Source organism: Streptomyces sp. NPDC044921 (genome assembly GCF_056432865.1).
This window is the reverse complement of record NZ_JBWKIF010000029.1, coordinates 65,857-107,684: the sequence shown is the minus strand read 5'-3', so window position 1 is coordinate 107,684 and position 41,828 is coordinate 65,857. Positions and strand designations below refer to the sequence as shown.

The 41,828-nt window shown below is 70.6% G+C and carries 38 protein-coding genes and 3 pseudogenes (1 of these 41 running past the window's edge); 18 read left to right on the top strand and 23 right to left on the bottom strand.

The features are described from left to right. Window positions 1-44: 44 nt before the first annotated feature. Complete coding sequence (locus AC07DA_RS33135; RefSeq protein ID WP_479131936.1) at window positions 45-515, top strand: universal stress protein; 471 nt, start codon at window positions 45-47, stop codon at window positions 513-515. 225 nt (window positions 516-740) lie between these two features. Here AC07DA_RS33135 and AC07DA_RS33130 read toward each other — a convergent pair whose 3' ends face one another. The 5 genes from AC07DA_RS33130 to AC07DA_RS33110 all read right to left on the bottom strand — a co-directional run bounded on the left by AC07DA_RS33130 (window position 741) and on the right by AC07DA_RS33110 (window position 5,672). Further along, on the bottom strand, window positions 741-1,997 hold the full coding sequence (locus tag AC07DA_RS33130; protein ID WP_479131948.1) for a cation:proton antiporter: 1,257 nt from the start codon (window positions 1,995-1,997) through the stop codon (window positions 741-743). Window positions 1,998-2,146: 149 nt separating this feature from the next. Continuing rightward, window positions 2,147-3,199 (bottom strand): PP2C family protein-serine/threonine phosphatase, encoded by a 1,053-nt coding sequence (locus AC07DA_RS33125; protein WP_479131935.1) that lies wholly within the window; start codon window positions 3,197-3,199, stop codon window positions 2,147-2,149. Window positions 3,200-3,352: 153 nt separating this feature from the next. Then, on the bottom strand, window positions 3,353-3,940 hold the full coding sequence (locus AC07DA_RS33120; protein ID WP_479131934.1) for a DUF3592 domain-containing protein: 588 nt from the start codon (window positions 3,938-3,940) through the stop codon (window positions 3,353-3,355). 18 nt (window positions 3,941-3,958) lie between these two features. After that, window positions 3,959-5,077 (bottom strand): site-2 protease family protein, encoded by a 1,119-nt coding sequence (locus AC07DA_RS33115; protein ID WP_479131933.1) that lies wholly within the window; start codon window positions 5,075-5,077, stop codon window positions 3,959-3,961. Next, complete coding sequence (locus AC07DA_RS33110) at window positions 5,070-5,672, bottom strand: hypothetical protein (protein ID WP_479131932.1); 603 nt, start codon at window positions 5,670-5,672, stop codon at window positions 5,070-5,072. Before AC07DA_RS33110 ends, AC07DA_RS33115 begins: the two co-directional genes overlap by 8 nt. 424 nt (window positions 5,673-6,096) lie before the next feature. Between AC07DA_RS33110 and AC07DA_RS33105 the strand changes: the two genes are divergently transcribed. The 4 genes and pseudogenes from AC07DA_RS33105 (at window position 6,097) to AC07DA_RS33090 (ending at window position 11,546) form a co-directional block, all read left to right on the top strand. After that, complete coding sequence (locus AC07DA_RS33105; protein ID WP_479131931.1) at window positions 6,097-7,281, top strand: PucR family transcriptional regulator; 1,185 nt, start codon at window positions 6,097-6,099, stop codon at window positions 7,279-7,281. A 291-nt stretch (window positions 7,282-7,572) separates the two neighbouring features. Beyond that, window positions 7,573-9,216: pseudogene (abc-f, locus tag AC07DA_RS33100) on the top strand (ribosomal protection-like ABC-F family protein); the annotation flags it as partial. Between the two features lie 1,251 nt (window positions 9,217-10,467). Next, on the top strand, window positions 10,468-10,809 hold the full coding sequence (locus tag AC07DA_RS33095; RefSeq protein WP_479131930.1) for an ArsR/SmtB family transcription factor: 342 nt from the start codon (window positions 10,468-10,470) through the stop codon (window positions 10,807-10,809). Continuing rightward, the gene (locus AC07DA_RS33090) at window positions 10,806-11,546 is read left to right on the top strand and encodes a cation efflux transmembrane domain-containing protein (protein ID WP_479131929.1); all 741 of its coding nucleotides are present in this window, start codon (window positions 10,806-10,808) and stop codon (window positions 11,544-11,546) included. The genes AC07DA_RS33095 and AC07DA_RS33090 overlap by 4 nt, the downstream gene beginning before the upstream one ends. A gap of 201 nt (window positions 11,547-11,747) precedes the next feature. On the opposite strand, the gene AC07DA_RS33085 is transcribed toward AC07DA_RS33090, so the two are convergent. Continuing rightward, window positions 11,748-13,097, bottom strand: coding sequence for an aspartate aminotransferase family protein (locus AC07DA_RS33085; RefSeq protein ID WP_479131928.1), 1,350 nt, complete (start codon window positions 13,095-13,097; stop codon window positions 11,748-11,750). An 87-nt stretch (window positions 13,098-13,184) separates the two neighbouring features. Between AC07DA_RS33085 and AC07DA_RS33080 the strand changes: the two genes are divergently transcribed. Beyond that, window positions 13,185-14,084 (top strand): LysR family transcriptional regulator, encoded by a 900-nt coding sequence (locus AC07DA_RS33080; RefSeq protein ID WP_479131927.1) that lies wholly within the window; start codon window positions 13,185-13,187, stop codon window positions 14,082-14,084. Window positions 14,085-14,582: 498 nt separating this feature from the next. Here the strand turns inward: AC07DA_RS33080 and AC07DA_RS33075 are convergent, their stop codons facing one another. Next, the gene (locus AC07DA_RS33075) at window positions 14,583-14,741 is read right to left on the bottom strand and encodes a hypothetical protein (RefSeq protein WP_479131926.1); all 159 of its coding nucleotides are present in this window, start codon (window positions 14,739-14,741) and stop codon (window positions 14,583-14,585) included. 86 nt (window positions 14,742-14,827) lie between these two features. Between AC07DA_RS33075 and AC07DA_RS33070 the strand changes: the two are divergent. Next, a pseudogene (locus AC07DA_RS33070) lies at window positions 14,828-15,099 on the top strand (DUF3291 domain-containing protein); the annotation flags it as partial. A 334-nt stretch (window positions 15,100-15,433) separates the two neighbouring features. Next, window positions 15,434-16,261: an SAM-dependent methyltransferase gene (locus tag AC07DA_RS33065; RefSeq protein ID WP_479131947.1), complete on the top strand. Its 828-nt coding sequence runs from the start codon at window positions 15,434-15,436 to the stop codon at window positions 16,259-16,261. 162 nt (window positions 16,262-16,423) lie between these two features. Here the strand turns inward: AC07DA_RS33065 and AC07DA_RS33060 are convergent, their stop codons facing one another. Continuing rightward, a complete protein-coding gene (locus AC07DA_RS33060; RefSeq protein WP_479131924.1) occupies window positions 16,424-16,798 on the bottom strand; it encodes a hypothetical protein in 375 nt (124 codons plus the stop codon). Beyond that, window positions 16,795-17,382, bottom strand: a complete 588-nt coding sequence (locus AC07DA_RS33055; protein WP_479131923.1) for a TetR/AcrR family transcriptional regulator — start codon at window positions 17,380-17,382, stop codon at window positions 16,795-16,797. The genes AC07DA_RS33060 and AC07DA_RS33055 overlap by 4 nt, the downstream gene beginning before the upstream one ends. Window positions 17,383-17,743: 361 nt before the next feature. Here AC07DA_RS33055 and AC07DA_RS33050 point away from each other — a divergent pair, with 361 nt between their 5' ends. Beyond that, window positions 17,744-18,232, top strand: coding sequence for a hypothetical protein (locus AC07DA_RS33050; protein WP_479131922.1), 489 nt, complete (start codon window positions 17,744-17,746; stop codon window positions 18,230-18,232). Beyond that, window positions 18,229-18,714: a hypothetical protein gene (locus tag AC07DA_RS33045; RefSeq protein WP_479131921.1), complete on the top strand. Its 486-nt coding sequence runs from the start codon at window positions 18,229-18,231 to the stop codon at window positions 18,712-18,714. The genes AC07DA_RS33050 and AC07DA_RS33045 overlap by 4 nt, the downstream gene beginning before the upstream one ends. Window positions 18,715-18,970: 256 nt before the next feature. Here the strand turns inward: AC07DA_RS33045 and AC07DA_RS33040 are convergent, their stop codons facing one another. The 5 genes from AC07DA_RS33040 to AC07DA_RS33020 form a co-directional block, all read right to left on the bottom strand. Next, a complete protein-coding gene (locus AC07DA_RS33040; RefSeq protein ID WP_479131920.1) occupies window positions 18,971-19,276 on the bottom strand; it encodes a hypothetical protein in 306 nt (101 codons plus the stop codon). 765 nt (window positions 19,277-20,041) lie between these two features. After that, window positions 20,042-20,950 carry an SDR family oxidoreductase gene (locus tag AC07DA_RS33035; protein WP_479131919.1) on the bottom strand — a complete coding sequence of 303 codons (909 nt, stop codon included), beginning with the start codon at window positions 20,948-20,950 and terminating at the stop codon, window positions 20,042-20,044. 364 nt (window positions 20,951-21,314) lie between these two features. Continuing rightward, entirely contained in the window at window positions 21,315-21,794 is a 480-nt protein-coding gene (locus tag AC07DA_RS33030) for a MarR family winged helix-turn-helix transcriptional regulator (protein WP_479131918.1), read from the bottom strand. 8 nt (window positions 21,795-21,802) lie between these two features. Next, on the bottom strand, window positions 21,803-22,864 hold the full coding sequence (locus AC07DA_RS33025) for an alkene reductase (RefSeq protein WP_479131917.1): 1,062 nt from the start codon (window positions 22,862-22,864) through the stop codon (window positions 21,803-21,805). A 78-nt stretch (window positions 22,865-22,942) separates the two neighbouring features. Beyond that, window positions 22,943-23,848, bottom strand: a complete 906-nt coding sequence (locus AC07DA_RS33020) for an NADP-dependent oxidoreductase (protein WP_479131916.1) — start codon at window positions 23,846-23,848, stop codon at window positions 22,943-22,945. Window positions 23,849-24,476: 628 nt separating this feature from the next. Here AC07DA_RS33020 and AC07DA_RS33015 point away from each other — a divergent pair. Beyond that, window positions 24,477-26,231: a lysyl oxidase family protein gene (locus tag AC07DA_RS33015; RefSeq protein ID WP_479131915.1), complete on the top strand. Its 1,755-nt coding sequence runs from the start codon at window positions 24,477-24,479 to the stop codon at window positions 26,229-26,231. A 185-nt stretch (window positions 26,232-26,416) separates the two neighbouring features. On the opposite strand, the gene AC07DA_RS33010 is transcribed toward AC07DA_RS33015, so the two are convergent. The 5 genes from AC07DA_RS33010 to AC07DA_RS32990 form a co-directional block, all read right to left on the bottom strand. Then, on the bottom strand, window positions 26,417-29,212 hold the full coding sequence (locus AC07DA_RS33010; RefSeq protein ID WP_479131914.1) for a glycosyl hydrolase: 2,796 nt from the start codon (window positions 29,210-29,212) through the stop codon (window positions 26,417-26,419). Between the two features lie 986 nt (window positions 29,213-30,198). After that, the gene (locus tag AC07DA_RS33005; RefSeq protein WP_479131913.1) at window positions 30,199-31,524 is read right to left on the bottom strand and encodes an alpha/beta fold hydrolase; all 1,326 of its coding nucleotides are present in this window, start codon (window positions 31,522-31,524) and stop codon (window positions 30,199-30,201) included. Window positions 31,525-32,439: 915 nt separating this feature from the next. After that, on the bottom strand, window positions 32,440-33,255 hold the full coding sequence (locus tag AC07DA_RS33000; RefSeq protein WP_479131912.1) for an SAM-dependent methyltransferase: 816 nt from the start codon (window positions 33,253-33,255) through the stop codon (window positions 32,440-32,442). Window positions 33,256-33,438: 183 nt separating this feature from the next. After that, a complete protein-coding gene (locus tag AC07DA_RS32995) occupies window positions 33,439-33,948 on the bottom strand; it encodes a hypothetical protein (protein ID WP_479131911.1) in 510 nt (169 codons plus the stop codon). Between the two features lie 20 nt (window positions 33,949-33,968). After that, a complete protein-coding gene (locus tag AC07DA_RS32990; protein WP_479131946.1) occupies window positions 33,969-35,042 on the bottom strand; it encodes a DNA polymerase III subunit beta family protein in 1,074 nt (357 codons plus the stop codon). A gap of 813 nt (window positions 35,043-35,855) precedes the next feature. Between AC07DA_RS32990 and AC07DA_RS32985 the strand changes: the two genes are divergently transcribed. Continuing rightward, window positions 35,856-36,206, top strand: a complete 351-nt coding sequence (locus tag AC07DA_RS32985; RefSeq protein WP_479131910.1) for a MerR family transcriptional regulator — start codon at window positions 35,856-35,858, stop codon at window positions 36,204-36,206. A 35-nt stretch (window positions 36,207-36,241) separates the two neighbouring features. On the opposite strand, the gene AC07DA_RS32980 is transcribed toward AC07DA_RS32985, so the two are convergent. Continuing rightward, a complete protein-coding gene (locus AC07DA_RS32980; protein ID WP_479131909.1) occupies window positions 36,242-36,388 on the bottom strand; it encodes a hypothetical protein in 147 nt (48 codons plus the stop codon). A 324-nt stretch (window positions 36,389-36,712) separates the two neighbouring features. On the opposite strand from AC07DA_RS32980, the gene AC07DA_RS32975 reads away from it, so the two are divergent. Next, on the top strand, window positions 36,713-36,952 hold the full coding sequence (locus AC07DA_RS32975) for a hypothetical protein (RefSeq protein WP_479131908.1): 240 nt from the start codon (window positions 36,713-36,715) through the stop codon (window positions 36,950-36,952). After that, the gene (locus AC07DA_RS32970) at window positions 36,952-37,329 is read left to right on the top strand and encodes a hypothetical protein (protein ID WP_045562174.1); all 378 of its coding nucleotides are present in this window, start codon (window positions 36,952-36,954) and stop codon (window positions 37,327-37,329) included. The genes AC07DA_RS32975 and AC07DA_RS32970 overlap by 1 nt, the downstream gene beginning before the upstream one ends. Before the next feature lie 170 nt (window positions 37,330-37,499). Here the strand turns inward: AC07DA_RS32970 and AC07DA_RS32965 are convergent, their stop codons facing one another. Next, a complete protein-coding gene (locus AC07DA_RS32965; RefSeq protein WP_479131945.1) occupies window positions 37,500-38,654 on the bottom strand; it encodes an AMP-binding protein in 1,155 nt (384 codons plus the stop codon). Further along, on the bottom strand, window positions 38,545-39,135 hold the full coding sequence (locus AC07DA_RS32960; RefSeq protein WP_479131907.1) for an AMP-binding protein: 591 nt from the start codon (window positions 39,133-39,135) through the stop codon (window positions 38,545-38,547). The genes AC07DA_RS32965 and AC07DA_RS32960 overlap by 110 nt, the downstream gene beginning before the upstream one ends. A gap of 135 nt (window positions 39,136-39,270) precedes the next feature. On the opposite strand from AC07DA_RS32960, the gene AC07DA_RS32955 reads away from it, so the two are divergent. Continuing rightward, the gene (locus AC07DA_RS32955; RefSeq protein WP_479131906.1) at window positions 39,271-39,936 is read left to right on the top strand and encodes an MFS transporter; all 666 of its coding nucleotides are present in this window, start codon (window positions 39,271-39,273) and stop codon (window positions 39,934-39,936) included. Further along, window positions 39,885-40,400, top strand: a complete 516-nt coding sequence (locus AC07DA_RS32950) for an MFS transporter (protein ID WP_479131943.1) — start codon at window positions 39,885-39,887, stop codon at window positions 40,398-40,400. Before AC07DA_RS32955 ends, AC07DA_RS32950 begins: the two co-directional genes overlap by 52 nt. A 41-nt stretch (window positions 40,401-40,441) precedes the next feature. On the opposite strand, the pseudogene AC07DA_RS32945 reads toward AC07DA_RS32950, so the two are convergent. Then, a pseudogene (locus AC07DA_RS32945) lies at window positions 40,442-40,606 on the bottom strand (nuclear transport factor 2-like protein); the annotation flags it as partial. A gap of 3 nt (window positions 40,607-40,609) precedes the next feature. Here AC07DA_RS32945 and AC07DA_RS32940 point away from each other — a divergent pair. Both AC07DA_RS32940 and AC07DA_RS32935 read left to right on the top strand, forming a co-directional pair. Beyond that, a complete protein-coding gene (locus AC07DA_RS32940) occupies window positions 40,610-41,278 on the top strand; it encodes a helix-turn-helix domain-containing protein (RefSeq protein ID WP_479131942.1) in 669 nt (222 codons plus the stop codon). A gap of 96 nt (window positions 41,279-41,374) precedes the next feature. Further along, window positions 41,375-41,828, top strand: partial view of an FAD-binding oxidoreductase gene (locus tag AC07DA_RS32935; protein ID WP_479131905.1) — the 5' end (the start) only. Its footprint extends 1,133 nt past the window's final position; the window shows 454 of its 1,587 coding nt (coding positions 1-454); the start codon lies at window positions 41,375-41,377; the stop codon falls past the right edge of the window.

Sequence of the window (41,828 nt, the reverse complement as noted above, 5' to 3'; positions counted from 1 at the left end):
TATAACACTCTTACCCCCCCCGACGCTCTCCCGATCACCTCGGCGTGCGCCCCCCCGACGCCAGGGCGCCGCGGGACCGCTGTGTCGTGGTGGGTGTCGACACCGACGACGACACCTGTCACCAGGTTCTGGACCTGGCGTACCGGGAAGCCGACCTGCGGGGTGCTCGCCTGGAGGTGGTGCACAGCACCCGCACCGCCGCGGCGACTCCCACCGGAGTGGTGACGACCGTTCCGCTGGACGCCCCACTCGCCCACAGCGGTCCACGGGCCACGCTCCTCGCGGCGCTGGAGAGCCGGCGTAGGCGTTTCCCTCATGTGAACGCTCAGGTGAGGGTCGAGCACGGGTCACCGGCACCACTGCTCGTGGAAGTGTCGAGGTCTGCTTGCCTTCTGGTCGTGGGCTCACGCCGACGGACCGGGCTGCGCCGCTTCCTGCTGGGATCCGTCAGCGCCAAGGTGCTCCACACCGCCGACTGCCCGGTCGCCGTTCTGCCGGTCGGGCCGGGGGAGTGATGATCGCCTGGCGGTCGGAGGGGCCCGGGAAGGGGCGGCACCCGGCGTGGCAGGGGATGGCTGCGAGTCGCTGGGGGGCCCGGTGCTCCTCAAGGGCCCGGTCATGCCGGCGAAGCGCGGGCAGTGAGGATCCGGAGCACACCACCGATCACAGCGAGGATGAGGCCAATGGTCCACATCCCTCACGGTGAGCGTACGGCCGTTCCAGCCGGTTGAGAACGAGCGCTATTCGGACCGGTCAGCGCGGAACCGGTCGAGGCGAGTGATGACCGGCCCCGCCGTGACTCCGTGCAGGACCACCGAGAGCAGCACCGTGAAGACGACCACCGCCCAGAGCTCCCGTTCCGGCACGCCGAACCCGTGCTGGCCCAAGCCGTAGGCGAGGTAGTACAGGGAACCGATCCCCCGAACACCGTAGGCCGCGACCACCCAGCGCTCCCGGTGTCCCAGCGGGGTCCGCACGAGTCCGGCCCATCCTGACAACGGCCGGACCACCAACAGCACCGCCGCCGCGGCCACGGCGCCCTGCCACGTCAGGGAGGACAGGCCGCCCAGTGCGATGAAGGCACCCAGCAGGAAGAGCACCGCGGCGGTGAGCAGGCGTTCCACCTGCTCCGTGAAGTCGTGCAGAACGTTGTGGTAGCCATGGGCCCGCTCGGCGGCCCGGATAGCGCACGCGGTGACGAAAACCGCCAGAAAGCCGTATCCGCCCGCCACCTCCGTCAGCCCGTAGGAAAGGAAAGTCGCGCCCAGGGCCACGAAACCCTCCCGGTGCTTGGACAGTCGGAGCGACCTCGACCGCGCCCGGAAGAACATCCAGCCGAGCAACCGGCCCACCAGGAGCCCTCCCGCCACTCCTACAGCGCACTTGTAGGCCACGTCCTGCACGGCCCACGAACCGACCCACCCCGCGGACCAGCCCGTGCCCGCGACCGCCGCCAGACCCACGGCGGCGTACGTCAGGGGAAAAGCCAAGCCGTCATTCAGTCCCGCCTCGCTCGTCAGAGCGAACCGCACCTCGTCCTCGTCGTGCTCGTCGTCCGTGGGTTCCCCCACCCGCACTTCGGCGGCGAGCACCGGGTCGGTCGGTGAGAGAACCGCCCCGAGCAGGAGTGCCGCGGCCGGCGGCCAGTCCAGCAGCCACCAGGCGAGGACTGCGGTGGCAAGGAACGTCAAGGGCATGGTGACCCCAAGCAGACGCCAGGTCACGCGCCACCGCCGCCACCCGACAGGGCGATTGAGCGCCAGCCCCGCACCCATCAACGAGATGATGACGACGACCTCGGTGACGTGCTCGGTCACCATCCGGTCGTGCACCGGATCGATGACGGGGAGCGGGAGGGGAAGGAGATACACGCCGATGCCGCACAGCAGGAAGACCAGCGGCAGTGACATCGGGCGTCCGGCCAGAACCCGGGGCAGTACCGACACGAGCAACGCCCCCGCTCCGAGTGATGCGAAGACGGCATCTGCGTTCGTCACTTCCAAGGCCGCCCTTCTGAACACTCGCTGTGTCGCCCAGCGGCAACCAGCCGCTGGGACCCACTGGTACCCCACGGTGCCTGTGTCATGGTCAGCAACGAGCGCCCCATCGATCTGTTGCGTTCGGAGGCCAACCGGCTGAGGGCGGGCTACGCTCCACGGTGCCGCAGCAGCAGCATCGCTGCGTCATCCTGAAGCGGGCCGCTGACATGCTGCACGAGGTCCTGCCGCAACACCTCCAGCGCTGCTTCCGGATCGTCCCCCTTCAGTAGCTGAGCGCGCTCCGCGAGCGGATAGAAACGTCCCTCGGCGTCGCGGGCCTCCGTGACCCCGTCCGTGTACAGGAGGAGCCGGTCACCGGGGAGGAAGTCGGTGCGAAACGGCTGCGGCGACTGCGTGTCGTGAGCGCCCAGACCGAGAGGGAGCGCGTAGGCGGAGGGCTCGGGCCAGTGGAGCGTGCCGTCGGCGCGGATCAACAGCGGTGCCGGATGACCGAAGTTGAGGAAGGTGACCTCCTGGGGGCCCACCTCGGCGAGGACCGCGGTGACGAACTTCTCGTCGCCCAACTGCCGGTCGACGGCCCTCTCCAGTCTGCATCCCACACCGGCGAGGTCGGCCTCCTCCGGTGCCGCTTCCCGGAAGGCGCCCAGGACCACGGCCGCGGTCTCCACGGCGTCCAGGCCCTTGCCCTGCACGTCCCCCACGATCACCCGCACGCCATGCTGCGAGGTGACCACTTCGTACAAGTCGCCTCCGATGCGGGCTTCCGCGACCGCGGACATGTAGCAGACGGCTGCCCGCACGCGCCCTGCCAGGCGGGGAACCGGCTTGAGAAGCACCTGTTGAGCGGCCTCGGCGATGGAACGCACATTGGCCAGCTCGGTCTCCCGCCGCTCTCGCATGGATACGGCCAGCAGGCTGGCGGCGGTCACACCGAGAACCGAGACGATGCTCGTCACGCCGCGTGATCCGTCGAGCAAGCCGTTGTACCAGCCGAGAACGAGGCACAGAGCCAGCGCGATCCCGCCGACACAAGCCGTACGGCGCCAACTGCCCACAAGCGGAGCGAAGGCGGGCCCCAGCGACACCAGCGGAAGAAAGACAACCGCCGGTCCGACCACGAGGTCGGCGACCGTCACGGCGGCCATCATCGTGAAAGGCAGCGCAGACAGCACCCTATGACGGTGATTGTCCGGCCTCATGGACTCTTCCCTCCTTCACCCGCCCGGCATCCTTTCCCCGGCGCCACCGGCGACTTGCGGAAACGGTCCAAGATCCATGGTGGCGTAGGGGACCTGCGGTGGTCCATGGGAGGGGAGCGTATCCGGTGGCTGAGGGCTGGTGATCGTCCTCCTTCACTGGGAGTCGGCTCTGCCACCGCTTTGCGCGTTCATGCGCTTCCACTCCTTTGCCCAACATGCCATGCGGTGCCGCTCCAACCCCAGGCGTACGCCTCCGGCGGCGGCGAGGGCGGCTCCGCCTGCCCCCGCCGCCGCCAGCACGGCCCCTGCGATCGCGTGCCAACGGGCCTGGTCCATGTTCAGCGGTTCGGCCACGACCTTGTTGCCTCGGTCCACCCATACGGTCACGGTCTGTCCGGCCGGGGTGCCCGAGGGCACCCTGGCCTCATCGGTGTGGGTGGAACCGTCGGGCGTCGTCCAGCGCACGGGCGTCCACACGCGGTAGCCACTCGCTTTTCCCTGGGACGGCCGATCACGCGCTTCCTCCACCAGCACGGCCCGGACCTGGCTCCGCTCCGCCCGCTGCCGCTCGGCGGACCGTTCTATGGCATCCGCCACGGCGAGGCCCGCGAGCAGACCGCCGACCAGTGCGATCACCCAGGAAACCAGGACGACCCATCCTTCTATGACGTCGCTGGGCCGCCGCAGCGGATTCGCTCGCCACCGCCACAGCCAGACCTGCCCTCGCTTCGCCCCGGCCACCTGCCGACGCTCCTCGCCTCACGAGCCGCGCAGCGACAAGCGCCCGGCGAGCCGGGAGATGTCGCGCCCCGTGATGATGCCGGCCAATCGATCTCCCTCGGTGACGATGACGGGCAGCCCGCGATTCGCGGCGGACATCTCGTAGACCTCCTGCAGCGGTGCGTCACTGGAGCAAGTCGTGCACCGCGTCCACGGCGTGGCGACGTCGCGCACGCGCAAGGTGTCCCGCTGGGCGGCGGGCACCCCGGCAAGCCGCGCGACGTGCAGCAGACCGCTGGGGCGCCCTTGGAAGTCGATGAGGACCACGGTCGAGTGGCGGGTTCCGACGGCGATGTCGTCGATGAAGCGCTGTACGGTCAGCCAGTCCTGGCACGTCTCGACCGGGCTCGACATGGCATCGGATGCCCGCAGCCCCCGCAGGGCCGGGGCGAACCTCGCACGCTGATGTTCCGCTGCCGCGGTGATCACGACGAACAGGCCGACGATCGTCAGCCACAATCCGCTCCAGGATCCACGCAGCACGATGATCCAGCCGAGCACGATCAGCAGCACACCGAGGACCTGACCGCCGCGCGCCGCGGTTCGTTCCGCGCGGTCGCGGTCCCCCGTACGCCACCAGGCCAGTGCCTGCACCACCCGCCCTCCGTCGAGGGGAGCAGCCGGCAGCAGATTGAACAGGGCCAGGAAGAGGTTCATCCAGCCGACCCACAGCAGAACCGCCGCGGGCACCGCCCAGCCCGCCATGCTCAGGCCCGCGCCTGCCCCGAGCGCGAGGACGCCGACGAGCAGGCTGGTCAGCGGACCGACGACGGCGACCCAGAAGGTCGAACCCGCTGTACGAGGTCGGCCCATGCGCGTCATGCCGCCCAGGGCCCAGAGCGTGATGCCTTCCACCGTGATGCCTCTGCCGCGGGCCGCGACAGCGTGAGCCACCTCGTGGGCCACCAGACTCGCGAGCAACAGCAGGGCCCCCGCCAGCGCGGCGAGGGTGTAGACGGTGTCCGACTGGTCGGGAACCGCTGCCGGCAGGGTCTGGCTTCCCAGGCTGAAGCCGAAGAGCACGAGCAGCAGGGGAACGGTCCAGTGCATGCGCAGCGGCACTCTGGCGAGTCGTCCCAGCCGCACCGACCTACTCATGGTCATTCCCGGGGGCGGAAGCCCGTGGGCCCGCGACGGCTCCTTCACCGCCGCAGGGCGCCGGGACACGGCTGGGCGGCCCGAGCTGACCGACACCCCGGGCCGTCGTGAGCGCTTCGCCCGCTGCGCAGGCGGTGGGTGCAGTCGGTGCAGTCGGTGCAGTCGGTATGGCGGCCGGCTGCCCGCTGTCGCCGGCTGCCGCGCCCCGTGGTTGCGGGCCGCTCGTCCTGCGACGACGAGGCCGGGAGCCGCGGCCCTGATGATGCACGGACGTGGCCGGGGCACGCCCATTGAGCGTGCCCTGCTCGCCTTGGCGCGAGGCCGATCCGTTGAGGATCGCCGTAAGGATCAGACCGGCCACCGCCACCACTGCGAACGCCAGGGCCGCCTTCCAGCGCCAGTCGAGGCGCAGGCCGTCCTCGCCGGTGCCCGTGTCGTCGCGCTCGTCCGTCCGCGCACCGGGATCCCGGCCGGTCCGCCGCTCAGGGAACCGGCGGGTCAGGGCGTCCATCTGCGCGACCAGCTCCGGGTCGTCCTGGGACAGGCGCTGCTCCAGTTCCGCGAGGATACGCCGGTCGTCCATCGAGGGATTCATGCCGATCACCGTTCCTTGTCGGTCAGCACGCGGATGGCGGTCACGCCGAGGACGGGTCCGTTCCGGCCGGGAATCCGGTGGCTCCGGTGCCGGCCGACCCGTGGGAGCGAGCGGGGGGCGTGACGGCTTCGCCGTCCCGCCCTGACTGCGACGAGGCGGTGGGCCTCCCGGCTCGTCCGCGCCGCGACACGCGGCGCTTCACCGGCAGCCCAGGTCCGAGGGTGATCCGTAGGAATCAAGGTGGCCTCCCTGACCGGCAACACGAGTGGCCCTTCGGCACAGCGCCTCTCCCTCGTGCGCAGCTTTCACCGGGGCGCTTCACTCACGGACTACCCGGGCGCATGACCTGGACGCCTTCCGTTCCTGCACAAAGTCGGCGGTCTCGACCCCTCACTCTTTTCCCGCGTCCGGCAAGATGGAAAGCATGCCGAGACAGAACCGCCCTGACCCGCATCCGCTCACACCCTGGGCGACGGATCCTGCACCGCGGGCCGCGGCTGATGACCGGAGCACGGTTCACCGCGAGCAGCTGAAGCGCTGCGCGGAGTCGCTGGCCGGCACCTGTCTGGAAGGGAGGCCGCTGCCCGCCGGGGATCTCGCACAGCTCCGGCGCCTCGCCACCGAAGCGGCCGGTCACGGAGCGGCTCTGCACGTCCTGGTGGGCGACTACGTCTCCGCGGCCGGCCGGGTGTGGACACGCTTGACGGGGCCCGAGCGAGGGCTGGCGCCGGCCGACCTGAAGGACGTGGGGGCCACACTGATCAGTGCGGTCGCCGAGGCGACGACAGCGCTGACCGAAGGCTATGAAACCGCCCACCGCGCGGCCATCCGAGGCGAGGAGGCCATGCGGCGTGAGTTCGTCGACGACCTTCTGGACGGCCGAACCGACCTGGGGCGCCTCGCCGAACGGGCCGAACGGTTCGGACTGCGACTGGTCGGACCGCACTGCGTGGCCGTCGCCCGTGCGCCCGAGCCCTTCGGTGCGGGCGACGACACCACCCGGTACATCGAAGAGGCCATGTCGGCGCGGTTCGGCGCACGGGATGTACTGATCACGACCAAAGACGGCTTGCTCGTATGCGTGGCACCCGGAACCGCACCGGACGTGGCCGACTTCTTCGCCGCAGCCGTGAGCAGGGCCGTGGATCGGCCGTGCCGCATCGCCACCAGCCGGTTGCGGCCCGGTCCCAGCGGCATCGTTCGCTGTTACCAGGAGGCCCGCAGCACCCTCGAACTCGCCGCCCACCTCGGCTTGACCACGCCGCGTGTCCATGCCTCGGATCTGCTGGTCTATCAAGTCCTCGGCAGAGACCGGGCGGCCATCACCGACCTGGTGGCCACGGTCCTCGGGGGCCTGGAGCAGGCACGCGGCGGACCGGGAACCCTCCTGGACACTCTGTCCGCCTTCTTCGCCAGCGGCAGTGTGAACACCACGACGGCGCGTCGGCTCAACGTCAGCGTACGTACCGTCACTTACCGGCTCACCCGGGTCCGCGAGCTCACCGGCCACGATCCCACGGACCCCGATCAGCGGTACATCCTGCAGACCGCGGTCCTGGGCGCCCGCCTCCTGGAATGGCCCGGCCGACCGCTGCAACCCTCTGAGTGACCACCGTTTCAGAGGGCACCAGGCCACGGGTGAAGCCACGGTGGCAACCACGCTTTGGCACCTGCGCCTTCATCTGCCCTCGACTGCCAGCACGCGCTCCGCGCTCTCGCCGGTCCCGCTCGCCGGCGACCGGGACCGGCGAGCGCGCGCCGTGGCCCGCACGCATTGCGACGAGACGGTTCGTCTTGTTATGGTGAGGTCATGGCTTTCCTCTTCTTCGTCTGAGTCCGGGCACGGCCGCTGCCGCCGTTTCTGACGCCCGCTGATGCTCCGACACCCAGGGAGAGCCCCATGCGCCATCCTGCCCGAACCCGCCCGCCCACCGCCGTCCCGGTCGGCGCGCAGCTGTCCGTCAAGTCCGTCACCAAGTCCTTCGGCACCCGGACCGTCCTGGACCAGGTCTCCTTCACCGTCCGGCCGGGTGAGAAGGTCGCCGTCATCGGTGAGAACGGCTCCGGCAAGTCCACCTTGCTGCGGCTGCTCGCCATGGCCGAGAGGCCGGACACGGGGGAGATCACCGTCCGCTTCCCCGGCGGCACCGGTCACCTCGCCCAGACCCTCGACCTCGATGCCGACCGCACCGTGCAGGACGCGGTCGACCTCGCCCTGACCGAACTGCGCGACATGGAGCGAAGGCTCCGTGCGGCGGAGGAGTCCCTCGCCGACGCGTCGGACGAGGAACTCGCCTCCTACGGCACACTGCTGATCGCGTACGAGGACCGCGGCGGATACGAGGCGGACGCCCGTGTCGATGCCGCCCTGCACGGACTCGGCCTCGCGCACGTCACCCGAGAGCGCCTGCTCGGCTCGCTGTCCGGCGGCGAACAGGCCCGCCTCGCACTCGCCTGCGTCCTGGCCGCCGCCCCCGAGTTGCTGCTCCTGGACGAACCGACGAACCACCTGGACACGACGGCCGTGCGCTGGCTGGAGGAACACCTGCGTGCGCACCGCGGCACCGTCGTCGCGGTCACCCACGACCGCGGCTTCCTGGAGCGCGTCGCCACCACAGTCCTCGAGGTCGACCGGGACGAGCGCACTGTGCGCCGGTATGGCGACGGCTGGGCCGGTTACCGCACGGCGAAGGCCACCGCCCGGCGCGCGGCGCAGCAGCGGTACGCCGACTGGGTCGAAGAGGTGACCCGCACAACACAGGTGCTGGAGCGTGCGGGACGGCGGCTGGCCACCACCGGCCGCGACCCGAAGCAGGGCTTCGGCAAGCACCGCCGCTCCAGCGAGGCGAAGCTCGGCGGGCAGGTGCGCGCCGCCCGGGAGCGCCTGAACCAGCTTTGGCGCCACCCCGTTGCGAAGCCGCCGGCACCGCTCAGGTTCACGAAGTCGCTGCCCTCGGTGGCCGGGGGCCACGACCAGGACACACTCGCCGAGCTTCAGGACGTGCGGGTCGGGCAGCGGCTGCATCTGCACGGGACTTTGGTCGTCGAGCCCGGGCAGCGCCTCCTCGTCACCGGCGAGAACGGTGCGGGCAAGACGACGCTGCTGCGCGTTCTGGCGGGCGACCTGGAGCCGGACGCCGGCATGGCACGCCGCCCGGCCCGCATCGGCTACCTGGCCCAGGAACTGCCCGCGCACGCCACGCGGTTGCCGCTGCTCGCCGCGTTCGCCGCCGACCGGCCGGGGCTGCCGGACGAGTACGCCGAACAGCTCCTGTCCTTGGGCCTGTTCCGCGAACAGGACCTGCACGTCCCGGTCGCCGCCCTCTCGGTGGGACAGCGGCGGCGGCTGCAGATCGCTACCCTGGTGACCCGGCCCGCGGACCTGCTCGTCCTCGACGAGCCAACCAACCACCTCGCGCTCGACCTGGTCGAGGACCTCCAGGCAGCGCTCGCCGCGTACCCGGGCGCGGTGGTCGCGGTCTCGCACGATCGTGACTTCCGCGCCCACTTCGAAGCCGAGCGACTGCATCTGCACGCCGGCCGCGGACGCTGCCCCGGCCCTGTCCGGCCCGGCCAACGCCGGCCGCCCCGTCCCGGCCCGCCCGCTCCGTCCGGAATGGCCCACATCCGCACATCCCACCGAAGCAGGGACCACATGACCACCTTCCTGACCCCACAACAGCGTTCCGACCGCACCTCCGCCGCAGTTGAGGCGGCCGTCCAGGCCGGGCGGGGGCTCGGGCTGACCGTCACCGAGCCCACGGTGCTCCACGACCTCTTCTCGGTCGTCGTCCACCTCGCCCCCTCACCGGTCGTGGCCCGGATCCCCACCGTCCTGCCCGACCCGTACGACCTGGCCACTCTCGCTCGCCGCCAGCGGGACGAGTTGGATGTCACGCAATGGCTGGCCGACCAGGGAATCCCCGTGATCGCCCCCAGCCCGCACGTGCCGCGCGAACCCGTGCAACGGGGCGGCTTCTCGATGACGTTCTGGCCGTTCGTCGAGGAGGCCAGGGACAAGGAACCCGACTACGTGGCGAACGCCGAGAAGGTCGCCGACCTGCACGCGGCACTGCGCACCTACCCGGGTCGGCTGGAGTTCCTGTCCACGGCCGACCCCCGGTTCATCGCGGAGAGCCTCGACCGGCTCGACCGGCATCCCGACCTGATCACAACGGCCCAGCTCGACCGTGCCCGCCGCGAGTGGCGACTCCTCGAACCCCTGGTCCGCTCACGCAGCGCCTTCGAGGCCCGCTTCCCCGGTGTGGAACTTCAGCCCCTCCACGGTGACTCTCCGCCCGCGAACATCTTCCACGCGGTGGAGGGTGACCTCTACGCCGACTTCGAACTGGTCACCCTGGGACCCGTCGAGTGGGACCTGGCCGCTCTCGGGCCCGAGCACGAAGCCGCCTACAACCGAGGCGCACGCCGCAACGGCATGAGGCCGCTCGACAAGGATGTCCTCGCCTTCGTCAACGCCCTGGGCGCACTGCGGGTCATCGCCGCCCTCACCCTGGCCCCGCAGCTCCCCGAACTGGTGGAGTACCTCAAGCCGGCGATCGATCACTGGCAGACGACGCCCTTCGCCGCAGGTATGAGCACCTGATGCCAATCGGCTGAGGAACCAAGCCGCCCTCGGCTCGCACCGCCTGGCGTCGAAGCCGGGCCGGGGGCGGCGAGATCCTCCGGCACAGATGCTGATCGCTCCTCGGGCCGGGACGGCAGCCGGCACGGGGGAGGAGGACGAAGACATTCCAGGCTTTGCTGGATTCAGGATTCGCTGTACTGTCGTCGGGTGCTCACCGTTGCCCCTGAGATCGAGGTGCTGGCCCGCTTCGGCCGCGCGCTCGCCGATCCGATCCGCTGCCGCATCCTGCTCGCCCTGCGCGAGACCCCGGCCTATCCGTCCGATCTCGCCGACGGGCTCGGGATCTCCCGCACCCGGCTGTCGAACCACCTGGCGTGCCTGCGGGACTGCGGCCTGGTCGTCACCGTCCCGGACGGCCGCCGTACCCGCTACGAACTCGCCGATGCGCGTCTCGGCCACGCCCTGGACGACCTGCGCACCGTCGTCGTCGCCGTCGAAAGCGGCCGCACCTGCCCGGACGCCGACGAGAAGGGCTGCTGCCGACCGTGACCGCCGAGACACCGATAGCCCTCGGGCCCTCCCCGGCCCGCCGCGACGCTCTCGCCCGGCGCATACGCCTGCTGGTCACGGCGACCATCACCTACAACGTGATCGAGGCGGTCGTCGCCCTCACCGCCGGCACCCTCGCCTCCTCCACGGCCCTGATCGGCTTCGGCCTGGACTCCGTCATCGAGGTCTCCTCCGCCGCCGCGGTCGCCTGGCAGTTCTCCGCTTCCGACCGCCTCGTCCGGGAGGCCCGCGAACAGCGCGCCCTGCGGATCATCGCCGTGTCGTTCTTCGCGCTCGCCGCGTACGTCACGGTCGACGCCGTCCGCGCCCTCACCGGAACCGGGGAAGCGGAGCGTTCGGTCCCCGGGATCGTCATCGCCGCCCTGTCGCTGGCGATCATGCCGTTCCTGTCCGCCGCCCAGCGCCGCGCGGGCCGCGAGCTCGGCTCCGCCAGCGCGGTTGCCGACTCCAAGCAGACCCTGCTCTGCACCTACTTGTCCGCCGTCCTCCTGGTCGGCTTGCTCCTCAACGCCACACTCGGCTGGTCCTGGGCCGACCCCATCGCAGCCTTCGTCATCGCCGCCATCGCCGTCAAGGAAGGCCGTGACGCCTGGCAGGGCAGGGGCTGCTGCGCCCCACCCTCGGCTTCCGCACCCGCGGCTTCCGCATCCACGGCCGACGCGGCCGCGGAGACGAACGCCCGCGGCTGCGGCCCGCGATGCGACTTCTGCTCCTGACAGCCGGCGATCTGACCAGGGACGTTCTCGACGCCCTGGCAGCCGCTCATGGCGTGGTCCGCAGAGGGGTCCTCGCCGGGCGGAGGCACGACGGCGTACGCCGAGACACCTGTGCGCGGGCGCAGCCCTCGCCCCGTGCGTGCTGGTGCCGGGGCGCGGCGCACGTACGCCGGCACCCGGCGGGTTGCCGGGCGGCGCGGGTCACGGCGCCGCGCTGACGTCCCCGATGGCGGTGTCCAGGATCGACAGGCCGAGGGCCAGCTCGTCCTCCGTCGCCGTGAGCGGGGGAGCGATGCGGAAGACGCCGCCCATGCGGGGAAGCTGGACGATGTTCATGTGCAGGCCGAGTTCGAGACAGCGGCGGGTGACCCGGGCACCGAGCTCGTCCGAACTCCGCTTGGTCTCGCGATCGACGACGAGTTCCAGGCCGACCAGCAGACCGCGGCCCCGGATGTCGCCGATGGCCTCGTGGCGGCCGGCCATCTCCTCCAGGCCGGCACGCAGGAAGGCACCGAGTCCGCGGGCTCGCTCGTCCAGGCGCTCCTCGGCCAGGACGTCGAGGACGGTGTTGCCCACCGCGGCCACCAGCGGATCGGAGACGTGCGTGGTGAAGAAGAGGAAACCCCGGTCGTACGCCTCCTGTTCGATCTCGGCGCTGGTGACGACGGCGGCCAGGGGCAGGCCCGCGCCGAGGGTCTTCGAGAGCGTCAGGATGTCCGGGACGACGCCGTCGCGCTCGAAGGCGTACCACGTACCGGTGCGGCACAGGCCGGTCTGGGCCTCGTCGAGGATCAGGAGCATGCCACGCTCGCGGCACTTCTCCTGCAGGGCGGCGAAGTAGCCCGGCGGCGGTTCGATGATGCCGCCGGAGCTGAGGATCGGCTCGACGAGGCACGCGGCGAGACTGCCGGTGGACTGGGCGTCGACGAGGTCGAAGGCGAAGTCCAGCTGGCGGCGCCAGTCGAGCTCTCCGTCGGGGGTGGTGAAGTCGGGGCGGTAGGCGTGGGGGACGGGGATGGCGAAGTTGCCCGGGGCGCAGGGCCCGTAACCCTCGCGGCCGGTGCTGTAGGTGGCCGACGCGGCGGCCTGGGTCATGCCGTGCCAGGACCGGGCGAACGAGACGACCTCGTGCTTGCCGGTCACGAGCTTGGCCATCCGGAGGGCGGCCTCGTTCGACTCGGCGCCGGTGGTGAGGAGCAGCACCTTCTCCAGCGGCGCGGGGAGCGTCCCGGCGAGACGACGGGCCAGGTCGACGACCGGGCGGCTGAGCATGCCGCTGTACAGGTGGTCGAGGGCGGCGACCTGCCGCTGGACGGTCTCCACGATCGCCGGGTGCGAGTGTCCGAGGATGGCGCTCATCTGTCCCGACGTGAAGTCGAGGATCTCACGGCCTTCCGCCGTGTACACGAAGCTTCCGGAGGCGCGCTCGATGACCTCTCGGGTGAAACCGCCGCCGTAGCGGACGAGATGCCGGTCCGCGTCGGCCCAGAACGTGGAAAACGTGGACCCGCGGTTCGTGAGGACGGTGGACGAGGGTGGCAGAGCAACCATGGACATGACGGTAGGGCGACGGCGAGTGTCGCGTCCATCACACATTTCCGGCTGTACTGTTCGGCAGAACCGCACAACAATCGAGGGATGCTGAATCCCTGGAGGCTGCGGTTGCTGGCCCAGCTGGAGGCGCTGGGCACGGTCCGGGCGGTGGCCCAGGCGGCCAACCTCAGCCCGTCCAGCGTGTCCCAGCAACTGGCCGTGCTGGAGACCGAGACCGGTACTCAGCTACTCGAACGTACCGGCCGCCGCGTGGCGTTGACCTCGGCCGGGCTGATCCTGGCCCGGCGCGCACGGGAGCTCCTCGACCACATGGACACCGTGGAGGCCGAGCTGCGGGGTTTCGGTGACGAGCCGTCGGGCCTGGTGCGGCTGGGGGCCTTCCAGAGCGCGGTGCACACGCTGGCCGTACCGGCGGTGAGCCGTTTGGCCCGCGCGTATCCGCACGTCGACGTGCAGCTGAAGGAGTTGGAGCCGCACGCGAGCGTGCCCGCCCTGCGGGCGGGCGACGCCGACCTCGTGATCACGACCACGGACTTCGGTGAGCTGCCGCTCGGCCCTGACCTCGACCTGCTGGCGGTGGCGACGGACCCGATCCTGCTGGTGCTGCCGCCCGACCACGCGATGGCCGGGCGGGGCCCGGCGGACCTGGCGGCCTTCGCCGACGAGCCATGGGCCTTCGACATCCCCCAGTCGTACATGGCCAACCTCGCGCTGCGGCTGTGCCGGCAGGCGCGGTTCGAGCCGTGGGTGGTGGGCCGGTTCAGCAACTACATGCTGACCCTCGAGCTGGTCGAGGCCGGGCGCGCGGTCGCGCTGCTGCCGGGGCTGGCTGTCGAGGCGGGCCGCTACCGCGTCGCCACCCGGGAGCTGGCCACCCCCGTGACCCGCACGATCACGGCGGTGATCCGTCGGGGCGCGCCACCTCGCGCGGCCGTGCACGTGGTGCTGAACGCGCTGCGGCCACCCGCGCCCGGGAACACCTGAGCCGGCGGATCGCAGCGCGGGCGTGCCCTGGCAGGCCGGGACGGGCAGGTCGACGGCGCTCGCGCCCCGCCCGCACCGCAGGGAGGGTGGCCTCGGCCGCCACCTGCGGCCGGTCTGCGGGCGGGCACGATGCCGGTCCGGGGACCGACATCGTGCCCTGGCGTGCCGTGGCGGGACCACCGTCCTGACTCCTCTCGCCGAGGCGAGGGACGTGGCCCCTGCAAGCATGCGCGGTGATCTCCTGGTCGGCCCTGGGCCGTCGCCACCACGGGACGGCGGCCTCACGGGGATCCACGACGAGACCCTCGGAGGTCAGGACGGTCGCCGCGGCGCTACCGGAACCCACGTCCTCAGCGTCGCCGTACGAGCGCCAGGACAGGCCCTGCCTGCCGCCGACCATGTCGCACTCCACGATGTGGAATCCGGTGTGACCCCGACCGCGCACCGCGTGCTGGACAGCGATGGCGTGGAGGTCATCGTGCACCGTGACGGCCAGTATCACGCCAGTCCGCAGTCGTCCGAGTGGCTCGCCTCACCGTACGAGCATCCGGTCTCCGAGGCCACACCGGCGAGGTTGCCGGCCACGATCTCGAGCCCGGTGGTCTGCCGGACCGCTTGCTCCCATGCCCTGAGCTGCTCGGGGGTCTTCAACCGCACCAGGCACCCCGCCGCCGGGCCAGACCCCACCGGCCTGGCACCGCCGGGCCGGCGTCGACGACACGGTCGCCTTCGAGACGAGACCTGTGCGGGAGGCCAGCAGTAAGCTCGCCGATCCCGCACCTCTCACGCGCGAGCTCTACGACATCGGTGAGGTCGTGTACCGGGAGATCAGTCAGCACCCCGGGTACCTCGCGCGTGCTGAAGCGGCGCATGGGGAGAGTTCGCCGTACCGAAGTGGTACGGCAAGGGCCATACGGCAAAAACCGCCGCCCTGGCCGCGCCCCTCTCGCTCTGGACGGACCTGCGCCCCGCCTTCGACGTCGTCCATACCGGTCTGCACCGTGAGGCGTTGAACACTTGGTGACACGGGTACTCGCGCCAGGAACATCCGATGGACCGAGCCGCTAGGGGAGCGTTGTGACGCAGGGAATCGAGAACGGGAAGGGCAACCGGTTCTGTAAGGCGTGTGGTGTGCCGGCCGAGGACGGCAGATTGTGCGACCGCTGCGGCACGGTTCTGGAATTCCCCGACGAGGGTGGGCTGATCGAGGACCAAGGTGCTGCGGTCCGGCGGGATTTCGAGGGGCGTGCCCGCCGCCCGGAGAGCTGAGTCGCCAGGGGCACGCGGTCAGCCGCGTGCCCCTTGATGTGCCGGAAATGGGGGGTGGGCGGGCGGTGCTGCCGGGGAGAATGGCCGTCATGAGGTATGAGGGTTCTTCCATCGACCCGGCCAGGCCGAGCATTGCCCGTGTCTACGACTATCTGCTGGGCGGCAAGGACAATTACGCCGTGGACCGTGAGGTCGGTGACGTGTTCAAGCGTGATCTGCCCGGTTCGGTGGCGATCGCCTTCGCCAATCGTGCGGCCCTGGTCCGGGCGGTCGCGCAGATCGCGAAGGGCACGGGCGTTCGGCAGTTCATCGACTTGGGCAGTGGCCTGCCGACGGCGGACAACGTGCACCAGGTCGCGCAGCGGCACGCTCCGGAATCCCGGGTCGTCTACGTCGATATCGACGACCAGGTGCTGGTGCACGGCCGCGCCCTGCTGGAGGACAATGACCGGACCCGTGTGGTCGCGGTCGATGTGCGCGATCCGGAGGGCATCCGCTCCCATCCCGCCACGCTCGAGGTCATCGACTTCTCCCGTCCCGTCGCGGTCATTTTCAGCGCGATCCTTCACCACGTCAACGATGACGAGGACCCGGCAGGCATCGTCCGCTACTGGCGCGATGAGGTGACGTCGGGGAGTTACTTCTTCCTCAGTCATTTCCGTTCGGGCGACAACCCGGAGACCCTGGAGGCCGAGAAGGTCCTGCAGCAGACGTTCGGCCGGGGCCGGTGGCGCACGGACGCGGAGATCGCCTCCCTGCTGGACGGCCTGGAGATCCTCGACCCCGGCATCGTCCCCGCGCCCCTGTGGCGTCCCGAGGGGGCCGACCACCCGTGGAACAGCGGCGCAGGACGCGAACTCACGGTGTGGGAACACCTCATCGTCGCCGGAATGGCCCGGAAACCGTAGCCTGCGTGGCGGGACGGCGAACGCCCTTCTGGTGGCGTGGCCAAGTGGGCGTGAAGAGCTGTGGCTTGCTGAGTGCCGAAGCACCCCGTGCACAGTCGGGACGCCCACGCGTGAACCTCACCTCCGCGCGGCGAAGACGGGACGCTTGATGCGGGTGCCGGTTCACCTGGTGCCGAGGAGGGCGAGGACAGCGACCGGCAGCAGCAGCATCCACTGCGGGAGTCGCAGCAGGGGGCGCGGCCAGTCGGCGGCCAGGGTGATGATGAGGAACAGTGCCGCGTACGCGAGGTACTGGGCGGCGATGAACAGTACGAGCGCCGTGCTGGGCGCGGCGACGAAGGCGAGGACCAGCAGGGCGATGGAGCTGAGCAGCAGGTCGGCGGTGACCATGTGCCACACGACGTGCAGCGTGCGCTTGGGCTCGGCGGCCACCGTGCTGCCCAGCAGCGGGCGGACGACCGACCGGCCGCCGGCGGTGGCGTGGATGAGGGTGGTCGCCGCCGCGATACCGCCCGCGGTGAGCAGCCAGCCGTTCACCGGGTCTCGATTCCCTTGGCGATCATCGCGGCGATGCCGCGGGCCAGGTCCGCAGCAGGGGGTTCGCCCATGATCCCCAGGTGGAAGAAGGCCGCCCCGGCCAGGGTGTCCAGCACGAGGTCGACCGACAGGTGCGCGCTCGTCTCACCGCGCTGCTCGGCCCGGTCGAACACCGCGACGAGCCGTTCCCTGGCCGGCTGCAGGAACCGGGAGCGGATGGTCGCGCGCAGTTCCGCTGTGGCGGCGAAGTCGGCGAGCAGGCCGGGCAGGGCCGCCGCGGCCGCCGGTGCGGAGAACTCCTCGACCAGCGACTGGACCAGTGCGGTGAGGTCGCCTTCCAGTGTTCCGGTGTCCGGCAGGTCCGCCCTCTCGGTGGTGGTGAAGACGGCCTCGTAGACCAGTTCCGGCTTGCCGGACCAGCGGCGGTAGATGGTGTCCTTGCCGACACCGGCTCGCGCGGCCACCGCGCCGATGGACGTCGCCGCGTAGCCGCTCTCCGTGACCAGTTCGACGGTCGCCTGAATGATCGCGGCGCCGGACCGCTCGTCTCGGGGGCGCCCTCGCCCGACAGGGGAAGAAGTCATGCCCCATCATAACCATACGGGTCGACCCGTATGGAATATCGCCTCGGATCGACACTGCGGCTCGTCCCCTCACCTCGATTCCGCGGCCCTTCGGCGCCGCACGAACCCTGGGCCCGGGAAAGCCGGTATGTTCCGCCTGGTGCAGCCTGACCAGTACAACTGGGTTCTGAGCAGTTGCCGGTACCAGCGGTTCAGCCGCTCCCGGTCGAGCAGCGGATGCCGCAGGCTGGGCGCCCCTCACGTCTCCAGACGGCTGAGCACCGCTGTCACGGAGACCGGAGCGGTCCTCCTCGTTCTACTGGCCGGACTGGTCGGTCTTCGGAAGCTCGACCGTGACGCGTCATCCTGGCGGGACGAGACTGTGAGCTACACCGTGGCCAAGCGTTCTCTCGGGGAGTTGTGGCTCCTGGTGCAGAACATCGACGCCGACCACGGCCTGTACTACTTCCTGGCCCATGTCGCCCTCGGGGTGTGGGACGACGGCGTCCTGACACTGCGAGTCCTGTCGGTGCTCGGCACGCTGACCGCCGTGCTGGGATATGCGGGGCTGCTGTCGCTGGGCGGATGGCTGCATGTGTCCGCTCTACTGGTCGTCCTCGCGCACGCGGTGACGCTTTGCCGCGGTCGCCGCCTGTACCTCCACGGGCGTAGCTGGTTGCTGGTGGTTGCCTTCATCGGCTGCGCCGTGGCGCCCCTGGCCGCGGTCAGCGCTGGTCAGGCGTCAGAGCAACTGGACTGGCTGGGTCGTCCGGGACTTCAGGACTGGCTCGGGTTCGTGATTCCTGCCGCCGTGGCAGCCGCCTGGGGGTATCGCTGCCCCGTCGAGACGCGGGCTCCGCCGGGGCAGTGACGCTTCCGGCGATCGGCCTGCCGCTCCTGATCGTCCCCGCCGGATTCCTGCTGACGGTGTCCCTCGTCCACCCCTGGTACGTCGACCGCTACGTCGTGTACGGCGTGTCTGGCCCGGCGCTCGTCATCGGTCAGGCCCTACGGCACTGGCAGCGGTTCCTGCGAGCGGAGACGGACCCGGCACGCAGGCGACGCAAGCGGTACGCCACAGCAGCCGTAGCCTTCGCTCTCTTCTCAGCCCTCGGCCCCTGGTACTGGCAGATACGCTCCCCTGCAAGTCGCACCGACACCGTGGGGAGCTTTTGGGGGCTCACCGTCACCGTCCCGGGAGACCCCGAACCGGTTCTCTTCCAGCCCGCACGCCGTCGTGCATGGGTACTTGCCCGGCCCGCGGTCTTCGGGCCGCTCGACGACATCGCGCTGCACCGGACACCGGCTGCCTCCGGCACGTTGTGCGAGCCCGGGCGCGACATCTCCAGCTGATCAAGTCGGCATCCGACTGGAGGCGTACCCAGGAAGGAGTCAGCAGGGGGATGACCTCGCGGCGGCAGCGGCGCGGCGAGCGTACGGACGGCGGGTGGCAGTCGTGCCCTGATCCGGCGTCGCGAGCCGCCGAACGGCGGGCTTCTGTCGCTTGACGTGGAGGTCGCCGGCACCCGGTCGGCGGCGGAGTCGCCGTGCGGACCTCGCTCGTGGTGCTGGCCGGCCCATTACCCAATCGGCGGCCACTCGAAGAAACTCAGTCCTCGAGGTCGAATTCAGGGACAAGGGTGACGTCCCTGCCTGTGCGTACGCGGTAAGAAATCTGGAGACCTTCGGGCCCGAGCGCGCGGATGGTGCCCCAGGGGATGGTCTGAGCGGTCTTGAGGCCCGTGAAGTTCGGGTTGTCCTCGATGAGGTCGAGGTTCACGCCGTTCTTTCGGCGGCTGAGCGTGAGGGTGTCGCGGGGCTGGCGGATCTCGACGGTGCATTGCTTCGCCACCGAGAGGTGAAGCTGCACGATGCCACTTCTGTCGATGGTGGCGATTCTGTCGCGGACGGCCATGCTGGCACCCAACCTCATGTGTGGCCTGTCGCCCGGGGGCGCGACAAGCTGCGTTCACGCAGTACCGTACGCGGCGATTCGCGTTATCGGCTCGCGGATCGCCGCGTACGAGAAAGGACCCGCCCACAGCCCGTTCGACCACCGATCCGCAGCGACCTTTCCCACCCGTGACTGGCCGCCGCAAGCGGCCCTTCGGCTGCGGGCTTCGAAGCGTCCCGCTCATGTCCCTACCGAAGTGCACCGAGCGGTACGAGGCAGGAGACGCCTGGCGTGCGGGCTGCTCCGTGCGCCCCGCGCTCGCGACGGTGGCCGCCTCATGCGGCTACGACGGCGGGACAAGGTGCCGGGCCGCACACGGCACATCGTGACGGACACCCTCGGTCCGCTCCTGGCCGCCGCGAGCATCGGGGACCGGGCCGCCGCGGCGGGCCCGCTGATGCGGCTGCGCCGTTTATACGGCATGACAGGATTCGTGGCGCTGCCCAGGCGCTGGGTGGCAGAACGCACGTTCGCCTGGCTGATGGACTCTCACCGTCCGGCCCGGGACCACGAGACCCTGCCTGGCACCAGCGAGGCGATGATCCGGTGGTCGATGGTCACGCGGATGAGCCAGCGTCTGGCACGGCCCCGGTCCGCCGCCGACACTGCACGCCCCCGACGCCTCCAGGATGAGCCAGCCGCGGTCCGCCAGGCGCCGGGCTTTCGCGACCGCAGTCCGTCGACTTCCGTCGGCATCGACCCAAGGTGGACCAGGATGCGGGCCCGTCACCGGTGGTGCGCCGTGCCCAGTTCGTCGGTGTACCGGCCGAGAGCCTCGTCGGCCGTGGGGACGGGGCCGAACAGTTGCTCCTGGCGGCGGGTGTCGGCGACGTAGCGGCCCGTGTCGAACCAGCTGAACATCGCGGCCATGTCCTTGACCAGGGGCATGAAGCGGCCGGCGGCCGCTCCTGCGGCGCGGGCGACGGCCGAAGGCACGGTCCACACCTTGATCTTCTTTCCGGCCCGGTTGCCCATCAGGTCGGCCATCTCACGCATGCTGACGGGACGGTCCCAGCCGATGTCGACGCGCTCACCGTTGTCGGCCTCGGCGTCGACGGCGGCCGCCAGGTATGCCGCGAGATCGGAGGTGTGGACGAAGGTGAGCGGGACGGTGGTCCTGCCGATCCACATCAGGCGGCCCTTGTCGATCGGGTCGCCCGCCATGGTCGCGATCTGGTCGAGGAATGCCCCCGGGCGCAGTGAGACGAACGGGACGCCGAGCTGTTCGAGCTTGTCCTCGGCGATCTTTTTGTGCCAGAAGTGCGGGACTTGGGGGGTCTGGTCGCTGGTGAGGATGCTGGTCAGGACGAACCGCCGGATGCCGGTGCGGTGGGCGGCCTCGGCGAGGTTGGCGTTGCCGACGGTGTCGATGTCGTGCGCGTTCTTGCCTCCGCGGGTGTAGCCGGCAGCGGTGGTGATGACGGCATCGGCACCGCTCATGGCGGCGACGAGCGAGTCGAGGTCGAGCATGTCACCGCGGACGATCTCGGCACCCCGCTTCTCGAGCCTGCTCGCGTCGGTGGTCGGCCGGACCAGGGCGCGGACGTTCTTACCGCGTCCCAGCAGTTCGTCGACGACCTTGCCGCCGAGGGAGCCGGTCGCGCCGACGACGAGGACGGGGTGGGTGGTGGTCATGGGGGTCTCACTTTCGGCAGGTCAGTGGTGGGGGGATTGGGTGGACGGGGTGGTGGTGGGCGCCGTCGGCACGGGGCGCTCGGGAGGGCCTTGAGGTGGCGGATCCGCAGCGTGGGTCAGCGCGCCGACCTGCGAAGGTCGGAGGTAGAAGGTGACCTGGGCGCGGGTGATACGTCCGTTCTCGGTGGACCGCAGTTGGCGTGGGGAAGTACTCGTCGGCTCAACCCGGCTTCTTCCGACGGGAAGCCTGGCTCCGTCCAGCACGGCCCTTCGCGAGCCGAGCGTGCTCCAGCACTGTCCCATGCGCGGAACGCCGGAAACGATCCGTACTCCAGGCCGGAACCGGGGTGCAAGCCGAGGAGAGTTACTGGGATTTCTCCTGCGGAAGAGCGCGGCTGCTGATCGCGTCGGCGATGGCGTAGGCGATGCGGACGAAGGATTCCGCCTGCTGTGCCGACAGGTTCCGCGCGGAGGTCTCCTCCAGGGCCCGCCACATGGCTGCGATGGGCTCGCGCATGGCACGGCCTTTGTCGGTGAGGTGGACGACCATGACGCGCCGGTCGTGTTCGGCCGGCTCGCGGACGAGCAGGCCGGCGTCCTGCATGCGGCGCAGGGACTTGGAGACCGTGGAGTGGTCCAAGCCGACGCTGTCGAGCAGTTCGGACTGGGTCTGGCCGTCCCGGTCGAGCAGTTGCATCAGCAGCAGTTCCTGTCCGGGATGCAGGTCCATCTCGCGGAGCATGGCGGCGGCGCGGGCCCGGTGAGCGCGGGCGAGCTGGAAGATCGCGTAGCTCATCGGCCCCTCGCTGGCCGTACTGGGGATGCGGGGTGTGGGGACGGACATGCGGTTCCTCAGACGGTGTAGGTGGGGTAGTCGGTGTAGCCGGCCACTCCGCCTCCGTAGAAGGTGGCCGGGTCGGGAGTGTTGAGCGGCGCGTCAGAGCGTAGCCGCTCGACCAGGTCCGGGTTGGCGAGCGCGAGGGCGCCGACGGAGACGAGGTCGGCCGTGCCGGCGTCGATGTCCTTGGCGCGGGTGGGCAGGTCGGTGCCGGCCCGGTTGAGGATCAGCGTGGCCGGCCACAGCGCGCGCAGGGTGCCCAGCAGAGCGTCGTCACCCGCGTGGAGGATGTGGAGGTAGGCGAGGCCCAGCGGGCTGAGGGCGCGCACGAGCGCCGGGTACAGCTCGGCGGTGTCGGACTCGGCCATGTCGTTGTACGGATTGCCGGGGGAGATGCGCAGGCCGGTGCGTTCGGCGCCGATCTCGTCGGCCACGGCGGCGGCGACCTCGACGGCGAAGCGGATGCGGCCCTCGAGGGAACCGCCGTAGCGGTCGGTGCGCTGGTTGGTGTGGTCGGACAGGAACTGGTGCACCAGGTAGCCGTTGGCGCCGTGGATCTCCACGCCGTCGGCGCCTGCCGTGACGGCAGCCGCCGCGGCGCGGCGGAAGTCCTCGACGGTCGCCGCGACCTCCCGCGTCGACAGAGCGCGGGGTGTCGGCATCTCCTGGGGTCCGGACGCGGTGAACATCGTGCCCTGCGGCCGGATCGCCGTAGGGGCGACCGGCTGGCGCCCGTGGGGGGTGTTGTCGGGGTGGGCGATGCGTCCGGTGTGCATCAGCTGGATGACGATCCGGCCGTCGGCCGCGTGCACGGCGTCGGTGACCTTGCGCCACCCGGCGATCTGCTCGTCGTTGTGGATGCCGGGAGTGAGGAGATAGCCCTGGCCGTCGGCGTTCGGCTGGGTGCCCTCGGTGATGATGAGCGCGTGCGAGGCCCGCTGGGCGTAGTACTCGGCGTTCAGCTCGGTGGGCACGCCTTCAGGGGTGGAGCGGTCACGGGTCATGGGGGCCATGACCAGGCGGTGCGGCAGGGAGAGGGCACCGACGGTGGTCGGTGTCCACAGGGAGTTCAGCATGGATGGTCCTTCGGTGTGGGAGGAACAGGCGGTCACGCGGATGAGCGGCGGGTGTGGTGGGCGCGGCGGCGGGCGTGGTCAGCCGACGGTGAGGACGAGCTTGCCCCGGACATGTCCGGCGTCGCTGACCTGCTGGGCCGTGGCGGCCTGGTCGAGCGGGTAGGCGGTGACGGTGGTGACGACCTTGCCGTTCGCGGCGTCCTCGGCCAGAGCGGCCAGGCGGGCTGCCGAGCGTTCCTGGGGACCATTGGCGAAGGTGATGCCGAGCTGGTGCGCGCGGAAGTCGGCGATGGTGACAATGCGCTCGGTGCCGCCGCGCAGAGTGATGGAGTCCTCCAGCGCTCCCTTCCCGGCCAGGTCGAACACCGCGTCCACGCCGTCGGGGGCGAGCGCCCTGACCCGCTCGACGAGACCCTCGCCGTACACGGTCGCGGTGGCGCCGAGCGAGGTGAGGTATTCCTGGTTGGCGGGGCCGGCGGTGCCGATGACATGCGCTCCGCGGGCCGCTGCCAGCTGGACCGCCAGGGTTCCGACCGCCCCGGCAGCGCCGTGCATCAGCACCGTCTCCCCGGCGGTGACGCCCAGCATGTTCAGGACCCGCTCGGCCGTCTCGCCCGCCACCGGCAGCGCGACCGCGTGCTCCCAGCCGAGGCCGGCGGGCTTGGGGGCCACGGTGGTGGCCAGCGCGTACTCGGCGTACGAGCCGGTGTCCGACCAGCCCAGCACCTCGTCACCCACCCGCACGTTCCGCACGCCTTCACCCAGGGCGTCGACCACGCCGGCGAGCTCGTGACCGGGGACGGAGGGGAGCGGCGTGGGGAACACCGCTTCCAGCGCCCCGGAGCGGATCTTGCCGTCCAGGGCGTTCAGCCCGGCCGCCTTGACGCGGACGCGGATCTGCCCGGGGCCGGGCTGCGGGACCTCGATGTCCGCCTCGTGCAGCACTTCCGTGCCTCCGAAACGGTCGAACAGGATGACCTTCATGACGACTCCTCCCGTGCCCCCACCCCGGTTAGGTGGCTAGACACATAACTACGGTAACAGCAAACATGTGGCTAGCCAAGTATTTCCTGGCGCTCGGCCGGGCCGGGGCACGTGCTGACGGCGATCGTGTCGAGGCCCCCTCGGGCTGCACGTGGCGGCAACTGCCGTCCGCGCCTTCAGGGTTGTCGGGAGGAGCGGCCCGCCCACCGGCGGTTCAGGACTTCACGTCGGCGCGGCTGCCGGAGGGCTTGTACAGGTAGTTGGTGTCCGTGTCGTTCGCTGGCCGCCGCACCGTCGACCCTCCGCGGCATCGGCGACGTCCACGGCGCACAGGGCGCGAAGCCGACGCGTCGACGAAGCGGCGTCTGCACCGGAACGACTGCGCCCGGGTGGGGAGACGACTGTTCCGGGTAGGGAGCGTCCGCACCGACGGCCGGATTCCGTCACGACGACGGTATTCGGCCAACACTCACCTTCCTTTCCTTCGGCCGGGCAACCGCGCAACCGGTCCGTTCCTCTCACAGCGCGGGCGGAGCAAGTGCCTCTCACAAGACGGCTCCGGCCAGGACCTCGCGGTCGTGCCGTGCCGCCTGCTTCCTTCTCACAGCACCGGAGGACGAGGAAACCCATGACCAGAAAGCGCACCGCCCGGCTGCGGCGTACGCTGCTCGCCGGCACCACGGCCGTCGCCGTGACCGCCGTGACCGCCGGCATCGTGGCCGCGGCGCAGGAGCCCGCGAAGGCCGCGACGGGACCCAAGCTGGGCCTCGTCGCGGCGACCACTTCGGTGACGCTCACCTCCTGGAAGGAGGAGCCGGGGGTGTACCTGGACCTCGGCACCTACCTCGTCTCCGAGGGGAAGCCGCTGGAGCTCAAGGTGACCCGCAAGTCCTACAAGGACCCGGTGACCGCCACCCAGACCGTGTACGAGGGCGGCAAGGCCAAGACGAAGAAGCTGCCCACGGGCACCGTGAAGGACTTCTCCGGGCTGCCCGGCTTCTCGGAGATCACCCTCACCGACAAAGCCGGCAAGAAGGTCCTCACCCGCAGTGAGAGCTTCTGCCCCAACAACGCCAGCGGCCGCGTGCGCCCCGACGCACCCTCCACCTCCAAGTATCCGGAGAGCTGCCCGACCAACCCCTTCACCCTCGGCTCCGTCTGGGGCATCGAGAAGGGTTGGGCGGCCAACACCTACGCGGGCTCCTACACGGAGCCGGCCCAGCTGGCGGCCGGTACGTACACGGCCAAGGTCGGTGTCGCCAAGAAGTACCGCGACCTGTTCGGCATCGCCGACAAGCCGGCCACGGTCAAGGTGACCGTGGTGGAACGAAGCGAGGACGACGAGAACTCCAGCGGCGCGGTGCGTCGTTCCGCCCAGGCCGGCAAGCACGCCGGGCACGCCGCCGGTCACCACACGCCGACCACGCACTCCGGTCACGGGCCGGGGCACGCCCCGTCCCCCGCGGAGGCCGCCGCGCCGGTGACGAGCGGGGCGGGCCCCTCGTACAACGTGGGCCACGGTCCGCTGAGGGCCGCGCCGCCGGCCCTGCCGTGGGCACTGAAGAAGAAGCAGAAGTCCGCACCGTCGCCGCAGGCCGGGGACACCGCCGGCCGGACCGACGGCTCGCGTCAGGCGCCCGCTCTCAAGCCGCTGTCGAAGCGGCCCACCGGCAAGGCCGCCGTCCCGGACGTGCCCAAGCCGGACCTGCGCTCGCTGCCGGCCTACGGCATCACCGTCAGCGACGGCGACAAGGACATCCCGGGCAAGGACCACCTGGCGTTCAGTGCCAACGTCTGGAACGCCGGCCCTGCACAGCTCGTGGTGGACGGGTTCCGCTCGCCCGGCAAGGCCAAGATGGACGCCTTCCAGTACTTCTACGACGCCAAGGGCAAGCAGGTCGGCTACACCCCGACCGGCACCATGGAGTGGGACCCGCGCCCCGGCCACATGCACTGGCACTTCACCGACTTCGCCAGTTACCGGCTGCTGAAGGCCGACAAGAAGGAGGCCGTGCGCAGCGGCAAGGAGGCCTTCTGCCTGGCCAACACCGACGCGATCGACTACACGGTGAAGAACGCCAACTGGCACCCGTACAACACGGACCTCTCCACCGCCTGCGGCGAGGAGAACTCGATCTCCGTGCGTGAGGTGCTGGACGTGGGATCCGGCGACACGTACACCCAGGACCTGCCGGGCCAGTCGTTCGACATCACCGACGTGCCCAACGGCACCTACTACATCCAGGTGCTGGCCAACCCCGAGAAGCGCCTGAAGGAAACCAACCTCGACAACAACAGTGCCCTGCGGAAGATCGTGCTCGGCGGCAAGCCGGGCAAGCGGACGGTCACCGTGCCGGCGCACGATCTGGTGAACGCCAACTGACCTCGCCACACGCCCGAGAGGTGCGTCCACGCCCGAGACCAAGGCGGGGACGCACCTCTGAGCGGCATCCTGAGCGGGGAAACCGGCTTCACCGAGGTTCGCACGGTGGAGTGATCGCGCCGGGACGGGACACCTGCAACGCGGCAGTGGTAACGCTGCCCGCCGCACGGCCATGCCGCGCCGGTTCAGCTGTAGGGAATCACCACGACGGTCTTGTCCGTGCCCGTCTGGAGCTTCGACGTGCCGTTGCCGATGGCGCTCCAGACCTCCAGACGGACGGTGCCGCCCTTGAGGTCGCCGAGGGTACCCGTGGATGCCTTGAGGCCGCGCGCCTGTGTGTACTCCTCCCATCCGACGACCGGGTCGGTGGCGAAGTAGTTGTACGTCTCGGTCCGGTCGAAGGTGCCGTCACCGGTGAGGTCGTAGCTGACGCGTGCCTGCTGGCCGAGGCCGACCGTGGTGCCCGCGTCCACCTGGAGCCGGAACGTCGTTCCCGCACCCGGGGTGAGCTTCCCGTTGACTTGGCGGACCTCGTAGACGAGAGGCCGGTACGGCGTGCCGTCGTGGTTGGCGCCGCCCCCGGAGGCGATCGTGTCGCTGCCCGCGGTGCCGCCGGTCGCCGTGGTGAGGACGCCACCGCTGCGCAACTGGAAGGTGTTGCCCGTCGGCGGGTCGGGGTCCGGGTCGGGGTCCGAGGAGCCCGACCCCGTGCCGCTCGCGGTGGAACGGGCCGGCACGGAAAGAGTCTTGCCGTCCGAGAAAGTCACGGTGCGCGCCGTTGAGCCGTGGTTGTGGGCGACGTACGTGCGGGTCGTCCCCTTGGTGAAGACGGCCGAGGTGGGCAGGTCACCGGTCACCGTGGCGTCCGGAGCGCCGATCGCGTCCAGAGTGTTGATCCAGTGGTAGGTGTGGGCCTTGGATTCCCCCTCCTCCGGGGTGTATCCGGCATGGCCCGCGTCCCACTTCGACTTGGCCGCGGCAGGATCGGCCATGGACTGGAACTCCCAGAGGATGTCGCGCCATTCGACGGCCGGGCCGCCGTTCTCCCGTTCCATCTCGGCGATGTTGCGCCGGATGGCGGCCTTCTCGCCGCCGAGGTGGAGGGAACCGCCCGTGACGGGCAGGACGTTGATGCCGTGGATCTCCTCGGGGTTGGCGGTCCACCAGGTGGAGTACGCCGCGCCGCTGCCCCACACCATGCCGGCCGTGTCGTGCCCGAAGGAGGACGGGAAGACCTGTTCGTCGGCGTCGAACCAGTACTGTGCGATCGATTCCGACTCGGTGGTCAGCAGGTAGGCGCCGAGGTCGCGCAGAGAGGTGTCTCCGGTTGCGGAGCCCCACAGGACGAGGGCCGCGCTGAGGTTGGTGGACTCCGAGGAGGACTCCTGGTTGTTGCCGGCGGCGAAGCCCTGGTGGCCGGAGGCCCAGCTGTGGCCCGCGTAGACGTCGAAGCCGCGCAGGAAGGGGAACGCGGTGTCGGTGCGACTGGGGTTGGCGGTGTCCCGCACGAGAGTCTTGACCATGCCGCCCCACGCGGAGTCGGCGGCCCAGCCCTGGTCGTACTGCGCCACGATCGCAGCCGCGTAGACGTAGTAGCCGTAGTGGAAGTGGTGGTCGTTGAGTTCGGTGTCGCTGCCGTAGGAGGCGGGGTAACCCGTGAGGGTCTTCCAGTCCTTGTCGTAGCTGAACTCGTTCGCGCCGCCCGCTGTGAACCACTCCTGGAGCTTGCCCTTGATGAGGCCGAGGAGCCGGTCGCGGGTGCCGGTCTCGCCGATCTGCTCGGCCACCGGGACGAGTTGGGCGAGGCGGCCGAGTGCCTTGCCGGTCCAGTAGGTGTCGGTGGCGCCGGAGAAGGGGTCGGAGGCGTTCACGACGTCGTTGAGGTAGCCGCGCAGCCGGGCCGCCTCCACGCCGCTGGACTTGGGCAGCGCGGGCAGCACGGCGGCCGCCTTCTGGCTCGTGGTGAACGAGGCCGACTCGCGGACCTTCATGGTGCCGCGCGGGGAGACGTAGGTGTAGGAGGTCAGGGCGTCGGTGGTGTTCAGCCACTGGTGGCGGTAGAGCGCCTGGAGCGTGCCCCGCTCGGTGCCCTCCTTCGCCGCCGTGGTGAGCGTGTAGGTGGCTCTGACGGTGCCACCGGTGTAGTTCCAGGTGACCTTGGAGTCGGTGACGAAGCTGAAGGCGTACTTCTTGAAGGTCGCCAGCGCGTCGGTGGACGGCAGCACGGCGACGGAGAAGTAGTCCTTGGAGCCCAGGCCGGCGGTGACGGTGGAGCCGGAGACGTTCCAGTCGCTGCCGGTCGGAGCGAACAGCGCGTAGTGGTGTCCGGCGACGGTGATGCCGAGGACGTTGCCCTGGTCGGCGAAGACGCTGGGCGTACCGGCGGTGGTGATCTGGGCGTTGCCACCGGTGCCCTGGGCGTAGACGAACGGGGAGCCGTGACCGATGGTGGTGCGCAGGGTGCGGGCGCCGTCGGACCACAGGGGAGTGACCGTCCAGTCGGACCAGTTGTCGGCCTTGGTGTCCGGGGAGTTGAGGCCGCTCAGTCCGATGGTGAGGTCGCGCTTGTGGGCGTACTCGTACTGCCGGCCCTCTCCGACGATCGAGGGGGAGGTCGGGTAGCCGACGTCGAGACCGGCGGCCGTGGCCTGGTAGGTGAGGGGGTGCCCGTACATGGGGGTCGACCACGGGTTGTCGCCGTAGCGCTGGAAGGCGAGGGAGGACCACCAGTCGTTGGTGGGCACGGGCCGGGTCCGTGCGGCGGCGGTCACCTTGGGGGTGACGGGAGTTCCCGTGTTGGTGGTGGGGCCCGACGTGCCCGAGGGGCGGGAGTCGGAGTAGCTGCCCGAGCCCACGGGCACGGTGGCCGCGGCCGCCGGGGTGGCGGCCGGGCCCAGGCCGAAGGCGGCGAGGGCTGAGGCCGTCAGGAGTATCACGGCCGGTCTGGTGCGTGTGCGTGTGCGCGTTCGTGGGGATGGCATTGCGACACCTCAAGTCTTCACAGCTGGGGAGTTTGAGAGCGCTCTCAGATGGCCGGAACGTAAACGCCGGGTAATGCACGTGTCAATGCCTTGAACGCAGCCGGTAGTTGACGATTGATGCGGCCTCCTGTGTCTTCGCAGCTTGACGAGGCGGGGCGGGGGTGGACCGGCGAGGGCGAAGCCGGCGTCCTCGGTCCGCGGAGACCACGCCACTTTGTCGCCCGTGTGCGCGGCACCGGCTGCGGGCGCGGCCAGTGGGCTCGGATCGCTGCCGGGGTGCCCGCTTGCCGCTGTCCAGGCGCCCAACGCCTTGCCGACGGCCCGACGGCCGGTGAACCGCCGCACGACCGTCGTACAGAGCGGGGACACGCGGTGATCGCTGCGGGGTATGGCCACGAGGTGCTGCCCGGAGTGGCGGTTGGCGCTCCGGGCCCCGGAGATGTCCCGCGCGGCGTGAGCGGCCTGCTGAAGGCGCCGGTGCCGACGCCTTAAGGAGAGCGCGGCTCGGCAGACGGAGGTGAGGGAGGTGGTGAAGCCCACGGGACCGCATGCGGTGAGGTGTCCTCGCGCTGCCGCCGAAGTGCCGGTCCCGGCGGCTGTCCTCCTCGCAGGGGGCCCTGGCACCGCCCCGGGTTTGGTCCCCCCCGCCGTCGGCCTGGTCCCCGTCATCGCGGTCACGGTCGGCCGACGGTGCTGTGACGGCGGGCGCGGCGGCTGATGTCCACCCACGGCCCACAGGCCTGACCCGTGCGGACACAGGACATCCGGGGGACCGCCGACGGGGGGCGAGGCAGGGCCGCCGCCGGGAGACGGTCGGAGGGTGACGCTGCTCCGGCCGGACGGCCGGAGCAGCTACGGCTCGTGGCCGCCCCCGGGGCGGCTGGGACGGACGTGCCCCTATCGCGGGAGCCATCGCCGCCGGATGGAGCGTGGTGCACCGGCCCCACCTGGTTCGGTGGCGAGGTCGCCGAACGGGGGGGAGGAGGTCAAGAACGCAGGGGCACGGTCGCGCAGTTGGAGGTGACCTGCTTGCCGTTGAGCCGGTCGGTCAGCCAGTCGATGGCGTCACCCTGATCGGTGAGCAGCGGTGTGAAGTGGTTGATGAGAGGGCTGCCCAGGTCGGGCAGGGGGACGGGCTCGTAAGTCACGTCGGCGCCCTTGGCGCACCAGTCGGCCGCGAGCCGCCGCGCCTGGGCGTGGGGTACGAGGTTGTCGCTGGTGCCCGTGGCGACCCGGACCGGGGAGGCGGGCTTCAAGGTGCCGATGCGCTGGTCGTTCAGGAAGTCCTTCAGCGCCGGCTGCGCGTTGATGATCTCGGCGAGTGAACGGCCGTCGACGGTCCACCTGGTGCTGCGCACTCCGCTGTAGGACAGCAGCGCGTCACCCACGCACATGGTCGACAGGTCCTTCAGGGCCTCCTTGCCCGCCGCGTTCAGGTGGGTGTCGGCGATCGGCTCCAGCGCGGGGGCGGACTGCAGGAAACCGTTGACCGACCAGCCCAGGGCACCGGTCAGTTCGCTGCCGTCGATGGACTTCGTGACCTCGATCAGGTTTGCGGGTGGGGCGCCCGCGGAGGTGCCGGCGAGGGTGATGTCGGGTGCGTAGGAGGGCTGGAGTTCGGCTGCCGCCGCGGTGGCGCCGCCGCCCTGGCTGTAGCCGTACAGCGCCACGTGCGAGGCCCGGGTGACCGAGGAGCCGCTCAGGGAGCGCACCGCGCGAACGGCGTCGAGGACTGCGTGGCCCTCGTCCACGCGGTTGACGTAGGTGTGGAGCCGGTCGGTGGCGCCGAGTCCCGCGTAGTCGGTGACGACCACGGCGATGCCCTGGGCCAGCAGGCGGTAGATCGCCAGGTTCTCGTAACCGACCGACAAGGTCTTGCCGTTGACCAGTAGGGGGCGCTGCAGGCCGAGTGACGCGGCGCACTGGTCACCCTGCCCCATGGTGCCCGGGGCCACGACGACCAGGGGGCGCGCTCCGTTGCCCCGCCAGGTGGCCGACGGTTCGATGTAGGCGCCGGTGACCGCCATCGGGCCACCGCTGGAGTCGGTCGACTTGTACATCAGGCGGGTGGCGGTGCCGGGCAGCGGCCCGGCGAGGCCGGGCAGGCTCAGCGCGAGGGGCAGCGGTTCGCTGCGTACCACGGTGCCGTTTGCCGCGGGCAGGTTCGCGGGTGGGGTGTAGAAGGCCGGGATGGTGACGCCGCGCGAGACGACGACGTCGGACTGCGGGGCAGCTGAGGCGGGCAGGGCCGTGGCGCAGAGGCAGGTGGCGGTCGTGACCGCCGCGGCCAGCAGACGTGCGGAAACGGGCATGACGGATCTCCGAGGCGGTGGGGAGGCCGAGCTCTCGGCTGCGGCTCGGGCGGTGACGGCCCGTGAGGCAAGGGCCTGCGGCGCGGGGGCACGGTCGTCCATCCGTCGCCTCACACCGCTGTTGGACGAAGTGTCAGGACCGTAACCCTGACGGTGTTACCCGGGGTAGCCCTCGGTAGGTTACGGTTCGGTAAGGTGTCGTACGAGGGCTCGTCGACGGGCGAAGCGGTGTCAGTCGCTCGTCGGGCTGGCCGCGTGTCGACGGGTTGGCTGCGTGAGAAGTCAGGGGAGACGTCATGTCAGGCCACCTCATCGGAGCCTCCGCACACGGACAGACGTTGCGGAAGCGGGGCCGTCGAGCTACGCCATGCCAGATCGCCCGCACCGACCGCGCCCATACCGCTGGCACGCTGCGCGGCATGCACCTGTACCGGGGTAGGAGCTGCTGCTGACGCAGCTCTTCGACCGGGAGCCCGCCTCCCACGATCGGCGGGCCATGGTGGTCTCCACCGCACCGACGCCGGGCGCTCCCCGAAAGCCCATCGTCGCCCTGCGGCAGACCCTGGAGCAGATTCCAGCGCGCGCCTGACCCAGATCGGCTCCGGCCCTCCACCGCGTGCGCGCGCCATCGGCAGGCCTGTCGGGGACGTCAACCGACAGCTACCAATTCAGAGAGGACGCCACCGGCGCGCCGCCGAACCCAAGAGCTGTGCCGGGTTCCCGGTGCCGTCCCGCCGGACACTTGCGGGCCGGTTGCCGCCAACAGCCCAGGGGCAGCCGCGCGAAGACGCAGCTGCCCCGGCCGTCCGGCTGCGCGGGTCTGGCCCCTGCGTGGACCGCGAACGGCGGCGGGCACCTGAGTGAGGTGACGCGGACGGTGGCCGCGCCACCTCACATAACGGCGTCACGGCGAGGTCACGGCTTGCGGGCCAGGCCGCCGTGTTCGGCGATGATTTCGGGGGCCGGGCCGTTGGGGTCGGGTCGCCAGTGGGGGACTGAGACGACGCCGGGGTCCAGGAGCTCCAGCCCTTCGAAGAACGATGTGATCTGGTCGACGGTGCGCAGGTTGTACGGAACGGCGCCGCTCTCGTTGTACGCGTCCTGGGCCTGCTCGAAGACCGGGTCGATCCCTCGCGAACCATCGTTGATGGAGAGGTAGCTTCCGGACGGCAGTGCCTCCATCAGGCGGGTGACGATCGAGCGCGCCTGGTCGAAGTCCGCGATGTGGCCCAGGATGTTGCTGAGGATCAAGGCGGTCGGCCGGGTGAAGTCCAAAGTGTCCGCGGCGGCCGCCAGGATGTGGTCTGGGGCCAGCACGTCCGAGTCGACGTAGGCGGTCGCCCCCTCCGGCGTGGAGTAGAGCAGGGCTCGGGCGTGTGCCAGCACCATCGGGTCGTTGTCGACGTACACGATCCGGGACTCCGGGGCGATCCGCTGGGCGACCTCGTGGGTGTTCTCAGCGGTCGGAAGCCCTGTTCCGACGTCGAGGAACTGACGTATGCCCGCCTCGGTGACCAGGTACGTGATGTTGCGGCGCAGGAAGGCGCGACTGCTGCGGGCGATGGTCACGATGCCGGGGAACACGGCGGTGTAGGCATCGCCGGCTTGCTCGTCGACCGGGTAGTTGTCCTTCCCTCCAAGCCAGTAGTTCCAGATACGGGCCGAATGCGGCACAGAAGTATCGATGTTCTGGTGCGCTGCCGGGCCGGGTGGGGTCGCGTGGTCGGTCATCTCTTGCGTCTGTCTTTCAGCCGAGGTGAGGAGTTCGGGTTACAACCTATGGTCCGACACCACTGATGAGTAAGGCAGTTCACCAACCCGGCGCGTCCGAGCATGGGTTCGGGAGTGGCCCCGTCCGGCAGCGCTCGACCGGCCGACGGCGCCCCTCGGCGGTGAGGGGCGGGTTCCGAGGCGTCACGCGGTGGGACCAGGTGCGGAGGGCCGCTTGGTGACGTCCCGCTGGGAGATGGCCTCTGCCACCTCGTCGAGGGCCGTGCGCAGGGAGGCACCGTATGCATCACGAGGAAGGCGGTGGGCGTGCTCCTGGGCTGCGTTGATGTGCTCGGTAGCGGCGTTGAATGATCCGAGGCGGCGGTAGTTGTCGGCCAGGTTGAGGTGGAGGGATGGGAAGAACCCGGCGATGTGGAGACTGGCGTGGTGCTCCTGGGCACGCTGTTCGGTCACGGCGTCGGCAGCGTCCAGGGCCCGGACGTCCCAGGCGAGGGCCTGGGCGGGATCTTCGTAGAGGTCCGCCAGATAGTGGGCGAGTGAGCAACGGTGCAGCGGGTCCCCGGTGACGCCGATCTCCGACCACAGGTTCAGGAGCTTGTGGCGGGCGGACACGATGTCGCCCGTTCGACCTTCGAGGACGGCTTGGCCGATGGCTTCCATGGTCGGATTTGGGCTGGCGGGTGTGGTGGTCATGAGGTTCCTCGTCGTCGTTCTCAGGCTGAGTGGTCGAGCTTGATGGGCATGGCCAGGGTGGTGAGGTCACCGCGGTCGGCGGAGCGGATCGTGACGGGCTGGTTGTGTCCTCTGATGTCGAGCATCACGTCGGGGCCAATCGCCGTGCTCACGGCCGGATAGAGCGTGGTCATCTCGAACCGGATCTGGCGGGCCTCACCCGTCACCGTGGCGGAGAGCGGGATTCCGGGGTGTTCGTCGTTCGGGGACCGGACGTTCACACTGTGATCGGTGATGTGCAGTACGACGTGTTCGTCGGGATGCTCTTCCAGAACCCGCAGCAGCAGGTCCTTCGAGATCGTCACGCGGGTGGTGACATCGTCTAGGTACTCAAGCATCAGACGGTGGTCGGGGAACTCCTCACGCAGCGTCCGGCAGTGCCGGTCCTCCCGCTCGGGCATGCGCAGCCAGATCCCGTGCGGCACCGCTTCGATACGGATCAACGCACTGCGCCGGACGTCGGCTACCGCAGCCCGGAGGTCGTCGCCGTCGACCGTGCCGGCCCAGGTCTGCTCCGCCGGCCGCGTCGGCACCAGGGTCCGAGTGGAGAGCCGGTACCGGTCGGTCGCCGTCAGGACGATCGCCTCGTCACTCGCCTCGATGTGCAGGCCGGCGAGCACCGCCATCCCCAGCTCGTACGCGGTCGCAGTCAGAACCTGCTCGACCGCATCCGCCAGCACGGGACCCTTCAACGTGGCAATCAGCCGACCGGGCACGTTGCCGCCGAGCGCGGATTTGATGACCGCCGCCTTCCGCCGTGCCGCCGCCGCATCCCCTTCGATCTTGGCGACATACTCGTCGAGCAGCCGTGCCGCCTCGTCCGCCCCGGCGGCAAGGACCGCCTCGACCGCAGCAAGGGGCATGGCGATCTCGCGGAGCCGGCGCAGTGTGGTCGCCCGCTCCAGTTGGGCGGCGGCGTAGTAGCGGTAGCCCGTGACCGGGTCTACGTCGGCAGGGGGCAGCAACCCGGAGTCGGCGTAGAACCGCAACGCGCTGGAGGTCAGGCCACTGCGCTGCGCGAAGACCCCGATAGGCATCAGCTCGGAACTTGGCACCCCGCCATCATTGAGCTTCAACCAACTTGAAGGTCAACATCGACGTGGTGGGTCACCGACGTCATGGCCACCGCCCAGACGGAACGCCCGGGCGCACGGCAGTGGTGCCGTGTATGGACCCGATCAACCTGGGGCACGTCAGCAGGCTGGGCCTGGTCGTCGTCCACGGCGTCGGCCGACGCCGTGCCGTAGGTCAGCGCAGCCGCACCCGGTCACGACCGAGTGCCGGGTCGTGCCCGCCATGACCTTCACCACCACGTCGCCGCCACCGGCAGGGGTGAGGAGGCGTCGGTCTTCGTGAACGCCCACCCGGCCTCGGGGACCAGGTGCGGGCGACGATGGAAGCGAGTACCGCAGACCTTAGAAGTCCATGTGCAAGCTGGGGAGGAAATCTGCATTCGCCAGTGTAGACATTGCTGCGTAGTAGGGCTATATTCTCTGGTGTACCCAGGAGTCGATGAGGGCGCGGCAGAGACGAACCGCCGCGCGCAGGTCAAGCAGGACGCGGCCCCCGGTAGCACTAGGGGGCCGCGAGCAGTAGCTGTGTGATGAGTGCAGTTCAGTAACCGAGGTAAGGAGCCGAACGCCATCAGGATCGCCCGGGCGAGGACGAGTCCGCCCGGGTACCGCAGGCCCCGGAATGGAAGGTGGTCCCCGGTCACGCATCCGCGATCCCCGCAGCCCCACCCTCCGAGGTGAACCTGCGGACAACGAAGGCCGGCACGGTGTGCCGGTAGATGGTGTTGAAAGCTCGGGGCCCGGGTGCCGTACGGCACCCGGGCCCCCCGACGCGTCCCCAGGAAGAAGAGGTCTATGCCCCCTGCCAGTACCCGCCCCGTCGACAACCTCGACGATGACGACTACCCCGCCTACACGATGGGCCGGGCCGCCGAGATGCTCGGTACCACCCCCGCCTTCCTCCGAGCCCTGGGGGACCACCGCCTGATCACCCCCTTGCGCTCCGAAGGCGGTCACCGCCGTTTCTCCCGCTACCAGCTGCGCGTCGCCGCTCGCGCCCGCGAACTCGTCGACCAGGGAACGCCCATCGAGGCTGCCTGCCGCATCGTCATCCTCGAGGACCAGCTGGAAGAAGCCCGACGCATCAACGAGGAACTACGCGCCCGGGGCCGGGACCCGCATTCGAACACCTCGGCTCCGGCGTGATGCCCACCACGCTTGAACTGCCGTCGCCCGTTATCTCAGGTCGGTGACGGCAGCGGGATCGCGCTGCGCAGCGCCACGCCAACGCCTCCTGGGCAGGAACCGTCTCCTTCCTCGACGAGGTCGAGGAAGGCCGCGATGTCCCGTGGCCGCCAGTCGGGGTCGCGGTGCGCGGCACGGCTCACCGACTCCGTACCCGGGGCCCGGCGGCAGGAGCGGGACGTTGGGCTGGGGCCAGGTGCCGCCTCCCAGATTCGCCCATGGTCCAGCCGGCCGTGCGTGCCGGAGCTCAAGGGCCGGTGCTGCCCGCCGCGGTCCCGTCCCCGGGTCCCCATGACCTGCTACTGACCACGCAATGAGAAACGATGCAGGACTCGCCACCGGCACGGGACCGGTCCCCAGGCGTAAGCCCAGGCCACACACCCCTTTCCGGGCGCGGCCCGTCGTTCCCCCACAGGGTGAGTGACTGCCGACGCCAGCGGGTTGGTAACAGCTGTTATCATGCTGGTATGGCGAAGACACAGCTGGGCGCACGCGTGGACGAGGACATCGCGGAGCTTGCCAAGCAGCGCGCGGCGGACCTCGGGCTGAGCATCGGCGATTACCTCGCCAGGCTGGTACAGGACGATGCCAGCGGGCTGCGTGCCCGAGCGGTGGACGCGGCCGCCCGCTTCCTCACCGAACACCAGGCGGTCTTCGACGACGCCGAGAACACCCAGCAGACGGCTCGGGGAGCGCGCGCGGCCTGATGGACCTGCACATCGACGTTCCCTGGATCCTGCAGGTCGCCGAGGCCGCCGGGGCCGACGACCCAGCCCCGGACGACTACGGCGTTCCCGTCTCCGCGGTCGCCCGCCACCGAGCCGAGCTGTTCGAGCAGCCCGTGTACGACGGCCCTTACGCCAAGGCCGCCGCCCTGGTGCACACACTGGGCCGGTGCCGCTGGCTGGAGCGTTCCAACATGGCCGTCGCCGCTGCGTCCGGCGTCATGTACCTCGAGGCTGCCGGAATCACGGTCAAGCCCGGCCACGAGGACGCCGTCGCCCTCAAAGACCTGCTCCTTGACCCCGCCTGCACCGCAGGGAAGATCGCCGCTCTGCTGCGGACCTGGCCCACCGCCACCTGACCCCCACCACCGCAGCCCCTGCACTGGGCGGCGAGGCCGCCGACCGGCCACCGCCACCTGACCAGACGCGCGATTTCCCTTGTCGCTTCTGGGAGTGATCGCGAGACAGGCGCCGTACCCGCTCCATGAGCCCGCGGCTTTCCGGAGTCCGTTTGGGCACGGCCACTGGTTCAGGAACCCTCGCAGGGCCTGGGATCACCAGAGGTGGGGGAGGACTGCTGGAGGGTGGCTGCGAGCAGTTTCTTCACGGCCTCCCTGTCCGTCTTTCCGTTCGTGGTGAGGGGGATGGCGGCAACCGCCGTCACGCGGGCGGGCACCATGTAGGGCGGCAGGAGTTCGCGGAGCGCCTCGCGCGGGTCCGGGCCGGGCGCTGCGGCGGGTGTGCCGTCCATGCCGGTGTGCACGGCCGCGAGCTCAGTGCTGCCGTCCGGGGTGGGGAGGGCGATCACGACCGCGTCGAGAACGCCGGGCAGGGTGCGCAAGGCGGCCTCCACCTCACCCAGTTCGACCCGATAGCCGTGCACCTGCACCTGCTGGTCGACCCGGCCGAGATGGACCAGCACCGTCCCCGGCGAAAGTGGCCCGCCGGTGCCGGGCGCGTCGGCCCGGGCGGCGCTCACACGGTCGCCCGTGCGGTACCAGTGGACGCCGGTCAGCGGCGTCGCAGGATCGTAGGGGGTGCCGTCCGGCGAGAGGAAGCGGCCGGCGTTGTCGGCCGGATCGAGGTAGCCGGCGAAGCGCTGGGGCCCGCGCACGCAGAGTTCACCTTCGAGGAGCCGGCCCTCCAGAGCGGGGTGGAGGGCACCGATGGGCACCGTGCCGTTGGCGGGCCGGGGCCAGGCCGTGTGGTCCCGGGGCAGGCGGTGGCCGGTGCACGTGATGGTCAGCTCGGTCGGGCCGTAGGCGTTGTCCACGGTGCTGTGCTCGGCGGCCAGCGCCCAGGCCCGGGCCTGGCGGAGCGTCAGCGGTTCGCCGCAGAACATGCTGCGGCGCAGACCGGGCAGGCTGCCGGGCTTCAGGGCCCGCAACCGCTGGGCCAGTGTGACGACGGAGGGCACGGAGTTCCAGTGGGTCAGGGCGCGGATGGCGGCGTACCGGACGGGGCGCAGCAGGTCGGCGCGGGGCGCGGGGACGAGGGTGGCGCCGGTGCCCCAGGCCGCGTACAGGTCCAGGACCGACGGGTCGAAGGTGAGGTCGAAGGTCTGCGAGACGCGGTCACCCGGGCCGGGACCGTAGTGCGCGACGGCGTGGGTGAGGTAGGCGCAGACGTTGCGGTGGCTGACCGGCACGCCTTTGGGCGTGCCGGTGGAGCCCGAGGTGAACAGTACGTAGGCGAGGTCGTCGGGCCCGGCCCGGAAGGCCGGTGGGCCCCGGTGGTGGGGTGGCGGCGAGCGCGTCAGGATCCGTCGAGGTCAGGGTGAGGACCGGCGCGGGCAACAGCGCGGCGTGGCCGCACGAGCCGTCCGTGAGGATCACGTCGAGGCCCGCGGCTGCGGTCACCCGGGCGTTGCGGGCGAGGGGGGAGCCCGGGCCGAGCGGCACGACCGCGGCACCGAGGCGGTGGACGGCGAGGTATCCGGCGTAGGCGACGGTGGTGCGCGTGGCCAGCAGGCCGACCCTGCGCGGGCGTACCCCCGAGGTGCGGTCCAGGAGCCGTCCGGCCACGTGGTCGGCGAGGGCGTGGAGTTCGTGGTACGTCAGTGCGATGTCGCCGAGTTCGAGCGCGACCGCGTCGGGGAAGGCGGCGGCGGTGCGCGTGAACCAGTCGTCGAGGGTGCGTCGTTCGTCTTCCGTCACGGGGCTCACGTGTCGCTTATGCCTTTCGCGAGGGTGCGTGTGCGTGCCCCGTTGTCCGCGGCGCCCGGCCTGGCGGGCGCGCGGGAGGCCCGAAGGCACAGCTCAGGGGGGTGTCGGAGACATCGCGCAGGGAGATCCAGCGGTATGTGCCCCAGTGGCCGGTACGGCCTCACCCAGGCCAGGAGCGTTCCCCTCCGCACGGTCGGTCTCATCCTCGCGGTCGTCGGCGTCGGCTCGGTCATCTCCCAGCCCCTCGGCGGCTTCCTCACCGACCGTTTCGGCCGTCGCGCGGCCCTGACCGGCGGGATGCCCCGTAACGCCGCCTCGCTGCTGGCCCTGGGCAGCGCGCACACCCTGCCCGCTCTCACCGCGGCCGGGTTCGCCCTCGGCGTCACCATCGACCTCTTCCGGCCCGCCGCGCAGGCCCTGGTCGCCGACGCCGTGCCCGCCGCCGACCGCACCCGTGCCTTCGGCCTGCTGCTCTGGTCGGTCAACCTCGGCTTCTCCGCCGCCATGATCCTCGGCGGCCACCTCGCAACTCGCGGCTTCCACCTGCTGTTCTGGGCGGACGCCGCCGCGTGCGCGGTCTTCGGCCTGCTGGTGTGGTTCGCCGTTCCGGAGACCGTCCGCAGGCCGCAGGCCGTGGGAGCGGCAGCTACCGCGCAGTCCTCGCCGATCGCGCCATGGCGGCCTTCGCCGGCGTCGTCGTCCTGTACGCCGTCGTCTTCCAGCAGGCCTTCGCCACCCTGCCGGTCGCCATGGCCCGCGACGGCCTTCCCGGCGACGTCTACGGCCTGGTCATGGCGGTGAACGGCGTGGTCGTCATCGTCGTACAGCCGCTGATCGGCCACCGGCTCGACGCCTACGACAAGAGCCGGATCCTGGCCACCGGCTTCCTCCTGGCCGCCACCGGCAGCGCCCTCGTCGCCACCGCCTCGGCCGGCCCGGCCTACGGGGCGGCCGTCGCGGTCTGGAGCCTGGGAGAAGTCCTCGTCTTCGCCGTGACCGCCGCCATCGTGGCCGACCTGTCCCCACCCACCCTGCGCGGGCGGTACAACGGCCTGCTCGGAATGGCCTGGGGCACCGGCTTCCTCATCGCCCCGCTGGCCGGCACCCGCCTCCTCGGCATCGGATCCACCGTCCTGTGGCTGTCGTGCACCGCCCTGTGCTGTCTCGCCGCCCTCGCCCAACTCGCCCTCGGCCCGACGATCAGGGCACGGGGCGCCCCGGGCACCGACGACCCAGAGCCGCGGCGGCGGGCCGACGCGTCGTAGCCACCCGGAGCGCATTGACTGTATTGGTCGGAGCCATCAACTCGGGTGACCATGCCGTCCTCGAAGGTGAGACGCACAGCGAGCCGCGCGAGGTACGCACGTCCGGCGGACCGAACAGTCCGGCGGATCTCGCCGATCACGACCGCGTCGTTTCCGTCGATGAGGATGCGCTCGACCTCAGTCGCCACCTGTTCCGGGACGCTGTGGACATGATCGGCCCCTCCGTATGCTCCGGGCCCTGCTCAGGCGGCGAGATCACCAACCTGGCCCACAGGGCTGCGATGTGGTCCCGCAGGTCCCGCACGGCCGGATGGCTCGTGTGGGGGGTGATCCGTTGGGCGGCGTCGTTGACAAGCTCGACGCAGCGGCTGCTTGCTTCCGTGGCGAGCGCGGTGTCGAGTGCGGATCGGGCGTCGGCGGCGGCCGCGTCGAGGCCGCCGCGTGCGAGGGCGCTTTCGGCGCGGCAGGCGAGGGTGATCGACCTCGTGCGTTGCCGTGAGGGTGCGAGCATGCGGATGCCGTCCGTCAGCGACTATCCGGCACGCCCGAGGAACGGTGCCGTGCCGCGCGGCCCGGTGTGCAAGCGGTGCGGGCGGAAGTATTACCACGCAGGACCTGGGCTTCCTCGGTCTGCTGTCCGCGAGGCGCTGCACGTGCACCCCCACACCCTCTCCCGGCGGCTGGAGCGCATCACCGAACTCCTCGGCAGCGACTGGCAGGAGCCGGGCCGGCACTGGAGGTGCAACGGGCGCTTGCGGTTGCAGCGCACCCGGGGGTCGGGACGACCGGCCGGGAGAGCACGGACTGCCGGAAATCGTCGCTCGTTGGCTGGTCCACACCACCTCACGGCGACCGGGATCGGTGTACCTGACAAATAGCCCGTGGAGTTCCAGACCGTCCCCCACGGGAGCACGGACGCTGGTGGTGCGGCGAGCGAACGAGCCCGCCGGACGAGCCGCTCACGACACGGGAGCATGAACCGAGTGAACACCACCTTAGCCAACGGCCACCCGGCTCCGGCCACCCCCCGGAGCACGGCGCCGCGTCGCCACACCGACGCCATCCCCACCGTGACGTCCGAGGACGCGCGCTACCCCGACATGATCAGAGGCCACGGCAACAACCGTCACGTGGCCTCTCCCGAGGCGATCCGCCTGCCCTCCACCACCGAGCAGGTCATCGAGATCGTGCGGGAGGCGGTCCGCGACAACAAGCGCATCGCGGTCCGCAGCGGCGGTCACTGCTTCGAGAACCTCGTCTTCAACGACGAGACGGAGATCATCGTCGACCTGCGGCTGATGGACCACGTCGGCTTCGACGACGACCGCGGTGCGTTCGTGGTCGAGCCCGGCGCCACGCTCCTGAAGATCTACGAGAGGCTGCACATCGGCTGGGGCGTCACCCTCCCGGGCGGCGGCTGCTACGCCA

What these genes read in the sequence shown, in the direction of transcription:
- AC07DA_RS33125 (WP_479131935.1), bottom strand. Translation starts at nt 3,199, where the DNA reads ATGAGGCCGGACAATCACCGTCATAGGGTGCTGTCTGCGCTGCCTTTC.
- AC07DA_RS33115 (WP_479131933.1), bottom strand. Translation starts at nt 5,077, where the DNA reads ATGAGTAGGTCGGTGCGGCTGGGACGACTCGCCAGAGTGCCGCTGCGC.
- AC07DA_RS33110 (WP_479131932.1), bottom strand. Translation starts at nt 5,672, where the DNA reads ATGAATCCCTCGATGGACGACCGGCGTATCCTCGCGGAACTGGAGCAG.
- AC07DA_RS33105 (WP_479131931.1), top strand. Translation starts at nt 6,097, where the DNA reads ATGCCGAGACAGAACCGCCCTGACCCGCATCCGCTCACACCCTGGGCG.
- AC07DA_RS33085 (WP_479131928.1), bottom strand. Translation starts at nt 13,097, where the DNA reads ATGGTTGCTCTGCCACCCTCGTCCACCGTCCTCACGAACCGCGGGTCC.
- AC07DA_RS33080 (WP_479131927.1), top strand. Translation starts at nt 13,185, where the DNA reads ATGCTGAATCCCTGGAGGCTGCGGTTGCTGGCCCAGCTGGAGGCGCTG.
- AC07DA_RS33065 (WP_479131947.1), top strand. Translation starts at nt 15,434, where the DNA reads ATGGCCGTCATGAGGTATGAGGGTTCTTCCATCGACCCGGCCAGGCCG.
- AC07DA_RS33055 (WP_479131923.1), bottom strand. Translation starts at nt 17,382, where the DNA reads ATGACTTCTTCCCCTGTCGGGCGAGGGCGCCCCCGAGACGAGCGGTCC.
- AC07DA_RS33040 (WP_479131920.1), bottom strand. Translation starts at nt 19,276, where the DNA reads ATGGCCGTCCGCGACAGAATCGCCACCATCGACAGAAGTGGCATCGTG.
- AC07DA_RS33035 (WP_479131919.1), bottom strand. Translation starts at nt 20,950, where the DNA reads ATGACCACCACCCACCCCGTCCTCGTCGTCGGCGCGACCGGCTCCCTC.
- AC07DA_RS33030 (WP_479131918.1), bottom strand. Translation starts at nt 21,794, where the DNA reads ATGTCCGTCCCCACACCCCGCATCCCCAGTACGGCCAGCGAGGGGCCG.
- AC07DA_RS33025 (WP_479131917.1), bottom strand. Translation starts at nt 22,864, where the DNA reads ATGCTGAACTCCCTGTGGACACCGACCACCGTCGGTGCCCTCTCCCTG.
- AC07DA_RS33020 (WP_479131916.1), bottom strand. Translation starts at nt 23,848, where the DNA reads ATGAAGGTCATCCTGTTCGACCGTTTCGGAGGCACGGAAGTGCTGCAC.
- AC07DA_RS33015 (WP_479131915.1), top strand. Translation starts at nt 24,477, where the DNA reads ATGACCAGAAAGCGCACCGCCCGGCTGCGGCGTACGCTGCTCGCCGGC.
- AC07DA_RS33010 (WP_479131914.1), bottom strand. Translation starts at nt 29,212, where the DNA reads ATGCCATCCCCACGAACGCGCACACGCACACGCACCAGACCGGCCGTG.
- AC07DA_RS33005 (WP_479131913.1), bottom strand. Translation starts at nt 31,524, where the DNA reads ATGCCCGTTTCCGCACGTCTGCTGGCCGCGGCGGTCACGACCGCCACC.
- AC07DA_RS33000 (WP_479131912.1), bottom strand. Translation starts at nt 33,255, where the DNA reads ATGACCGACCACGCGACCCCACCCGGCCCGGCAGCGCACCAGAACATC.
- AC07DA_RS32995 (WP_479131911.1), bottom strand. Translation starts at nt 33,948, where the DNA reads ATGACCACCACACCCGCCAGCCCAAATCCGACCATGGAAGCCATCGGC.
- AC07DA_RS32985 (WP_479131910.1), top strand. Translation starts at nt 35,856, where the DNA reads ATGCCCCCTGCCAGTACCCGCCCCGTCGACAACCTCGACGATGACGAC.
- AC07DA_RS32975 (WP_479131908.1), top strand. Translation starts at nt 36,713, where the DNA reads ATGGCGAAGACACAGCTGGGCGCACGCGTGGACGAGGACATCGCGGAG.
- AC07DA_RS32970 (WP_045562174.1), top strand. Translation starts at nt 36,952, where the DNA reads ATGGACCTGCACATCGACGTTCCCTGGATCCTGCAGGTCGCCGAGGCC.
- AC07DA_RS32955 (WP_479131906.1), top strand. Translation starts at nt 39,271, where the DNA reads ATGTGCCCCAGTGGCCGGTACGGCCTCACCCAGGCCAGGAGCGTTCCC.
- AC07DA_RS32950 (WP_479131943.1), top strand. Translation starts at nt 39,885, where the DNA reads ATGGCCCGCGACGGCCTTCCCGGCGACGTCTACGGCCTGGTCATGGCG.
- AC07DA_RS32940 (WP_479131942.1), top strand. Translation starts at nt 40,610, where the DNA reads ATGATCGGCCCCTCCGTATGCTCCGGGCCCTGCTCAGGCGGCGAGATC.